The sequence below is a fragment of the Flavobacterium fluviatile genome, assembly GCF_010645065.1.
GTDB lineage: Bacteria > Bacteroidota > Bacteroidia > Flavobacteriales > Flavobacteriaceae > Flavobacterium > Flavobacterium fluviatile.
This window is the reverse complement of the sequence record NZ_JAADZW010000001.1, coordinates 1-57,671: the sequence shown is the minus strand read 5'-3', so window position 1 is coordinate 57,671 and position 57,671 is coordinate 1. Positions and strand designations below refer to the sequence as shown.

Sequence of the window (57,671 nt, the reverse complement as noted above, 5' to 3'; positions counted from 1 at the left end):
CTTCCATTGAGGGTACAAAAACATCAGTATATTCTCCCGACATGAAATTTTTCCATTGGGGTTTGTAAATAGAACCTAGCCAAAAAATATTTTTGGTTCGTAAAAACAAATTAGTATTTTTTCCTTGCGAATATTTCGCCAAAGGATTAATTAAGTCATTCAATACAAATTGAAAATCATCTGTATGATCTTCCAATTCAGGATAAATCAATACTGTTTTTTTTCCTGCTGCAATATCAATTAATTTTTCGGTGGTTTGCAAACTGTAGAAATAAGGATCGTTTCCATGTCCGCCCCAAGTCGCTAAACCAGGACTATTTATGTACTCCTTACCCAAAATATCAAGTACTTCCTGTTGACTTAAATTGTATTTTTTTCTTCTATCACGTTTGTTGCGGTATTTTTCGTTGGTCATTGCATCTCTGTTCCAGCTCTCGGGAGATTGCACTTGCGTCATGTGTTTGCTGTTCAGAAAAACAGGACTACTAAAATTCTTTTTGATATTATCTGAAACTGAAATTGCCAAAGGTGTTTTGAAATTCTCAGACATGAAATAAACCGGCAAAGGTTTTCGCTCCCAAGCCAAAGGTTTGAACTTCTTGATGCTTTCTACAATAACTTCGGTGTTTTTTAGAATTGATTGTATTTTCCCTGGAGGGTTGATATTGATGTATTCTTTTTTCCAAATAGCCTCTTCGGTATCGATGATATGAATGCAACTCCCACCACTTTGATCGCTTGCCAAAATAATTTTGCCTGTAGAAGGATCTTTCCATACATCATTAAAAGCATGTTTGGACACCAAGGTCTCTGCTTTTTTCATATCCAAATTTGGGTTCACTAACAAGATGCGATCTCCCATTAAAACCAACAATTGACTATTCTTACCAGCACCTATTTTCTCTCCTTGAACAATTAAATAGCCGGTATCTAGGTCTTTTGATTTAATCTTAACCACTTTAGTATTTCCTGTTTTGGGGTCGTAAATCCCGTAACCCGTATCACTTGTATGAACAGAATTCCCTAAAAGAACTTCGTTTTCGCCATCTTCATTTAGATCCATTACTTTAAAATCTCCCATCGATCTTGGAACCGTTACTTTATCTTTGCGAAAAGGCTGGTCTTCCAATGGTTTGAATAAATAGATCGTACCAGAAGAACTCATGTGATTGTTGGTTCCTAAAATCGCTAAGACGTCACTCCCATCCGCTTGCGGAATAGAACGAATAAAATTTGGGGTATGTGTATTGTTTTCTGGAATTTTACCTTCTAGTTTCCCTGAGTTTTTCTCTATCGAATAGGTCTTTGATTTCAGTTGTTTTACTTCTTTTCCAGCTGCATTGAGGTAGTATATACTTTTATCGAATCCACCACAAACTACATAAGGCACTTTATCTTTTATGATGACGCAAACAGCGTACATAGGCGTATCGTCTTTCTTGAATTGCCATAACAATTTCCCGTCAGCACTTAAGCAATATAGTGTTCCATCCGAATTGGCGGCTAGAATTTCGTCTTTTCCATCGCCAGTAATGTCCTGACACCAGATGTCCTGATTCATAAAACCCGATAAGGCATTTTTCCAAAGAATCTTACCTTCATAGGAAATTCCTAAAAGCGTTCCTTCATAGCTACTTGCTACTACAAAAGATTTTTTCTTATCCAATGCTGTACGCACTTTGGTTATTGTGTATCCTGTTTCGATACTAAAAATTCCTTTGGACGGTGGAGTTTCATTTGCGTAAGAATTAATAGTACCCACAATCGTGATTCCAAAAAGGAGAAATGATAAAAAAATAAGTTTGATTTTCATTTGATTAAAGTTAAGTGCATATAACACTACTTCAAAAATATTTGAAAACTAGATGATTTTTGTATGTATCCGTTTTTATTATGTATCTGTTGATAATTTAGTGCAGACGAATCGTAAAAAAGCCATGACACGGTCTCATGGCTTTGCTTTTGAAATAGGTAATTACTCCTTTTTTGATGCTTGAATAAATGCAAAAAATGGACTCTTTAGCCCTGATTACTATGATATAAACAAGTTAAAGAACATTTTTTTTTTAAGTGCAAATTAGTTTTATTTTAAGACACGTCAAGTCAGCGGAAAAGAATTCCACAAAAGTTTTTTTATGTCTTACTTTAGTTTTTCTTATCCGTTGGTATCAATGGTTATCTATGCTGATTTTCTAACCTCAAATGTTTTATTATCTCTAATACAGGCACATATACGATGTACTATTTTATTTCTGACATTGTTAATTACGAGCATTTTATTTTTTTCTTCTTGTACTTTTCTTTTAAAATATTCTTTCATTTCTGGGTCGTGATTAACTGCCGACAAGGCACACATATGTAATTGTTTTTTAAGCTTTTTGTTAGCCATATGATGAACTTTCGGTCTTAGCCTTATGCTTTTGCCTGAAGTATGTTCAAAAGGCACGACTCCTGCGTAACAAGCCAATTGTCTTGGCGTTGAATAGGTTGTGAATTCATTTGTAAAACAGATTAGATATAGAGTAGTTACTTTACCAACTCCAGGAACTGAAATGGCTTGTGAATAAATTTTGCTTAAGTTTTCATCTTCTTTTATAAACAAATCTAATTGTTTTTCTATTTGCTTTAAATCAGAAGTAATTCCTTTTATGGTTTGCTTTTGAAATTTATCAGAAAGTTTAGATACTTCCGGGTCTAACGATTTCATTTCTTTTGAATTGCGTATCAAAGAAGCTTTGGTAAGAATTAGTTTTTCCCTTAATGACATTAGATTTCTGATCTTTTCAACAGTTCGGCTGGGAGCTTTATAAATGATAGCTTCCTGCTGATTTTTCATTGCATAAACCGCAATTCTTTCTGCATCAATTTTATCATTTTTTCCTCTTTGAAGTCCCATACTCCTAATGATTTTCAAAGACATTTCTACCCAAAGAGAATAATTGAAACCCATTAAATATTTAATGATTAATTTTCCATACATACCCGTATGTTCTAAGCAAACTAGAGTTTGCTGATTTGTAGCGCCTTGCTTTTTAAGCCATTGATTTAATGTTTTTACTCCTTTGGAATCATTTGCAAATTGATTGTGAATTGGTTTTTCTTTTGCTCCATTCAGAATTAAAACTGCATCAAAATATTCCTTGGATACATCGATGCCTAGAAAATGTTTAAATTTGTTCATAAGAAAATGTTTTAAAAATTAGCAACCAACTATTGAATACATTCATATCCTTGATAATAGGCATTAAATCCTTAATTACTATTCTGAAGCTTATTCAATAAAACTGACAAAGTCCTAATCAGGGCATAAGTAGCAAACTTTGATAGAAGAGAAGGTTCACTTTGTCAGTTTGGTTGTTGATTAAAATTACTTTAAATCTTCCTAACAAATCTAAAGGATAGAAGCGGCATCCTTGTGGCGGCGGGCATTTATGCCGCCACAAGATAGAGCGGATAGCAGGACGGTATTAACCTGAATGAACGATACGTTCTGCTCTTAATAAAACGAACTTAATAAAAGACTCCACTTGATGCTACTCATAATTAATTATACTTTACGATTACTCCTTAGCTACATAAAACCCACTTCCATAAGTAGATGCGTAATATTTTCCAGGTGTGAAATAGTCGATTGCAATATCATTCACACGGTCTGATTGTCCGTTTCCTTTGTTCATTTTTATCCAGGTTGCACCGCCATCTTTAGACAGGTAAACCCCTGCATTGCGGCCTTCGACATTTGTATTTGCAAGTGTTGAAAGCAGGATCACTTTCGAATCATATTGAGCCACCTCAACGCGATTACACCAAGGATAATCAAATATTTTTTTCCAAGATTTCAATTTTTGATCACTTACCCAAAGTCCGCCCTCATCAGTAGCTGCATTTTTGTAACCCGATGTGATATAGACTTTGCCATCAGGAGCAAAATGAATATCATTAATCCCAAGTTTCCCTTTGATAGCAATGGTGCTTTCTACTTCTTCCCATTGCTCTCCACGATTGGTTGATTTGTATAATCCCCCCTTATTTCCTTGCACGGTAGCATATAAAACAGCAGGATTGTTAGGGTCAAATTTAAGCATGGATACATCACGTGAGGGTGCTAATCCGTTATTAATTTCAGACCAAGTAACACCTCCATCAGTTGATTTATGCACTCCAAAACCAGTTTCGCTATCGCCTACAAACTCCATGTTTTTTGCTGTTTTTGGTACACAGAAATACATATTATCAGGTTGTACAGGATCAATAATCAAACTCAATTGATGTACGGATTGATCACCGCTATGTGCTTTTACTTCCCAAGCAGGGATTGGAATTCCTTGTTCTTTCCATGTTTTACCTCCATCAATTGATTTCATTAATTTACCTCTTTTATCTTGTCTAAAAAACAAAGCAAAATGAATTAATGGATTTTTAGGATGAATAGCGTAACAACTCAAAGAAGATTCGCTTCCAAGTAAATCGTGATACGTTGCTGACTGGCGGTTAGGTCTTTCTTTACTGATGTCATCATTGGTAACCCAAAGTGAATTTTCTCCAGCAGCACAAAAAACTTTCCCTGGAAAACGCAAATCCTGATAAAAACCATGACCAGGTAAATTGCTATTTCCTGCACCAATATAACTTTCGTCACTTGAAGCTGTTTTTACATCATCAATATCTACCCAAGTATCCCCTTTATCATAAGACATCAGCGAAATTTTGGCCAATTGGGTGTGCAATACTGTTCCATCGGCATTGAATCGGACAAAATTACAAGCTTTTCGATCATACGTATCACGGTTAATCCAATCGTGCAAATACAGTAAAGACACATTGGTTCCCATTGGATTATTTCTTTGTTTCCGATAGTTAACATCTTTGCCTTGGTTCCAATTTTTTCCGTTTCTAAACGTTACAAACCAATGTTTCCCTCCATCCTTACTGCGCCACAAACAACCTGGAATAAAATTATTCCTCGACGCATTAGAATACATATTGACCAAATACAAATTATTAGCATCATTAGGATCAACAGTTAATTCGTTGAATCGAAACGTAAGGCTTTGGGGTAATTCTGGAAACATCGCCTGTGCTTTGGCAATAGACACACCAAAAAAGTACCCCACAACATTGTAATAACTTTTGATGATGCTTTTATCACTAGCAAATTGATTCATATCAACTGCCAAATCACCATTTATTTTAGTCCAATTTTCTCCTTTGTCGGTACTTTTAAAAATTCCTCCAGCAGCATCTTTTATGGTTTTACCATCGGCTTCCCACAAAACACTAGCGATAACAAATAGTGTCACCTTATTCGTTTGTTTGTCATGATGCATCGTAAACGAGCGAATCACATCCGTGTCAATTCCGTTTATTTTTAGTTCCCAATGTTTGCCAGCATCGGTGCTTTTGTAAAATCCATAATTGGAATTGGCATAAATAATATTCGCATCCACAGGATCTACAATAATTGTTTCAATTTCGGCCTTAGCATGTAAACCTGAATTGATTAGTTCCCATGTTTTTCCTTTATTAGTAGATTTCCAAATTTTCCCTTGGCTATTAGCATCAGTATAAGTCCCATGTGGTTGTTCTTTGCTAAAAAGAATGCGACCCCATTCTCTCATAGCTCCTGCGCCAACATACCAAACATTTTCATCTTTTGGATTCACCGTGATACAGGATAATCTTGATTTACCAAATACCTTTACTAACTCTTCATTTGTGATCCAAGTTTTCCCTTTATTGGTCGTCATAAATAACCCCAAAGGCCTAGAATCTGTACTAAAACCAAAATTGGGGTTTTGTCTAGAGAAATCAATACTATTGAATTCGTCTGGGCCACGAGTTCCCATTTTTATAGAAGAACCATCTTCGTCTAAAACAGTTTCATATGTTAATCCTTTATCCGTAGTTCGATATGAATTTCCCATATTTGGCGAAATAAAAAGAACATTGGGATCTAATGGATGCCAAAAAGCCGACTTATTATTTCCGCTCATTCCTGGGCCAAATTGTGTCCATTGAATACTTGGATTAGAAGCTACATCTTCTTTTTTTAATTTTCTAAAAAAATCAGTTTGTGCTGTGGCTACTGTTGTTCCTACTAGGAAAACAAGACTGCAAAATGTATATATTTTCATGATTTACCTCTTCATTGTTTAGCTTCTAGTAATAAAACAGTTTTGGAATTCATTTTAAAGCTTTTATATACTGTTTCTCCGGTAATTAAATTTGTAAACACATTCGTCTTTTCATCTCCAAAAGTTAATGTTACTTCAGCAGTTCCTTTTCCTATATTAACGATTGAAATAATTGACCTGCCATCAGGCATTACAGCCGTTTTCCAAATGCAGCCTTTCGTATTTAATGCATTATTTTCTACCAAATTAAATTGAGAAGTATGCTTTTTTTCATTCACAATTTCAAATGCTTTCTGTGTACTATTTGGTACTGATGTACTCCAAATAAGTTTACCTTTGCTGACTTGTAAAACTTCCTTGCGAATTTGTTTATATTCGTTCATTTTTAAACTTTCTGAATCTACAATCACCGTTCCTCCATTGTCTAAATAGGTCTGTAGAATTTTAAATTCAGCATCAGTTACGTATGGCGTTTTGTGAACTATTATTACATCCCATAAGTTATTGTCTTGTTTACAGATAATATCTTTGGTCGCGAAACCAATAGGTATTCCATCAAAATAAAGTGATTTATACACCTCAAAAACCTCGTCCATATAATTGGATGTGTTGACTGCCGATGTCTCGGAATAAAAAATACGAATCGGTTTCTTTTGGCGTTGCAAAGCAGTGATCTCTTCGGAAAAAGTATTTAAATCCATCATCGTAGTAGTAACTTCATTGACGATTCTAGGCTGCTGAATCACTGATCCAGCATATCCTTTGTCGTTTTCTTTCTTCATCGAGCCATCTTCTTTTCGTGGCCAATACCAAGTTTGTGAAGCATTCAGTCCTAAAGTATGCGCCAACCAATAAACTGTGCGTGCATAATCGGGTTTCATATACAAATCTCTAAACCGTACTGTTGATAAAAAGTGTCCTTCACTATTGAAAATAATTTTGTCGGGACTTATCGATTTAAAAAAATCATAACTCATACACAGCTCACGCCATGAAAAAGAATAGTCTTGCCATAAATCATCAGGTTCTCCCCAGGCTGTGGAGTAACTAGCCGCAGCATCATTCCCAATTATACCGCTCATGTCTGTCAAAGCGGCTACATCCAACCCATGGTTTCGTTTATTATCTGACCATAAATGGGGCATTATTTTCAAGTGGACTTTAGCTTGGGGATCGTATTTTACAATTTCATCTTTTAGAAAATTAAACCATTTGGTAACACGGTAATTATTAAAAGTAACCCAATCGTACCATTGTGGCGTACCTAATAATTGTTCTGAAATAGGAATTTCAAGAGTCACTTTATCAAAAGTCTTAAAATCTGTTTTCCACAACGCATTTAACTCACTCAAAGAATGATGCTTATTCGTTAGCCAAGCTCTAAACTTTTCCATTGAATACTCAGAAACAGGACCCGTAGCCCAAGCACCAGCAGTGGTAAAAAAGTGTGGTTCGTTGCACAACATATAACCCAATTGCGAATAATTTTTACCAGCCATTTTTGGCACCATCGCTTTTATTAAATTTTCTTGAATAAAACGAGCTCCTCGATTGTCAATATCATATCCAGTATAGGTCGTTTCACGCATTTTGAAACCGGGTCCGTATTTTTTTTCTGCCCAATCTGGAGCAACTTTATGGTTTAAGAAAATAAAACCAATCGTACCTTGAGGTTTACGTTGCAATTCTTGCAGTTTTTTAGGATTAATAGTTCCTGTATCATCTGTTACGTAGGATGGTGTTAAAAAGAATCCATCCAATGCTCCGAAATATTCTTGCAAGGAACCTTTAGTGGGCTTCCATGTATAATCTGCCAAAAAAACAGGCCTATTATTAAAAACCAAAGCATCTTGCTGTAAACGAACTTTCGACCAATCTACTTTCGGACTTGGTTTTCTTATAACTTTTCCATCAATAATGGATTGAAGTGCAGTAGTAGCCTCTTCTAACATGATGACAACTTCTGAACGCTCAAAATCAGCTAAATTCTTTGCCAATGTTCCTGCTTCCTTTTTATAGGTGTTCACCAGTTTAAATGCTTTTGTATTCTCCTCAATATGTTTCGCATCCCAATTAGCAAATTCTAAAAAAGTTGTTGCCGTACGAATAGTCATTTTTTCTTTTTGGACATCAATGTGTTTTTGCTCAGCTCTTTTGATAGTGGCTTCTAAAACTTTAATTTTCTCTTTGGCTGTACTTTCAAGTGTTTGTGCATTCAAAAGAAAACTGCCACCAAAAAACAGTAGAAATAATATCTTTTTCATATTCTTGTAAAGATTCTTTTTATTAAAAATTATAACGATTTACTAAGTATAAGGAAACTCCTTTATTAAAAGCCTTTATTATTGATTTTTAAATTGACTTTAGATTTTTCATCTGCAACAACAGTACTTGGCTTATAGGCGGTAATCTTGAAAGGATGCTAATTGACCATTATAAATAAATTTGCTCCAATTAACTTCTATCTCAGCCTAATTATAATCTTCAAATAAAAAAAACAATCTTTTTTATTCAGTTTCCATAATTAGTAATGTCAATGCATTTCACTACAGCGTAATCTGGTAAAAAGAGATAGATTCCATCCTTAAAAATATTTTTAATATCCGTAACGTTAGTTGTAGCGTTAGCGTTGTCAACATTCGTCGTTATATCACTAATTGTTGTTTAATTTAAATAACAGTCTTCGCAGTAGTATTGATGGTGAACAATTTAAAAATCAGTAGCTTTCTCAAGATAAAATTTATTTATTAAATAGTAGGTTTTGATTACCAAAACCTTTTTTTAGCAATTGTACTACACTTATATAATTTAAAAAAGCAAGATACAAAGTGCCTTTATATTATACTTGCACATAATTACCCAGAAGCAGGCTTTATTTATCAAATATGTAAAAATATCGAAATGATAGTTTTGATAAATTAGTATTGGAAAAAAGCTGATAAGGTTAATACAAAGTCTGTTTTTTAACAAAAAAAACATTAGAGACATCTTTTATTTAAAAACAATAAAATCCTTATTTTAGGGATGAAATCCTAATGAATTATTTATCTGTCAAAATAGATAATGTACAATGAATTAAAATATTGATACAAAAACTTTCTTTGTTTTGTCCCCTTTCATTTTTAATATGTGTTTTTTATAATAATTTGTGAGTGCACTTATTCGTATACCTGTTCTTACAAACAATTGTGAAAGCCCTTCAATACTGGTGTTAAAATAAGATTCGCGAAGTCTCTTCCTGCGCTGAAGGCTTAAAAAGAGAATTTTCAAGTTTTAAAAAAAACTAAAATTCACGATAGGTCTCCATTTTAAATATTTATAATATATTTGTAAAACAAAAAGAATAATACTACTGTCTGTTAATACGTTAGTATTTTAATTTTAGTGAATGATTTAATATTGATACAGTAAAGAATTGAATTTTGGGTGCAGAATCGGTGCACATTGGTCAAAAACATTATATAAAACCTAGCATAGACAGGACCTTCAGCGATAAAGTTCGAATCCTGCTCTCCCCACGGAAAATGTGAAAAAGCCTGCAAATACTTAAATTTGCAGGCTTTTTGTTTTTATGCCCACTGTTCAGAATTTAGAATGAGGGGATGGACGGAGTAACAGTTACAAAAGTTGAGGATTAAACAAAACTATCAATATGTATTTTTTATCTCAGACATAACAAATGTACTCTGCGTACTCCCTATACTTTCAACTGATCCCAATTTGTTAAAAACAAAATCCTGATAATGCTTCATATCTTTGGCAGAAACTTTCATTAAAAAATCGTAATCTCCCGAAATATTGTAACATTCCACAACTTCCTCTATTTTCATAATATCATTAACAAACTGATTTCCAATATTACGATCGTGCTGTTTAAGCTTTATATTACAGAAAACTATAAATCCCCTGTTTAGTTTTTCTGCATCAAGAAGTGCTATATATTTTTTAATATAACCATTTTTCTCCAATCTTTTAATTCGCTCAAAGACAGGTGATGCCGAAAGATTTACCATCTTTGCAAGTTCTTTTACCGTGTATTTCGAATTATCGTGAAGTATATTTAACAACTGTAGGTCAATATCGTCTATCTGCTCCATAAATATTATTTTAAGTAGATTTAACCTTATTCGTAAATCAGAATAAAATTCTTCAAATTTAACCAAAAAGAACACAAAAAATCCTATTTTATACAAATTAAAAACAGAATAATCTGCAATTACATTCAAGTGCAGCTATACTTCTTTTCGTCTGGCCATACCCTGAGCGATAATGCTGGCGGCAATCAATTGCAACGCATGATAAAGCATTAATGGTAACAATACGATTCCGGTGATGGTACTGTGCTGAAAGAGGACTTTTGACATGACAGTTCCGTGTACCAGTGACTTTTTAGATCCGCAGAATAAGACCGTAACACGGTCTTCATCTGAAAAACCAAACAAGCGGCTTAGTAGTCCGACACCAAAGAATACAGCAAAAAACAAGACCATCATACCTGCGGCGAGTCCCGCAAGTTCAATAGCAGTGAAATCGTCGAAAAGATGTTCGGAGAATGACTTGCAAAACGACGTGTAAATGATAGTTAGAATGACAGCCTGATCGAAATATTTGAGCTGTTTCTTATATTTTTCTGCAAGGACACCAAAACGGGAATTGAGGCTGATACCGATGATGACAGGCAATAAGACTTGCAGAATCAACTTTATGACGATTTGAGTGACATCAAAATCGCCTGTTGCAGAAGCTATAAACAGCCCAACCCAGAGCGGCGTAACCACCACTCCAATTAAACTGGAAATGCTCGCATTGAAAATGGCTGCGGGAATGTTTCCCTTGGCGATGGAAACCATAACTACAGAAGAGGATACTGTAGACGGCAAAGCTGCCAGAAAAAATACACCCAACCAAAGCAGTTCGTAGCCGTTATTGACAAACAAGGGGCGAAATGCCAAAACAATGAGCGGGAAAAACAAAAAGGTTGTCAACTGGACAATAATGTGCATTTTCCAGTTGGAAAGTCCGGCTTTTAGTTTCTCAACACTAAGCCGCATGCCATAAAACAAGAAAATCAATGAAACGCCGGCATTTGCAATCTCCTCAAGAGATACAGGTTCTTTGATCATACCGGGTTTCGGCAAAAAATAAGCCAACAGAATCATGGTGGCTATCATTAACAGGAAACTGTCAAAACCTGCTTTTTTTAATACTTCTAATAATTTATTCAATTTGTTTTTAATATTATTCCTTCGTGAGGAAAGATTATAAAAATATATCACGTAACTAAACGTGGTTTTTTGGATTCATTTGTGTGTTTGTAGCAGCTCAAACTTAATTTTACGATCAGAAGACTTCAAACAGAGAAAACATATTGAAATTAATACATTTAGGCTAAATCCCAAGTTCTTTACGAATAATTTCTGCTCCTGCGCTTAAAGCATTTAACTTGCCGTTGGCTACGTTTCGGGACAAAGGAGCCATACCGCAGTTTGTAGAAGGGTAAAGATTTTCGGCATCTACAAATTCAAGAGCTTTACGCAGGGTATTAGCTACTTCTTCTGGTGTTTCGATTGTGTTGGTTGCCACATCAATGGCACCGACCATTACTTTTTTACCGCGAACAAGTTCCATTAAATCCAAAGGCACATTGGAGTTGTGACATTCTAGTGACACCACATCGATTTTAGATTTTTGAATTTTCGGAAAAATTTCTTCGTACTGCCGCCACTCTGAACCTAATGTTTTTTTCCAATCAGTATTGGCCTGTATTCCATAACCGTAACAAATATGAACCGCGGTTTGACAGTGCAAACCTTCAATTGCCTTTTCTAATGCGGCCATTCCCCAATCGTTTACTTCATCAAAAAACACGTTAAACGCAGGCTCATCAAACTGGATAATATCTACCCCTGCGTCCTGCAGTTCTCTTGCTTCTTCATTGAGTGCTTTCGCAAATTCCCACGCCAGTTTTTCACGGCTTTTGTAATGGTCGTCGTACAAGGTATCTACCATTGTCAGCGGGCCTGGCAGTGCCCATTTTATAGGCTTATTGGTCTGTTTGCGTAGAAATTTAGCATCTTCAACAAAAACTGCTTTCTGGCGCGCAATCTCACCTACAACCATAGGAACACTTGCATCATAACGGTTACGGATTTTTACTGTTTTACGATTTTCAAAATCTACGCCGCTCAAATGTTCGATAAAAGTCGTTACAAAATGTTGGCGTGTCTGCTCGCCATCACAAATGATATCCAGACCTGCTAATTGTTGTTCCTGCAATGCGACACGTAAAGCATCTTGTTTTCCTTCCAATAACTGATTTCCTTCTAATTTCCAAGGTGACCAAAGTTTTTCGGGTGGTGCAAGCCAGGCTGGTTTGGGTAAACTTCCAACAATTGAGGTTGGTAATAATAACTTCTTCATAATATATAATTTAATGCGTTGTAATCAATTAAAGGGTAAAATTAGCAGACCACTGCTCAAGAATATCCTGATAAGGTTTTATGAAATGATCTTCTGCATATTTACCCTGTTCAACAGCCAGTCGGCTGCGCTCTTCACGGTCATAAACCACGCGGGTAAGCGAATAATCTTCATGTTTAAGACTAGGTTGATAGATTTTTCCAGCCACTGAATTTGCATTGTAAATTTCAGGACGATAAATCTTCTGGAAAGTCTCCATCGTGCTGATTGAGCTGATCAGTCCAAGATCTGTATAATCAGCAAGCAGGTCTCCTGAATGATAAAAAGCCATCGGAGCCACACTGTTTGGAGGCATAAAAAAGCGAACTTTCAGGCCCATTTTAGAAAAATATTCATCAGTGAGAGAATACTCATTCTGCAGATACTCAAATCCCAGCACCGGATGCTGATAGTCAGTGCGGGTATAAGTTTTGTTGCCCGATACACTTAAACAAATAATCGGTGCCATCTTAAAGTGTTCTTTATAAGCGGCTGAATTCACAAAGCACTTATAAAGTTTTCCGTGTAAATCACCAAAATTTTCAGGAACAGAAAAAGCAGCTTTATTTTTATTGTGCTCAATCAATAAAATACTGAAATCATAATCCCGGACATACGAAGAATAGTTATTTCCGGCAATCCCTTCGATTTGCTGGCCAGTCTTACGGTCAATAATATTGGTTTTTAAAACTTCAATCATGGGCAGATCGCTACTGCCATTCTGATCAGCAATACTCATCGTTACTGTAAGGATTTCAAGTTCTACATGGTAACGATCCCCTTTTGGATTATCCAAATGAGCCAATGCATTAAATCGATTATTAATCATATTTAATGCATTGCGTAAGTTTTGCTGGCGATCAGCTCCTCTTGCCAGGTTGGCAAAATTTGTTGTCAGACGCGTTTTAGCTGAAGGGTGATAGTTTTCATCTAAACATGTACTCTTTATTGAGAAAAAAAAATCATTCTTGATAGTATTCCCGGAGAATTCAATATCCTGATTTTCGCTTTTTCTTAAATCTTGCTGTATGTTCGCTTTCATTTGATTGAGAAGTTTAGTTTTTTTACCCTGCAAAATTCACAATAAAAGATTTAATATTTTTAATCATCAAATAATTAAGTTAATTATTCTTTTATGTTATTATTTTTAAGATTATTAATCTTATTATGAATATAATTATAAAGTAAAACAGATAATTATTCTTTAGAGTACCAGAATGTGACCGATTTGAAGATTTCCATAGCCATCCCAGTCTCCAAAAACTAAACAATATAATTTATATTTGCCAAAATTTAAGATAGATATAGTGATGAATTTAATAGAAAATTTAAAATGGCGCTACGCCGTCAAAGCTTATTCCAACATTAAAGTAGCAGAAGAAAAAGTCGATCAGATCTTAGAGGCTATAAATCTTTCAGCATCATCTTGCGGTCTGCAGTCTTACCGTGTTTTTGTTGTTAGCAACCCGGAAATCCAAAACAAATTAGGTGCCGATTCGTTTAATGGACAGATTCGCTCTTGCTCTCACTTACTGGTCTTTGCTGCATTCACTGACATGACTTCTACTTACATTGACGATTACATCGCAATGACGGAAAATCAAAGAGGTCTTGATGCTGGTGCGTTATCAGGATTTAGGAATGGATTGCATTCTTATTTTGGCGCCATTGACACTGAACAGAAAGCCCTGTGGGCGACAAAACAGGCTTATATTGCATTAGGAACTGCACTTATTGCAGCAGCAGAATTGAAGGTGGATGCCACTCCTATAGAAGGATTTAGTACTTCTGTTATCGATGAAGTTTTGGGTTTGAAAGAGAAAGGGCTGCATTCTGCGGTTATCCTGGCTTTAGGATATCGTGATTCGGAAAAAGATTATATGGCAGCTATGAAAAAAGTTCGTTTGCCTGTAAAGGAAATGGTAACGAAAATTTACTAAGGTTATTAGATATCTTGATTCTTGCGAGAAAAGCATATGTTTAACCCTGTACACTTTATGTCTTTACTCCTACAAAAAACTTAGGCAAATTATACAGTTTTTATCCTGCATAAGTTTTGTGGCAACTAAACCAAATTCTTAAAGCCTATGATAGATAATATATGCAGTAAGTCCAATCTCTTCCAGTAAGCCAATCTCTTCAAATCTTCAATAAAATGATGCGAAATTAGTCCGGGTCACTACAGCCAGAAGAGGCTGTCCAAAAGGTCTGTATTTTTTCTGTAACACGTATGATCAATTTTAAACTTTAATAAGCCATACCCAATAGATTTGATTTTATTAATTTTGCAAAATGAAAGAGAAAATAACACGAAGCATTTCTGAGTTTAATAATGAACTTAAATTAAAAGGATTTAAAGCCTTTCAGATTGAAGACGACAGTAATGCAACCCGCACTTACAGCAGAAAAGATTTCTTTAAGATATGCCTTACTACTGGTCACAGTAAAATTCATTATGCTGATAAAACTTTTGATCAGCAGGGGACTATACTGTTCTTCGGAAATCCTCATATACCCTATTCATGGGAAACGATTTCTACTCAATATTCAGGGTACACTATTTTATTTTCTGAGGAATTCCTAAAACAATCTGAAAGATCGGAAAGTCTCCATCAATCGCCTTTTTTTAAAATTGGAGGAACTCCGGTTCTACACATTTCAGAAGAACAAAGATTATTTCTAAATACTCTTTTTCAAAAGATGATACAGGAGCAAAAAAGTAATTATGTCTATAAAGATGAACTTATTCGAAGTTACATTCATTTAATAATTCACGAATCCCTAAAACTGCAGCCTTCTGAAAATTATAATGAAGGTAAAAATGGAACTGCAAGAATTGCTTCTGTTTTTCTTGAACTTTTGGAAAGACAATTCCCGATAGAAAGTGCTGAAAACCCTCTCCTTATGACAACGGCGACAGATTATGCACAGCACTTAAACATACATGTTAATTATCTAAACAAAGCGGTTAAGGTGATTACGGGCAGATCAACGACATCACATATAACTGACAGAATCGCTGCTGAAGCAAAGGCTCTCCTGCACCACACAGATTGGAATATTGCTGAAATTGCTTACGCCCTCGGATTTGAGTACCCTACTTATTTTAATAATTTTTTTAAAAAACATACTGGCACAAATCCAAAATCGTATAGAGAAAATGAGATTTGAAATTCTTAATTTTTGATTTGATATTCTTTAACGGCACCTCATGGTGCCGTTTTAATTTTGTATCTGTAATTGAAAACATTTTAAACAGATGAAAATAGCATTATTAGCCGCATTCTCTTTTTTATTTATCGGACAGACTTTCGCACAAAATAAAAAATCAACTCAAAATAAAAACATGAAAACAACAGAAGAACATTATACTTTTAAATTAAGTGATAAAGTAACACGCCAAAAAGTTATTTTTAAAAACCGCTACGGTATTACACTTTCAGGAGATCTTTATCTCCCTAAAGACAATCAGTCCAAATTATTAACGGCTATGGCAATAAGTGGTCCTTTTGGAGCTGTAAAAGAACAATCATCCGGGCTATATGCCAATCAAATGGCTGAACGGGGATTTGCCGCATTAGCTTTTGATCCTTCTTACACTGGAGAAAGTAGTGGAGAGCCGAGAAATGTGGCTTCGCCAGATATCAATACCGAAGATTTTAGTGCTGCTGTGGACTTTTTAGGTTTACAAAAAAACATTGACAGAGAAAAAATCGGAATAATTGGCATCTGTGGATTTGCTGGTTTTGCCCTGAATGCCGCGGCTGTTGATAAACGTATAAAAGCCGTAGCAACAACAAGTATGTATGACATGACCAGAGTAATGTCTAAAGGTTATAATGATGTTATTACTGATGAGCAGCGCACTGAAAATCTTGAAAAATTAGGAGTACAGCGCTGGAAAGATGCTGAAAATGGTAATTATGCTCCATCTGCAAACAACCTGCCACAAAAACTTACCGGTAGTGAACCACAATTTGTGCAGGAATATTTCAATTATTACAAAACATCAAGAGGATTTCATAACCGTTCAATCAACTCTAACTCATCCTGGACTGCCACCACCCCAATTTCCTTTATGAATATGCCTATTTTATCATACATAAAAGAAATCTCTCCACGGTCAATTCTTATTATAGCGGGAGAAAATGCACACTCAAGATACTTCAGTGAAGATATCTATAGAGCAGCTTCTGAGCCTAAGGAATTAATGATCATTCCAGATGGAGTACATGTTGATTTGTATGACAGACTGGAGAAAATTCCATTTGAAAAGCTTCAGACTTTTTTTCAAAATAAATTGAAATAAAACAATAGAGATCAAATGAGTTTAAATGAAAATAAGGAAGATATTTTTGTCAGTCTTTTAAAAGGCAAAATTATAACTCCCGAGAATTCGCAGCGATACAGGCTTCGTGAATCTTCTTATAACACAAAGGAGCTGCTTACTAAAATGAACAATTCAAGCAATCCTCTTGAAATTAGATCCATATTAAGCAAGATTACTGCGACTTCCATTACAGAAAGTACTGAAATTTTTACGCCTATATATATCAATTATGGCAAAAACATCAAAATTGGAAAGAACGTTTTTATCAATTTTAACTGTACTTTTTTGGACTTAGGAGGAATTATTATTGAAGATAATGTTCTAATTGCACCAAATGTAAGTATATTATCAGAAGGACATCCGACAGATCCTAAACTCAGAAGTTCACTTGTTCCAAACCGCGTTCATGTTAAACAAAATGCATGGATTGGGGCAAATGCTGTAATCCTGTCAGGTGTTACAATTGGAGAAAATGCTATTGTAGCTGCAGGTGCTGTTGTTTCGAAAGATGTTCCTGATAATACTGTTGTTGGCGGTGTACCTGCAAAGATTATTAAAACTCTTTAGGTAAACAAAAACAATAATTTGTGTAAAACAGAAAAGAAAATGAAAAAATTAATCATTATATTCACAGTACTTTTAACTGCATGTAATTCTAATACAAATACTATGATTTCAACAAAAATATTTCCAAAAGGTGAGCCACTTTCTAAGGATTGGTTTACAGGTAATGCCTTTCTGGAGCCTTTAATTGCAAGAGATAAAAATAATGAATTCTCAGCTGGCAGCGTGACTTTCGAACCTGGTGCGAGAACAAACTGGCATACGCATCCTAAAGGTCAGGTTCTGCTGGTTATTGATGGCCAGGGACTTTATCAGGAAAAAGGGAAAGCGTCTCAACTAATAAAAAAAGGAGATGTTGTAAATATTCCGGAAGATGTAGAACATTGGCATGGTGCTGCAGCTGAAACTAAAATGGTCCATATTGCAATCACCAATTTTAAAGATGATACTCAGGTTACCTGGCTCAATCCAGTTACTGATGAAGAATATAAATCTGCAAATAAAAACTAATTAATAAATCAAAAAAAGCCAGAAGTGATTCTAGCTTTTTTTTTGATCGTAAATATCCAATTAACGAATTGTAACATTTAAACTTTCAAGGCATTTAACCCTTATTATCAATAATAAATACAACTTATTTGATTGATCAGGGCATTTGCTGAAAAATTAATATGACTATTTCAAGATTCAATTTTCGAAAAATCATAGTCTTACAGAACTCTATTCTGCTGCTATTTACTTATTTTTTCTTTTTATATTCCTTCATTCTTTCTTTAGCTCCATCATCGATACCTCGTCCTTCAGGAATTGGTTCATATATAGCCCCTTGGGTATCCGGAACGCCCGGTCCTGTTTCAATCATGTATTTTTGAACCATGTTTCCGCCCAGCCTTTCTGAAAACCTTGGAAGAACATTTGCACTGAACGATGAAACCTGAGCCTTCCATCCTACCGGCACTATTTTTTTTGGTCTTAAAGATTTTCTTAAAACCGCATTTACGATTTTTTCAGGCTCGTCCATCATTGCCATTTTCGGTTCTACACCAGTGTAGTTGGCGGCATGACGCCAGATTGGAGTATCAACCGCCCAGGGTTCAATGGTAACCACTTTAATTTTGTCATAACCATTCAGACGTAATTCCTGAGAAAGAGCCAAATCCAGACTTCTGATGCCGGATTTGGTAGCAGAATATCCGCTCTGGTAAGCCAGTGGAATCTCACCCATAACTGAAGCTACATTAATCAATACGCCTTTCCGCTGTTTTATAAACTGTTCTACCGCAGTTCTGCTGGCATAGAAAAAACCTTTTAAATTAACATCTATTACACGCATTTGATCTTCAATTGGAACCTCCCAAAAGCGTCCTATTGCAGTGATGCCAGCCATATTAATCCAAATATCTATTGTAGAATATTCTTTTAAGGCCACTTCCTTCACTCTTTCCACATCTTTTTGACTGCTTATATCCATAGTAACTACCACTGCATTACCGCCGTATTTACGAATGGTATCAGCAACTTCTTCCAGAAGATCGGTTCTTCTTGCTGCAAGGACAACATTAGCCTTGTATTTTCCGAGCTGCTCTGCTATTCCGCGGCCCATCCCGCTGGAAGCTCCAATAATTACATACGTTTTTCTGGAAATTTTTTTCTGTCCTGATGTACCAACTTTCCATGTAGTGCAGCTGATTATCAGAATGGAAAAGAAAAACAAAATGGAAAGCAATTTTACAATTTTAAGTATAAGTCTTATTTTCATCTGTGTTCAATAAATTAAAAAAATTCAGGACTGCTTTTCATGAAAATACAACTATCTTTAATTCAATGATTTATATAATTACATACTTGATTTGTAAAATATCAACTTATAAACACATCGATAGCAAACAATGACTTTTTTAATGCTAAAAATTTCTAATACAATTCTCTTTATGAATCCCCTATACCTGAAATAAGAAACTAAAGTTTTCCTAAACTTAATTGAAGCAGCGGTTATTTTTAGTAACTTCTATAAAATTTTTAATAGTAACAATCATGGAAAATAATAAAATACACAGTAACAATCCTGCAGAGAAAACTGTTGTGATAACTGGAGCAAGCAGCGGTATTGGCCGGGCAGCAGCAGAAGCATTCGCTAATGAGGGCTATAATCTAGTTCTTGTGGCAAGAGGCAAAAAAGGTCTTGATGAAATAGTAACATATTGTGAGGGACTCAATGTCACGGCAGTTGGAATCAGTGCAGATGTCTCAATTGCTGAAGAAGTTGAGAAAGTTGCCTCAACAGCTATATCAATAAGCGGAAAAATTGATGTCTGGGTGAACAATGCCGGAGTTATGGCAAGTGGTAAATTTGAAGAAATTCCAATGGAAATCCACCAGCAAGTGATAAAAACCAACTTGTTCGGATATATGCACGGAGCCTACAATGCCATCAAAATATTCAAAAATCAAAACGAAGGAATCTTAATAAACAATATTTCAATTGGGGGATTTATGCCTGCACCCTACAGTGCTGTCTATTCTGCTTCCAAATTTGGGATTAAAGGAATGATGGAATGCCTTCAGGGCGAAATATCCAACAGGAAACATATTCATATCTGCAATCTTTACCCTCAATTGCAAAACTCTACCGGTAATCTGCATTCTGCCAAATACTCCGGATTCAACATGACAATTCCTTTTATCGCCTCTGATCCCCGCGATACAGCAGCTAAAATGGTTGATCTGGTTAAGCATCCGCGTAAAGATGTATTTCCTGATCTTAGAGCCGCTGCAATTACGAGTACCTATAAATTATTTCCAAAGGCTATAATAAACACTGCCTCTGCAGCCGTTAGGGTAAAAATGAAACACAATGAGGATAAACAGGAAAACCCCGGAAATGTTCTAACAAAATCTCAGGAACCGTTACGCGTTTATGGAAATCCGCCGTCAAAAAAAGCAAAGAATTTAGGTGTAGCGTTATTTGCAGGATTAGGTATAGGCTTGGCATTGCTATTAATTGGTAAAAGATCCAGCTTAGAATTTTCTAAACCTTAGTTTTATAAATTTAGTCCAAAATTCATTTTTACCTTATAATGGGATTCTAATGAATTTTGGACAATATGCTCTTTCTGTTCCGGCAAATAGCGAATTTAAATAATAAGGGGTCGCCATGTTACTTATTCTCTTTTATCGAATTTCAGATATAAGTAGTATGGCAATAAAAGTGACAATTGAAAATACCATTACTTTAATAATTGTGTCTTTTATTTTTCTGGATTTACTAAAGCTGAAGTTATATTTTTTAAATTTTTTATTGGTTTTCATTTTCATAAAATCTTTTACAATTGGACATAACAGTACTAAACTGCTGCACTGTAACGTCTTTAAAATATCATTAATTACAAATTAATAAATTTGTATAAGCAAAATTATGAATATTGGAAAACGCTTCTGTCATAAAATTTTCGATTACTCTTATACAATTTCCATTGGTTAAATAAGTGACTCTGGAAAATCATCATCAATATGCTCTCATTACAGTGGAACAGAAAATCTCATTACAATGGAACACAAAATTTGATAAGTGGTAAAAAACAGACCTAAAGCTCTCTATTTTAATATTTTTGAAGTGTCTCTTCTGATAGTGGTCGTGTCGGTATTCGTTCCTACAGAGTCAAGACTTTTTCCGTCACTGCCTACACCTCCACTTATATTATTTTTACATGAAAATAATAACACCAAAAATAGCATAAGGATTATATATTTTGAATTAATGTGTGCTTTCATAATTTATTTTATTAATAAGAATTTGAATTAAACTATTTTCAGAGCAGTTTATCAAAATGGATGGGGAGATCATTTATCCTTTTTCCTGTTGCATGGTATACTGCATTTGCAATAGCCGGCGGCATTCCTACAATTCCAATTTCCCCTACTCCTTTTATGCCCAAATCATTTACAAATTCATCCTGTTCTTCTACAAAAATGACACTCAGGTCATTAATATCAGCATGAACCGGAATATGATATTCTGCCAGATTCGGATTTATATATTTCCCGAAGCGGTGATCTGTGATAGTTTCTTCATGTAATGCTTTGCTAATACCCCATATCATTCCGCCTAAAATCTGGCTTTCTGCTGTTTTGGGATTAATGATTTTGCCAGCTGCTACACTTGTGAGAGCCCTTTTGACTTCAATAACGCCCAATTCTTCATCTACTTCTACTTCTACAAAAACAGCGCTGTGTACTGCTTTGGCCTTTTTGCCCTGGGTTAGAGGATTGGGCATTGCCATATTGGTAGTTTTTATTTCTTCAAGCGACAATTTTTCTAAAATTTCTTTGATACTGATTTTATATTCCGGACTCTGCTTTGATATTAAAAATCCGTTTCTAAAGATAATATCTTCGAATGGTGCATTGCTTACGAATGAATCCTTAAGCGAAGCGGCTTTTTTTACTATTTTCTTTTTTAGTGCAATACAGGCTGTCTGAACTGCTGTACCAACTGTTGCTGTTGTAAAAGAACCGCCCTGGATAGGTGCAAACGGCATAGCGCTGTCTGCATAAGAGAATGTGATATCTTCTAAATCCATTCCCAATTCATCTGATGCAATCTGGCTCATAACAGTGAGTGTTCCCGTTCCGATATCTGTAACAGCACTTTTTAATGTTGCTTTTCCGTCGATTGAAATTTTCGCTTCAACACGTGCGAAAAGCCGGTTAGCATCCCAAATTCCTGTTGCCATGCCAAATCCAACAAGTTTATTGCCGCGTTTCATGCTTGCGGGTTCGGGATTTCTTTTCGACCATCCAAATTTTTCTGCTCCCCGGAGATAGCATTCCCTGAGTTCTTTACTCGAATATTCTTTCTCTGAACTCTTATCAATATCAGAATAATTAATGAGTCTAAATTCAAGCGGGTCTATATTTAATTTATAAGCCAGTTCATCCATCGTAATTTCTATCGCATGCATGCCGGTACTTCCTCCGGGAGCACGCATATCCAATGGCGAATAAACATCAAGCGGAACCAGTTTGCTTTCGAACAACGTATTTTCGGCCGGATAAAGCATATTTGACCAATTGACAACCATTTCTACATAGTCTTCAAACTGAGAAGTTTCAGCTACTGCTTTATGGTATAGGGCATTTACTTTTCCGTTTTCGTCTGCTCCAAATTTGGTGTACTGAATTGTTGGCGGCCTGTGTCCGAAAGTAAACATCTGTGCACGGTCCAGAGTTACCCTGACATTGCGTTTCAGGGCCAGTGATGCCATTACAGCCATAAAAAGCTGGTACTGCGGTCTGAGTCCGGATCCAAATGCCCCTCCTACGAAAGGAGAAATAACCTGAACGTTTTTCATTTTTAAACCAAAGACATTTGCAACATACAGCTGTGAATTAATAGTTCCCTGCGTTTTATCGTAAATTTTTAGTTTTTTGCTGCCTTCATAAATAACTGTTGAAGCAAACATCTCCATCGGATTATGATGTTCTGTTCCATGTTTAAATTCACCTGAACTTTGCACATGCGAATTCCGGTAAGCTTCTTCAAAATCTCCTTTTGGTTTCGGCGGTGGCGGTTTTAGCATGGAAGCCAGTCCTTTTTTAGGATCCCGTGCCTTATGCAAATTAGATTCTACATCCGTTTCAAATTCCTCTTCTATGTAAGCAAGTTTTATTTTCGTTGCAGCATATCTTGCCATTTCGAATGTTTCTGCTACTACTAAAGCTATAGGCTGACCGTTGAATTTTATTTCATTATCTTTTAAAGGTTTAAAAACTGTTCCGGGAGGTGCATCCATATCTGCATACTGAATATCAAACCAGGCAGTTGACGGTCTGTTTTCATGTGTGAAAATTTCCACTACCCCATCCAGCATTTTGGCATCAGTAGTGTCTATTACTGCAATTTTACCTTTGGTTACAGTACTGTTGACCACATAGCCATATAGTAAATCCGATGCCTCATATTCTCCTGCATATCTGGCCTGACCGGTAACTTTTAAAGGACCTTCCAAGCGGCTGATTGGCTTTCCTATCACTTCTGATTTAGTCATTTCTAATAATTAAAATTAATCATAATGAAGGTTTTGCGCCAGGACGCTGCGTTTCCGGATTAAGTGCCATTATGCAATTTCTGATAATAGCTCTTTTGGCAAGTTCAATCTTGAACGAATTATGTTTGTATCCTTTTGCTCCCTCTAAAATAATATCTGCTGCTATAGCAAAATTTTCCCGGCTTGGTTGTTTTTCTTTTAAAAAATCTTCTGCTTCGATAACACGCCAGGGTTTGTGGGCTACACCGCCTAAAGCAATGCGTGCTTCCTTAATAGTACTGTCCTCTATATCAAGTGCCGTCGCAACTGAAACCAGTGCAAAAGAATAGGAACTTCTGTCCCTTAATTTCAGGTAAGAGTAGTTTTTTTCGAATCCTTTCTTAGGAATATCAATACCGGAAATGATTTCTCCGTAAGTTAGATTATTATCAATATGAGGAGTATCGCCGGGAATCCTGTGAAAATCGGCAAAAGGCAATGTCCTCTCTCCTTCCGGACCATCAATGTTGACAACGGCATCCAACGCAGCCAGTGCCACACACATATCCGAAGGAAAAACGGCAATACAGCTTTCACTTTGCCCTAAAATGGCGTGTATCCTGTTGTATCCGTTGATAGCAGAACACCCGGAACCCGGATCACGTTTGTTACAAGGCGTATTGATATCATAAAAATAATAACATCTTGTGCGCTGCAGGAGATTTCCACCATTGGTCGCCATATTTCTGATCTGCGCTGAAGCTCCTGCCAGAATCGCTTTTGAAAGCAAAGGATAGCATTCCTCGATAATAGGATCATAAGCTGTATCAGCATTGGTATGAAGTGCACCAAGTCTCACTCCGCCATTTTCAAGGCGAAAAATAGAATTGAAATCTTTAATTGGATTAATATCTACCAGTTTATCTGCCTTAGTGATAAAATATTTTAAAAGGTCATTTATATTAGTGCCGCCTGCGACCAATTTATTTCTGATGTCGCCATTAAGTTCGGTAATGGCATCCGGCATGTTTGAAACTTTTATATAATTGAAATTATTCATTATAACCTCCTTCCTTTACTGCCATGACGGCATCAATGATACCTTTATTGGCACCACATCTGCAGAGATTTCCGGACATCAGTTCCTGAACTTCCTCTCTGGTCTGAGCCTTATTTTCGCCTAACATTCCTACAGCACTGCAGATTTGGCCAGGAGTACAATAACCGCACTGAAAAGCATCATGTTCTATAAAAGCTTTTTGAACAGGATGCAGGTTTTCGCCATTAGAAATTCCTTCGATCGTTGTGATTTGAGCACCATCTTTCATCACTCCTAATGTCAGGCAGCTCAAGATCCTTTTACCGTTCACCAAGACCGTACAGGCACCGCATTGTCCATGGTCGCATCCTTTCTTTGTACCGGTAAAGTGCAGATGTTCCCGCAAAACATCCAGCAGTGAAACCCATGGCTGGATGTCCAGCTGGTAATGCCGTCCGTTGACATTGAGGGAAACTGAATGTTCATTTCTATTATTCATAATGAAGCATGTATATAAGAATCAAATCTTGTTAATGTACTGATTTTCAAAAACCTGAAAATACAACATGATTTAATTTTAGGGTTATAGGATTTTATTTAACCTTTTCAAAATTTCAATTTTATCTAATTATTAATTGTCCTTTATACAGACCAAATTATTCAGATTAACTCAGGTTTCAGACAAAATACAAAAACTTAAAATTATATCTCAAAAATTAAAAAACTGATTATTTCTTCTTATCAATAAACACATAACATACTTATTAACAAATAATTAAAATGAAAATTGAAGCAAATTATATAAATGCTCGGCGTAATTATATAAAATTATTCTTAACACATTTAGCAATTTTAATAATCATTAAAAAAATCAGAAACTTAGCTATCGGAGAAGGTTTTTCAGAAACGGATAGTAATAATATCAAAGAAAATAAAAACAATAGTGAAGGCAAAACCATCGAAGAAACAACAGATCCTTCGAAGCTTTCTAAACTTTAATTATTAACACACAAAAATTAAGTATTATGTCAAGACAAAATTATGATAACTACGATCAGGAAGATTTTAGTTACCACGCGGCGGATCATTCTGCAAGCGATTCGATTAATTCAGAAATTATGGAAAAAAAAGATCCTGCAATCAACCAGCATCAGGATGAGTCACATCGACATAAACATATGCCTGAATACTATGATGATAACGATAATGTATCAGCTGATCACAAAAAGGAAAATGACACCTCTGATCCCTTCTTTCAAAAAAATGCACCAATTGCTCAGGATTTAGATGAAGATCTCAAAAATGATGATGAGGATGATATTTTTGGTAATGATGCTGACAGAAGAACTTTAGATGAAGAAAAAGCAGATGAAGACGATGATAAAGACTATTAGTTATTACAAGAATTGACAAGAACAAAAAACCCTGAAAAGAAATTTTAATTATTCTTTTCAGGGTTCTGTTTATATCAAAATTGCATTTAGTAGTTGTCAAACTCCCTGCGTTTGTAAAAAGTATCATCATCGCTATCTGACTCAAAACGTGAAGTATCATCCGGGTAATAGGACCTAAATACAGACCTTTCATAATTTCTGTCAAAATTATGATGTTGGTTGTATCTGCTTGTTCTTCTAAATGTGTTATAGTCAATATTAGTGGCCATCACGATTTTTGTATCCTTATTGATGCTGACTGATCCAATAGGAATAATAATATGGCTGTTGCCATCCTTATAGATAAACTCCTTTCCATTGTCATTTGCCAGGGCATCATGTATCTCGTTTCGGCTGTCCTCTATTAAGGCTTTATCTAAATTTACATCAAGATAAACAACGCGCTGCATATCTTTATTAACCCAGAGATTATCAATTTTGCCAATGGTTCTGTTATCAGCATCTACTATTTTCCATCCTCGTACGTCAGAATAGTTTGAAGCAATCTTATAATCAGAAAGCTCATCCAGTCTGTATAAATTTCTATCTTTTTCCATATTTGTTCAAATATTAAAATTATTTCTTCCTAAATTTTTTCTTACAGAAACATTTTAATTTACTGTGTCTGTGTCAATCGTGTTTTCGATTTCCATATTATTACCACTCTGCGTCGCATTGTCTCTCAAAAAGACATAGTAAACAAGTGCAAAGATTAACAGGATTGCTACAATCCATGGCCATATACGCTTCTTTTTTTCAATTTTAATTTCTGCCATAACTTTAATTTTTTTAATAAACATTATTTTACAATAAAAGTACAAATGATGAGAAACTATAAAGTATTTAATTTCTTTCAGAACTTACACAATTCCCAGTATATTAATATTTTAACTTTTATAATAAACTGTTTAAGCAGTGATTAATAAAACAAATTATATAAGCATTAACGAAAATTCTGTAAAAAATTCCATATAACGAAATTTTATATTTGGCATAGATTATTAGCAAGACTGCTTTAAAAAACGAGTTTGCGTTTTAGTGGTAAAAGCACATTAAAAATCGGCAAGGGGCAGAAACACTACACTAAATATAGTTTAAGATTTATTATTTAAGCACCATGGAAAAACAGAATTCAGTGATACACGTAATTTTAACCGGCGGAGTAGGAAGCAGACTATGGCCTTTGTCACGCAAAAGCCGTCCGAAACAATATTTGGAAATATTTGATGGAAAATCTCTTTTTGAGATGACTGTTGACCGAAATAGCCATTTGGCTGATAACGTAATGGTTGTTGGAAATGCTGACAATCACCATTTGAGTGAAAAAGTGATGAATAAAACCAATACGCAATATCTAAATATCGTAGAAGCTACACCCAGAAATACTGCAGCTGCTATTGCATTTGCAGCATTTGCAGCAAAACCTGATGATATTTTAATCGTTACGCCTTCTGACCACATTATAGACGGAATGATCGATTATAATATTGCAATAGAAAATGCCGTATCAAAAGCAAATGACGGTTATATTGTGACTTTTGGCATTATACCAACTAAACCGGAAACAGGTTATGGATATATTGAAGCTCAGGGTGATAATGTAGTTTCTTTTCGGGAAAAGCCAAATGAAGCTACTGCCAGGGAATTTATGTCTAGGGGAAATTTTTTATGGAACAGCGGGATGTTTTGCTTTAAAGCAGGTGTACTTTTAGATGAACTCAAAAAATTTCAGTCTGAGGTTTATGAAAAAGCAAAAAAAGCCTGGGAAGCAAACACTCACGGTTTTCTCGATTACGATTTGTCAATGGAAATTCCATCAATTAGTATTGATTATGCCGTTATGGAACACAGCAAAAAAATAAAGGTAGTCCCTGCCTCTTTTTCCTGGTCAGATTTGGGATCGTTCGAAGCTGTTTATGATTATTTGCTGTCAGGGAATCATCCTGTCGATGAATACGGCAATATGGTAATTGGCTGCGAAAAACATACGACGTTTCTGGGACTCAGAAATACTATTTTTGTTTATACAGATAATGCAAATTTGATTTTACAAAAAGAGAATTCACAAGATGTAAAAGATATTTATAGTGCATTAGAAAAGCAAAATTCAATGCTGTTAAACTAAAAAGCAATTTTCGCGGTGAAAAATTGAGGTAGATTTATAAAAAATCAAATTAATTACTAAATTAATTTTATTATGATCAATCCCGTTACACCCTGGACTGCAACTGTACAGGATGATATTGACAATGGCACAGTTATTTTTGAAACAACATTATCACATTATAAATTACGTTTCTATAATACCGGAGACTCAATCTGGCTAACAACAGAATGCCCGGATGCCGGACGTATAGCCTACAGGCTTGCTTTTGGGATGAACAGCGATTTTGAAGATACCTTTGTAGAAAGAAATCCCGGGAATATAACAATTAAAACCTCTACACGATTAGCCAGTTACACTATAACAATATCTTTTCCCGGCAGCAACCCGCCTTTATTTAGATACACTACTAGTTTCAAATGTCACTTTTCATTCCTGATACCTTACTGGCCACGTGATATCGTTCCCCTTACTTTTGATGGAAGAATTGAAAATACTTCAGGAATTATACATGCGAAACAAGTAGGTACGAGATCAGGTAATTTGTATTTCAGTATGACAAAGCCCAAAAATGGTTCTGTATTTTATTTTCAGAATCTTACTGCGATGTCTTCTTACTGTGAAGCTTCTGAAACTACTGTCAGAGAATCCGTAGGGGGCGATTGGCCCGAAATAGGATTTCAATTTCCTGTTAATAAAATAAAACCAATACCGGCAGGAATTGAATATATCATATCAGATGCACTGGTAATTTTGTACGATGATATTGTGAAAAAAGACTCTGAAATAACATCCAGTTTCCTCGATGCTTTGGCAACAGTATATAAGTATATTCCTAAACCTAAACCTGTATATCAGGACTGGCTTTCGATAGCAGATAATGTACTGAACGATCTTAATATGAATAAAGCATGCTGGACAATGGTAAAGAGCTCCTCTTTTCTCACTGCCTATGCAGGCGATTACAAAACTCCTGCAGAAATTATGGTTCAGCTTGCCGTAATGCTTCCTCTTCATGAATACCTGGAATGGTCAGGTACACAGCATCCTCTTTTTGATACTCTTAACAAAAATCTTGCTGATTTTTATGATGAAAGGATTAAAACTGTTGTAAGGTGGCATCCGGAACGTGTAGGTAATCTGGATAAATCGGAAGAACAAAAACAGGAAATGGTAATGGATTCATGGTATCTGCATCATCCTATGTTAAACTTATCCCGTCTGGCTCACAGAGGCGACAAGGCAGCCGAGAAACTATTTCTGGACTCTATAGATTATGTTATTAAAGTAGCTAAGCATTTCAATTATGAGTGGCCGGTTTTTTACAAAATGACAACACTTGAGGTGATCAAAGCCGAAACTTCACCGGGAAAAGGCGGCGAGAAAGATGCTCCGGGATCGTATGCCCACATCATGATAATGGCTTATAAACTTACCGGAGAAAAACGTTTTCTTAGTGAAGCTGTTAAAGCCTTGAAAAGCTTAGACAACCTGGGTTTTGATATTTTTTATCAGGCCAATAATACCGCTTTCACCGCTGGAGCACTCGCAGAGTTATACCGGGAGACAAATGATGAAAAATATCTTAAACTTAGTTATTGCTGTCTTGCGGGAATATTTAAAAATGTACAGCTTTGGGAATGCGGATATGGATATGGTAAAAATTTCCCAACCTTCTTTTCTGTTTTTCCTTTAAGTGATGCGTCTTATACTGCTGCTTATGAAGAATTTGAAGTATATGCAGCTCTGCATCATTATATGGAGGTAACAGAAGGCATCGATATTCTGCCATCACTTAAAGTACTAATTCCCGAATTTATAAAATATGCTGCTTGCAGACTCGCCTACTACTACCCTCCTATGCTTCCAGGCGAAATGATCGATGAAGAGGTAAAAACGGGCGAAATCCAAAAAGATTTATGGGTTCCTCTTGAGGACATTCATGACGGCTGGGAAAAATCCGGCGGGGTCGGACAGGAAGTTTATGGCTCAGGGATGCCGTTTGGAGTTATTCCCAGACAATATTTTATGATTGAAGATCTTCAGCAATACGGTTTTCTGGATTATCCGGCATTAAAATTTCGATTCGTAAAAAAAACAGTTTCATTTCACGTAGGAGGCGATCCGCTTTATACGGCACAACTAACGTTTCCAGGAATTAAGAAATCTGTACTTGCTAAATTAAAAGTGGAACTCAAAGAAAAATCTTCCTACAAGGAAATTCGGCCAAATAAAGATTTAAAATTTGATTTTCCCGGCGGTTCAATAGTTCGCATAAGCTGGTAAAAACACAAAAAAAAAAACATCCGAACTACGCCTTTAATAAATTACACACTTTTTGGGATAGTGTCGCAAATACTGCATAAAAGCTTACTGCTGGTTAATCACTTGCCCTTATAATATTACCGCAATATGCTATATACCCTGATTCCATTTAAAATCCATAAAAAAACCTGTAATCAATTTTATTCTGATTACAGGTTTTTCAATGAATTACATACTCTGTTTTTATTTCTCATCTTCTTCTGAAGCATCAAAATTAATAGTATTGTAAGCCGCTTCTGTCAACAAAGTATCCGCCTCTTTTTCTTCCTCTAAAGTTTGCTGTAATAATGCTGCAGCTTCGTCTTCAGCTAGTGTTAAGGCAAATGCCGCCAGCGTTCCATATGACGCGATTTCGTAGTGTTCGATTTTTTGTGACGCTGCAATTATACCTGCATCTCTTACAGCTCCTTCCTGAGTCTCTTCCATTATACCTTCCCCTTCTTTGATCAGACCTTCCATTGCGTCACATTTTTTCGCAGCCGCTTTTTCTCCAATCAGTTCAAAAACTTTCTCTAATCTTTCAACTTGTCCTTGTGTGACGGTTAAGTGCTCATTTATTGCTGTAATCAGATTTTCTGAAGTTGCATTTTTTGCCATTTTAGGAAGTGCTTTTGTCAAAGCTTTTTCTGCCCAGTAGATGTCTTTTAAAGAATCTATAAATAATTCTCTTAAACCTTCTGCTGCATTAGATTTTGCTTTTACAGCTTTGCCTGTGGTTTGCGTTTTTGCTCCCTGAGTTTTTTTAGCGGGCGCTTTTTTAGTTTCTGTAGTTTTCATGATATTTTATTTAAGAATTAAACTAATCAAAAATAGAATTGATAAGAGTCTCATGCTTACAAAATTTCACTTGTATTTTGTAAAATTAGAATTTATAACTGCGATATATATATTTCTAATCATTATTAATGAACTTGTAAGCTAATTAATTCATTTCTTGTTAATTACAAACAAGGTAAAACACAATCTTACATTAGTCAGCCAAAAAATATATTAGCAGAAGAAATTTTAAAAAAAATTCTTAACTTAACGTAAAATACTTTTCCCGTGTCCTGTAAAATATCATTCAGGCGCCATCCAAAAACGAATATACGTTCCAACCCAAGTAGAAAAATATTTACTGAATTTTATATAATTTGCAACATAAAAGATACTGAACTGTCACTAAAGAAATCATAAACAACAATTATTATAAATGAATTGAATTATAAATATTTGGTATAAGTTTGTGTCGCCAAAATGCATATTTAACCGATAAAGTGCTTTATTTAAATATAAAGTTTCATCTTCGGAAATGTTTTTCAAACGCTAAATGAACAAATCGGATTTCAAAAAAAAAAGCAAAGATGAGTGTACAAGCAAATGAAGCAGGATATTATAAAATACCTTTTTTAAATTCGAAAATTACAATTACGATTGTCACGGCAGTTATATATGTCATTATTGCCGCAACATCGGGATTAGTATTTATTCCTCAAACAGATATAGCTCCCTTCTTCCCTGCCGTTGGTTTTAGTATAGCTGCAATTATTGTTTTCAGGAGAAAAGCGATACCTGGAGTATTATTAGGAAGTTTCGTTTTTTCATTCTGGTTCTTTGAGCCTTATGTTCGAAACGCCAAAACTTTTGAAGATGTAGTAAAGTTTTTATCTATTAGTTTTTTCAGGTCACTCGTTATTTGCTTAAATGCTGCAATAGTATCCTATTCAATACAATTGTGGTGTAAAAGTAAATACCCATTTAAAAAAGGCACCAACGTTTTATATTTCACGCTCTCGTGTCTGACTGGAAGTTTCCTTAGCACTTCTTGTGGAGTGATTTTGCTTGTAGCCACTCCTTATGTCAGTATGACTAATTTCATAATGATCTGGAGTAATCTATTTATTTCTAACGTTTTGGGGGCTGTGCTGTTTACTCCTTTTGTACTTTCATGGCTTTACAAAAGCAACGAAAGTGCCCGGTGGAAATGGAATAAGATAACTGAAGCCATAATTTTGACTTTACTTACAGTTATTGCTTCGGTATTTATTTTTACTACTAATGCACACAATGAATCAGTGATCTTTTTTTTCCTTGTTTGGGCAGCATATCGATTTAACTTGAAAACCATAACGTTTATCGCTTTATTAGTGACCATCATCTCATTATATTATACATCCGCTTTTTTAGACAGCTCTGGTAATAATCAGACTTATACCTATTCAATGTTGCAGCTTTTTCTTTTTGTGAATTTGGTTTCCATTATATTTCTGCATGGAATACTGGAAGAAAAACGAAGCAAAACTGATAAATTAAGTGAAAGCGAATATAAACTTAATGTCGAAAAAAACATTCTGGAGGCTACCATTCAAAGCCCTAACGGCATTAGTATATTCACTTTAGACACCAACCTTAATTATATCAATTTCAATTCAACACATGAAAACAATATGATGGAATTGTATGGGCATCAAATCAAAATTGGCGGTAATTTATTTGAATATATCACTGATCCGGAGGCACAACAAAATGCAGAGAAAATTTACAAACATGTTTTAAACGGAAACATTCATACAGTAGAAGATCAGCAGGAAAATCATCTTGGGAACTATTGGAATAGCTTTATATCGCCAATAAAAGACAGAAATAATATTATTATTGGAATAAGTACAATTTCTATAAACACAACCAGACAAAAATTAAACGAGGCTGAGTTAGAAAAAAACAACTGCTTTCTAAATGAACGTATAAAAGAAATAACCTGTCTGCAGAATATTTTTGAAATTACGAGTAACAATACATTTTCAATGTCAGATATGATTGCCGCTTGTGTAAAAACAATTCCGGATGCATTTCAGTTTCCGGAAACTACGAATTGCAGAATCATTGTACAGGGAGAGGAATATATTGCTAAAGACCAAAAAACAAATTGGTATATCCGGAAAAAATTAACACTCAATAAAGAAGAATATGGCATATTAGAAATTGGCAGCTTTCTTGAAAAACACCATTCTGACAGCTGTTTACCTGAAGAAGATCACCTATTGGGATCCATAGTGAATATTTTGTCCAAATCATTTGAAAATCATGTTGCAGAGGAAAACTTAAAAATAAGCGAAGAAAAATTCAGATCATTTTTCGAAAATGTTATGGATATCTATTTTATGTCTAATATGAAAGGTCAATTATTTGAAGTCAGTCCTTCTATCTTTGATTATTTAGGCTATACAAGACAAGAAATGCTCTCTATAAATATGGGGGATTTATACGTGAACCAAAATGATCGTAAAAAACTAATGGAGGCACTAATTGTAAATGGCGAAGTAAAAGATTATGAAATCGAACTGATTAAAAAAAATGGCCAGACTAGTTTCTTTGCCATGACTGCAAAATTAATCTCGAACGAAAAAGAAAATATTTCCCATTTTGAAGGCTCTGTACGCTGTCTGGATGAGTGGAAAAAAAATCAGTTATTAATAAGGGAACAACATCAAAAAATTAAAAAAAGCGAGCAGGACTTCCGCATCTTATTTGAAAATGTCCAGGATGTTTTTTTTAAAACTGATTTAAAAACTGATACTATATTAGATGTAAGTCCCTCATGCAGCTATTTTAATATCACAAGAGAAGAACTTATCGGGCAATCCATCTATAATATTTATCCTGATATTGAACAATTAAAACAAATGTCAGAAATAATAGCGGTAGAACATGAGATCAGAGATTATAACAATGAAATCATTATAAAGGACCAGCATTATTATGTGTCCATCAATGCTAAATTAATTTGGGACAGCGAAGGCAAACCTCAATATTTAGTAGGTGCTTTAAGAAACATTACTGAGCGCAGGGTTGCTGAAGAAAATTTAAAAATAAGCGAGGAAAATTATCGATTGATTTTTGACAGTATTCATGATGTGTTTTTCAAAACAGATCTGAGAACAAAAACAATACTGGACGTAAGCCCTTCGTGCCGGTATTTCAATGGGATAACCAGAGAAGAATTGATTGGTCAGAAAATGTCCAGCATATATAATAATAATACTCAAATGTTATTAATGTTCAATGAAGTTGCAGCGCAGAAAAAAATTATTGACTTTAACAACGAAATATTAATAAAAGGCAAAATATTTTATGTATCAATCAATGCCACAATTATTTATGATGAAAACGGCGAGCCTGAATTTGCAGTAGGAGCCATTAGGGATATTACAGAGCGAAGACTGGCTGAAGAAAACCTGAAGGTAAGTGAAGAGAAATTCCGTTCTATTTATGAAAGTTTTGAAGATATTTATTTTAAAAGGGATTTAGACGGTATAATACTGGAAGTCAGCCCATCAGTAAAAAAACATCTGGATATCGACCGGGAATCACTTATAGGAAAAAATTTCAATGATTTTTATTATGATCGTAGTGATGGCGATAAATTTTACCAAACTATTATTTTAGAAAAAGAAGTAAGCGACTTTGAAGAGCGTTTTACTAACGCCGAAGGAGAAATCTTGTTTTTTTCAGTTAATGCCAAATTACGTTATAACGATGATGATGTTCCGCCTTACATTGAAGGGACTATGCGCAACATTAATGAAAGGAAAAAAACTGAGCTGCAAATAGCATTAGCCAATGAAAAAATTAAGGAAAGCGAAAAAAAATACCGTACTATTTTTGAAAGTGTCCGTGATGTGTTCTTTAGGGCGTCTCTAAAAGATAAAAAAATTATAGACATTAGCCCTTCATGCTCCTATTTTGATATCAAACAGGAAGAAGTTATAGGAAACGACTTTGCTGACTTTTATTATAATCCTGAAGACAGGGTACACATACTGGAAGAATTGAAAATTTACGGAGAAATAAAAAATCATCACGTACAAATAATAGTCAATTCTAAAATATATACTGTTTCTGTCAATGCCATGATTATTTATGACGAAAACAGTGAACCGGAATATATCGTGGGTTCTATCCGCGATATATCAGACAGGATTGAAGCAAAAGAAAACCTGAAAATCAGTGAGGAAAAATTTCGCTCTATCTATGAAAATATCCAGGATGTGTACATGAAAACAACTATCGACGGGATTCTGATTGATGTGAGCCCTTCATTTGAAAAAAATTTCCAAATTCCACGTTCAGAAGTTATGGGTACTCCGGTTTTCGATTATTATTTCAACAAAAAAAATAAAGAATTGCTTTTAAGTAAATTACACACAGAAGGTCATATTTCTGATTTTGATGTACAGCTATATGATCCTTCAGGCAATCCTTTATATTTCTCCATAAATGCCCATCTTTTATATGATAAAGAAGGAAATCCAATAAATATAGAGGGAACAATGAGAAATATTAATGAGCGAAGACAGATGCAGGATGAAATGATTACCAAAAACAGAAAACTCGAATTTCAAAACACAGAGCTGGAACAATTTGCTTATATCGCATCACATGATTTACAAGAACCTTTAATCACTGTGAGTCATTGTTCTGAATTATTAGAAGAAGAACTGGCCGGAAAACTGGATGAAGATCAGCGACATTATTTAACCTTTATTCGTAGTTCTACTTCCCGTATGCAGCTTCTGGTCAAGGGGCTTTTAGATTATTCCAGAATTGGGAAAGAGAGAATAATGAGCACAGTTGACTGCAATACCATTGTATCAGATGTAATTTTGGATATGAAAAGCAGTATTGATGAATGCAATGCGACAATAGAATATCAGGACCTGCCAACAATTGAAGCTAATACTACTGAAATGAGGCAGTTATTTCAGAATTTGATCAGCAATGCTATTAAATTCAGGAAAAAAGGAAACAGTCCGAAAGTAAAAATAACAGCCGTAATGGAAGAAAAAAAATGGGTGTTTTCAGTAGCTGATAATGGTATCGGTATCAAAAAAGAAGATCTGGAAAAAGTTTTTGTCATTTTTAAGCGATTGCATAATCGAAATGAATATCAGGGCACAGGTATTGGACTGTCCCATTGCAAAAAAATTATTGAACATCATAATGGAAGAATTTGGGTCGAATCAAAATATAATGAAGGAAGCACTTTTAAATGGACATTGCCATTTAACTAAAATATATAACGGAGCTGAGAACAATTTAGTTATTAAAAATGGAAAAGAAATTAAACTGCGTATTATTGATAGATGATGACTTTGCCACAAATTTTATCAATAAAAAAATCATTGAGAAAGCAAACATAACGACCCACCTTCAAGTTGCACTAAACGGAAAAGAAGCGATTGACTACTTATTGAATAAAGGAAAATTCAAATCTGCAGAAACAGTAAGTCCAACACCTGAGTTAATATTTTTGGATATTAATATGCCGGTTATGGATGGTTGGGAATTCATTAATGTCTATAAAAGTCTGATACCGGCTGAACAGCAGAAAAAAATCAAAATAATAATGCTTACCAGTTCTTTCAATCCTGCAGACAAAGCCAAAGCTGACTCCATAAAAGAAATCGCAGACTACAGACAAAAAACACTAAATGCAGGGATTGTGCACGAAATTATAGCAAAACATTTTTCATAAAATACTGAAAAATAATGCTCATAAGTATAAAAACAAACTCTGATTGTATCCTCTTCAGTTTCGAACATCATTTAATCAAACACATTTGTTTGAAGAGGAAAAAATAAGTCTTTTGTGAAAAGATTAGTAATCAGCTTAAAAACAAAAAATGCTGTCAGAACTCACTGCCTTATGATGGCATGAAAATGATAGTAAATCATTTCACATAACGATACATTTCTGATGCTGCCAGGAGAAAAGCTCCAACACCAAAATCAGCTGTAGAATTTTTATCTACCACCTGACCGGGAATTGCTTTTTCACCTATGGGCTGTACATATCCAACTGTCCCGTTTTCCTGAAGGGCGAATTTTATCAGGTAATTCCATGATTTTTCTACAACAGGCAGATACGTTTTTTTATCTAAAATTCCATTATTTATACCCCATAAAAATCCGTAAGTAAAAAAGGCTGTACCACTGGTCTCTGGTCCAGGGGCATGTTCTGGATCCAGAATGCTTCTTGTCCAGTACCCTTCTTTTTGCTGGGCTGCTGCTAATGCCTGAGCCATGTCTTTAAAACGGTTAATATATTCTTTTCTATGTTTAGCCGTTTTTGGTAAATCCTGAATAATTTTGGCATAACCGGCAAAAATCCAGCCGTCTCCCCTAGCCCAGAAATCTTTTTTGCCGCTGGTGGTTTTGTGTTTTGGATAAACATATTTAGCATCACGGAAATACAATTTTGATTCACTATCGTACATAATAGTGTCCGAATATTGCAAGTAATAATGTAGCTTTTCGAGATACATTTTGTTGCCGGTAACGTTGTATAGCTTTGTCATCACCGGCATTACCATATACAATCCGTCAGCCCACCACCAGTAATCATTGGCTGAAGTACTCATTTCGTACTCCATCACCTCACGGGCACGTGCAATTTTGCGGGGATCTTTTTTTCCCGTGAAATTGTATAAATCAATATAAGTCTGAAAGCAAATCTGCCAGTCTCCAAACAAAACGTGTTTGTCGGTTTCTCCATAATTGTATTTCCACTCCGACTTGTCATTTGATTTGGCGCCCATCCATTGGTTTTTCTCGGCCCAGGCCATGGAATAATCCAGATACTTTTTATTTTGGGTTACTTTATAAGCTTCCATGTTTCCGGTATGATAGGCCGAAACATGCCAAAAAGAATTGCCGGGCTCAGGATGTGTTTCCTGCCAGTGATGGTTGACTTTATGAATAATCGAAATAATTTCTCCTTTTGATTCTTTTATTGTGGCTGACTTTTGGGCTGTGCTTTTACAGCTGAGGAATGAAAGAGCCATCCATGCAATAAAAAATGTGTATTCTAAATTTATCACTGTATAAAAGTTTGTTTTAAATCTGTTGGATTTTTTTGAGACACATAGAGTCATAGCCGGGGGACTGAGAATTCAACTAACAAACTGATCCTCCATAAGTTCCAAACCACATAAAACCCCTTTTCTCTTTATATACTGAGTTTACGGCTTTATCTTGAGCAAACCTAATACAGTAAAAAAACAGAAGAATTTTATTTCTCAAAACTAACCTCTCAGGCTAAATATAATGATAATTTTTTGCAAAAAAATCAAAAAAACCGACGAACAACTCTAAGACATTCCGTTGCATAAATAAAACGTCAAATCAGTTGATTAATGAAATGATATAAGAATAACTGTATTTCCTGTCGAGCAAACGATATGGATCATGTGGCAAACTTCCCCAGCTGTCATCACCTCCAACACCTCTTTGCTTGTAATCCAGGTGCAGGTAAACAGCTTCTTTTGAATCCAAATCCAAATCAGAGGGATGTCGCTGTGCCTTGGTTTTGCCCGGATCCAAATCTTCAGTCGAAATATTCAGCGAACTAAAACCAAGGGGTTGTAATCCTTCGATTTTTATGCCCTGACCATTCTTGTTTTTTAACATTAACCAACGAACATCTGTTTTATAACCCGCTTCCTGAGGACGGATGTATGTTCGTGTGTATTGATTTATCACATCATCTGAATACTCCCCCATAAACGAAGCGGTATTTCTGTCGGCGTAATTTTCCCAAGGGCCTCTTCCGTAATAATTTAGATGATCAAATGCTCCGGCTAATTTTGCACGCATGCCAAAACGGGGTAATTCAGGCAACTCTTTTCCATTCAAATCAATAGCAGCAGTTACTTTTATCGAACCATTATTCTGAATCAGATATTCTACAGTATAAGGAACATCAGCTCCGGCTAATTTATACGCTACTTTTACGAGTACACTTTCCGAAGATTTTTTATCCAGATTCACGCTTACAATTACCGGATTTTTTGATGCTTCTTTCCAGACTACTAATTTATTCTGCATTCCGCTTCCAAAATCATTATCTGTTGGAGCCCGCCAAAAATAAGGTGTCGGGAAATTGGCAAAAATAGATTCATTATTATCCTTCAGATTGTATTTCTGCATTACTCCTTTTGTCAAATCAAACTCACCTGTAATTGACTCTGTTTCAAAAGAAAGTACATTGTTTTTAACAGTGTATTTTAGTTTTGAATTACTTTTTGAAATAGTATTATTTTTAAAATAGGAACTTTTTCCTACTCCAAACTGTTCTCTGGCAAATTCATGTCCCTTCCCAACGAGAGGAGAATCATATTTTGAAACCGCATAGACATTCAAAAAATATTCTGAATTACCGTCCAGCTCGCCATAATTCACCTTAAAAACTTTTGTTTGTTCGGGGTTTACATCCAAATCAAACTTCCCTTCTTTTGTTTTTATTCCGTTTTTTATCAATTCCCATTTAAAGATATAATTAGAGAGATTCGTAAAATTAAAGCGATTCTTAATCACCAGATTATTTTCGCTTTGTAGCTGAAACTGAATATCCTGATACACTTTTTTAACCTCAAACAAACCCGGATGCGGAATCCTGTTGGCTGATACTAAACCATTCGCACAAAAATTTTCGTCATTATGCAGTTTTTCTCCTCCTAAATCTCCTCCATACGCCCAGAATGTTTTGCCTTCTGGGTTTTTAGTTTTGATACCCTGATCTACCCAGTCCCAAATAAAACCGCCCTGCATGTGTTTACTCCCGTGAATAATATCCCAGTATTCCTGAAAATTACCATTACTGTTTCCCATAGCATGTGAATATTCACACATGATATAAGGACGTTTTTTGTCGGCATCTGCGTAAGTTTTCATACTTTTGATACTGGGATACATTGGACAAACAATATCTGTATTTCTGTTTTCTCCTGCCTGTTCAAATTGTACCGGACGTGTTGTATCGGCTTGTTTTAGCCAGTCGTATGCATCGTAGAAAACAGGGCCATTCCCGCATTCATTTCCTAACGACCAAATGATAACTGAAGGATGATTTTTGTCAGCTGCAAACATTCTTTTAATACGATCCAGATGTGCCGGCGCCCACTCAGGCAAATAAGCAGGGTGTTTTGATTTATCAAAGCCGCCTTGTAATTCAGCACCCATTCCGTGCGTTTCGATATTGGCTTCATCCACTACATAAAAACCGTATTCATCGCATAAATCGTATAAATAGGGATCATGCGGATAATGGCTCATTCGGATAGCATTAATATTGAATTCCTTCATTAACTGAAGATCTTTTAGCATTAATTCTTTATTTGGAACGTGCCCGTTTACATCATCATGCTCATGGATGTTAACGCCTTTGACCATAACCGCTTTTCCGTTGACCAACAATTGAGCATTTTTGATTTCTACTTTTCTAAAACCTGTTTTTTTTGAGACAATTTCGAGTGTTTTCCCTTTATTATCCAGCAGTGTAATGGTGTATCGGTACAGATTTGGCGTTTCTGCAGTCCATTGTTTCACATTTTCAATTGTACCTGAAAAACTAATTCTTACTTCTTTAGTGATTACTTTTTTACTTTCAGAATAAACTGTTTTTCCTTCTTTATCAAATAATTCTACTTTCACTGACGGATTTTTAATTGTATTTTTTTCGAAATGTTTTAAACTGATATCCAGATTAAAAATTCCGTTTTTGTATTGATTGTCTAAATCACTTTTTACAAAATAATTCCAAACAGTTGTTTTAGGCATTGCCTGCAAATAAACGTCACGCTCGATACCGCTTAATCTCCAGAAATCCTGGTCTTCTAAATAACTTCCGTCATGCCATCGGAAAACCTGAACGGCAATTAAGTTTTTTCCTTTTTTTAAAAAAGAAGTAATGTTAAATTCTGCCGGCGTTTTGGATGCTTTGGTCATTCCGACTTTTTTTCCGTTCAGAAATACTTTGGCATAACCTGAAACAGAACCAAAATGAAGTATGATTTCTTTGTCTTTCCATGAATCAGCGACTGAAAAAGTGCGCCTGTAACTTGCTACCGGATTATAATCACCTCCAATAAAAGGAGGGTTTTTAGGAAAAGGGTAAACAACATTTGTATAAATAGGAATGTCATAACCCTTTAACTCCCAATTCGATGGTACTGTAATGTTTTCCCATACGGTATCGTTCAGCCCAATTGTAAAAAAATCTGTTGGTCTTTGAGAGGGATTTTTAACGATATTGAATTTCCAAATTCCATTCAGGCTCTGATACAACTCTGACTTTTGAGGATTGTTACCTTTTAATTCGGCTTCATTACTGAATAAAAGAAATGAACTCCTCCCCGCTTCTTTTCCCCGGTCAAGTATTCTTGGATTTTCCCATTCATTATTCTGGGCATGATTATTTTGCAGACTCAAAAACAAAGTAAGTGCTAATACAATTTTTTTCATTTAATTATTTTAATAAATGGGAATTAAAAATTTAAGGTTCCTAAAATTCTATTTTCAGGTTAATCTTATCAATAGTCGTTTTAACAGACATTTGTAAATATCATATTCTGCTCAGAAATAAAAAAAACAACATCACAAATTTAGATATTGCTTTTAAGAACAGGAGGGGTAATACAGAAAATTAGGAGGGGCATATCTACATAAACATAATTTTAACTACTTTAAAAGAGAATTTTTTCTTAATATTCAGAGAAAATTGATATTGTAGCACTTTTTTAAAATAAAACATATTTCAAAATACTAAACTTCATCCGCTATCTGAACAGTCAGATTGTGAATTGCAACAGGCGAATCTGCCCGAAGCCAAGTCAAGCTTTAAAAAAGCATAATGCTTTTTATTCAATTTGATTTGCACGATTCAAAAAACTCGTAAGCTCTTTTTTCTGCATAAGAATAGGCTGAATTTCGCATAGGGAAAGCGCAGTGTCCTCCATATTTGGGGGTTTCCAGATAAACATAAGTACTGTTCTGAGCGATGGTTCTGGGGTAACATCTTTCACCTAAAAAAGGATCATCAAGTGAATTGATAATTAAAACCGGAATGGTAATATTTTGAAGTGAAAATTCCGGTGAAACACGTTCATAATAATCGTCCCGACTCGCAAATCCGTGTAATGGTGCTGTAAAATATTGGTCAACTTCATCAAAAGATGAAATTTTATCAATCTGCTCACGATTTATAAAATCAGGAAACTGTGCCGCCTTGTGTTTCAGCTTTCTTTTAATATCAATTGTAAAATTCTTTAAATAAACTCTGTTAAATCCTTGCTTGAGGACAGCAGCACTTGTAGCAATATGAGTAGGTACTGAAATCGAAACGGCCGCTTTTACTCTTTCATCGATTTTTGTCCAGCCCAAATAATTCAGAAGCTGAACTCCTCCCATCGAATAGCCGATGAGATAAACTTCTTCGAATCCTTTTTTTAAAACATACTGAACCACTTCATCAAGGTCATCAACTGCACCGTGATGATAAAGTCTGGGAAGACGGTTCATTTCTCCACCACAAGTACGGTTGTTCCATGCAAAAACTGAAAATCCTTTTTGCAGAAAATAGGCCGAGCAGCTGTTATTGTACGTCCTGCGTGAATCACCTTCTAGACCATGACATAAAATAACTGCTTTTTTCGCATCGTTTATAATAAAATCAATATTGATAAAATCCCCATCATTCAGTTCATGCTTTTCTCTTGTGTATGCCGGAACCTGAAACTTTTTGAACAAAGCGGCATAAATAGTAGAAATGTGTCTGTTGCGGTGAATTACAGAAGGAAAATCATATTCTGATTGTTCAATTATAGGCATGATACAAGTTTTTATGATGCTTAAGACAAAGCTAAGAAATCAATCAGTAATGTAGTTAAAAACTGTCTTTTTATTTTACTTTTAAAATCGTGAACCTGATAGAGTTTTAGCACTAAAAAGTAATGCCTTAAAACAAAAAACCAAATCCCAATACTAAATTGGAATTTGGTTTTTATAATATTGGAATTTAAATATTTTAGTCCAGAATAAAACTAACGCTTACATTAGCTGTTATCTCAATTTCGCCTATTGCCAATGTTTCATTTGAAGCTCCTAATGCATCCGCAGATTCTTTCATTCTCATAGAAGCATACATTGGCTGTGGATGATATATTTGTGAATTATCAGAAATAACAAACGCCTTACCAGCTTTTTGTCCTAAAACCGAAACATAGTCTTCTGCTTTTGCCTTAGCATCTTTCATAGCTAATTTTCTGGCTTCTGACTGATGTTGTGCTAATTTAGACGATTCAAAAGAAACTTTATCAATACGATTAATTCCCTGCTGAACCAGTCCTTCCATTAATTCATCATATTTAGATAAGTCTTTCAACAGAATTTCTACTGTCTGGACAGCATTGTAACTTGTTTTCTTCTTTTCATAATCGTACTGCGGATTCAGTGCAACCTGTTTTGTCCTGAAATCAGCGGTTGGAATATTCATTTTTTTGATGAATTTTAAAACTGCATCCATCTTTTCATCATTTTGTTTTTTGACATCTTTAGCATTATTTCCTTTGGTTTCAACTGTCGCAGATATTGAAACCTGATCCGGTGCTATTTTTACTTTTCCTTCTCCATTAACATTGATTTGGGGAATTTGTTTGGTTTCCTGGCCGTAAGACATAGTCATAAACACTATTGTTAAAAATAATACTAGTTTTTTCATTTTTGTTATATTTAAAATTATTGATAAGGGCATTCCAAAAGTTATGCCAGCATTACAATTTACCTAATTTAGCCATAATAAAAAGTATCACAATAGGAATCGCGAGTAAAATTGTCATCAGACTGTGATCTGCTATCAATGACGGCTCTTTTATCAATGTTATCAAATACCCTCCTACAGCACCGCCAAAATGAGCTGTATGACCAATATTATCGTTTTTAGCCCTCATTCCGTAAATAGAATACAATAAATATAAGATTCCGAAAAGGTAGGCCGGAATGGGTATTACAAAAAAGATCCCCAACATCATATCGGGCTGCAATAAAATAGCCGAATATAAAACTCCCGTAACAGCACCCGATGCACCTACTGCCCTGTAGCTGTAATCATTTTTATGAAAAATCATGGTTAGGAGGCTTCCAAAAATTAAACTTCCAAAATAAACCAAAACAAAAGAAAATGTACCAAGCCAGTTTAAAACTACCGGTGCAAAAAACCAAAGTGTCAGCATATTAAAAGCCAGGTGCATCATATCTACATGCAAAAAACCCGATGAAAGCATCCTGATTTGCTCGCCCGATCTGATGCTTCCTACATGAAATTCGTATTTTCTAAAAAAATAAAGATCATTAAAACCTTTATAACTAATCAAAACATTGGCAATGATAATCCCTAATAAAATGATATTCATAAATAATAATTATTGTAAGTTGTAAATATAATCAATCTCCCACAAAGGTTAGAGAATTCCTAAATTATAAAGCCGGAATTTTTTTTATTTTATCTTTGTAAAAAAAAGTTAGATGCAATTTCTCGTTTATATTTTGGCCTACCCAGTACTCTGGCTTATTTCCATACTTCCCTTTAAAATATTTTACTGGTTTTCAGATTGTGTCTATTTTTTGGTGTATTATATTATTGGCTACCGTAAAAAAGTAGTCCGTACGAATCTGGCTCTTGCTCTGCCTCATTTAAACGATGCTGAAAGAAAAAAGATCGAAAAGAAATTTTATCAGCACATGTGCGACATGTTTTTAGAAATGATAAAAACAATGAGTATTTCGGCTAAAGAAATGGAAAGAAGATTTCATGTTACTAATATCGATTTGATATTAGATTATGCAAAAAAAGGAAAGAGCGTTATTCTGGTAGCATCACATTATGCCAGTTATGAATGGCTTTTGACTATTAATCCAAAAATTGGTTTTCAGGGTGTGGCTGTTTATAAAAAACTTGCCAATCCGTATTTTGACAAACTGATTCGAAAAATTCGTTCAAAATACAAAACCGAATTAATTTCAACAAAAAATGCAATTCCGCTGATGGCACAAAACCAGCGTGACGGAGTATTGAGTTTATATGGTTTAGCCAGTGATCAGTCGCCTAAATTAGACCGTATTTTTCATTCGAATAATTTCATGGGAATTGAAGTTCCTGTACATACCGGTGCTGAAATGCTTGCAAAAAAATACGATTTAAGTGTTATAATGGTAAAAGTTAAAAAGGTAAAAAGAGGATTTTACGAAGCCACTTTTCTTCCTCTTGCTGATAACCCTAAAGATTTTGAGGATTTTAAAATTACTGAAATGTATATAAAGGAAGTCGAAAAGCAAATTCTCGAAGCACCAGAATATTATTTATGGACACACAAAAGATGGAAGCATAAAAAATAAAAAAAAGCTCAAAAGTCAGAAAACTTTTGAGCTTTTTTTTGTGAATCAAATTAATTTATTCTTTTACCAGATAAATTCCGTCATCTTTTATTTCAATAAGTTTTTCTTTATACAAAGCTCCAATTGCTTTTTTAAAAGTCTTTTTACTCATTTTCAATACGGTCTTAATATCTTCAGGATGTGAGTTGTCATTTAAGCGTAAAAATCCGCGATTGGCTCTTAATTCACCCAAAATTTTTTCTGCATTTGGCTCAATACTCTGATATCCCTGTATCTGCAAAGCCACATCTATTTTATTATCGGGGCGAATATTTTTGATGTAACCGCGCATTCTGTCACCGGTCCTTATGGCATCATCATATACTTCGTCTTTGTAAAGCAATCCTTTATGCTGTTCGTTAATGATAACGTTGATTCCTAATTCAGTAATATGCGACACAATCAAATCAACTTCTTCTCCTTTTTCAACTGTAAGCTGATCATTATTTAAAAACTGGTTCAATTTGCTGGAAGCTACAAGGCGTTTGGTTTTTTCATCCATATAAAGATAAACCAGATAACGTTTTCCCTTTTCCATAGGGCGCGCCTGTTCTTTAAAGGGAACCAAAATATCCTTCTCCATTCCCCAATCCATAAATGCCCCAACCTGATTGATATAGTTTACACGTAAAAGAGCAAATTCATTCAGCAAAATATAAGGTTCAAGTGTAGTCGCAACCGGACGCTGCTCATGGTCTAAATAAACAAAAACAACAAGCTCTTCGCCTATTTCAAATTCATTCGGAACATATTTATTTGGTAATAAAATATCATGAATTCCCTCAGGGTCTTTTTCAGGATTTCCTAAAAACAAACCGACTTTGGTATCGCGTAATATGGTAAGTGTATTGTATTTTCCTATTTCAATCATATTCTGGAGTTCTAAGCTAACTAAGCTAAGTTTTTAAAGTGCAAAGGTACGAAGTTTGAAAGTGAGTACAGCGAAAAATATTTTTATAAAAAGTGAACAAGCCTCTTTTATTATAATTAAATTTGAGAACCTTAAATAATTCTCTCATCAAATAAAAAAAAATATCTTTTATTTCGTTTTTATCTTTTTGTCTTTTTATCAAATAGCTATTTCTCAGGTTGCTGAAGATCCAGAGATAAAAAAAATGATTTCTGAAGTTAAAGCTGAAAATTTGGAAGCAACTGTTCGAAAATTAGTCACTTTTGGAACCCGACATACCTTAAGCGATACTAAAAGCAAAACAAAAGGAATTGGCGCTGCACAACAATGGGTAAAATCTGAGTTTGATAAATATGCCCTGGAGTCTGGCGGAAGATTGACTTCGACAATAGATTATTTTACTGTTAAAGCAGATGGAAAACGAATTAAAGCTGACAGTCAGCTTGGGAATGTAATTGCAACTTTAAAAGGAACAAATCCTAATGATAATCGTGTACTTATTATTAGCGGACATCTTGATTCACGTGTTTCTGATGTAATGAATGTAACATCGGATGCACCTGGTGCAAATGATGATGGTTCAGGAGTTGCGGCCGTTATGGAACTTGCAAAAATAATGAGCAAAAGATCTTTTTCTGCTACGATCATTTTTGTAGCTGTAACAGGCGAAGAACAAGGATTGTATGGATCCAGACATCTGGCAGAGTTAGCAAAAGCATCTAACTGGAATATTATTGCTATGTTAAATAATGACATGATTGGCAACAGTTTATCTAGCGAAACCAATTTAAGAGACAATACACAAGTCAGGGTATTTAGTGAAACTATTCCGTTTTTAGAAACTGAAGAAGAAGCTAAAATGCGTAAAGCAACTAATCGCGATAATGATAGTCCTTCAAGATTATTAGCCCGTTATATTAAAACAGTAACAGAACAATATGTTGATCAGCTTTCTGTAAAATTAGTGTATAGAAATGATCGTTTTTTACGCGGTGGTGATCATACTCCATTTAGTCAAAATGGTTTTACTGCAGTTCGTTTTTGTGAAATGAATGAAAACTTTGATCATCAGCATCAGGATTTAAGGACAGAAAACAACACTAAATTTGGTGATCTCCCTGAATTTATGGATTTCGATTATTTGAGAAAAAACACCTGTGCCAATTTAGCTGTTTTGGCTAATCTGGCCTGGTCTCCAAAAGCTCCTGTAAATGTTGGAATTGAAATTAAAAACCTTTCTAATTCATCTACTTTAATTTGGAATACTCCAGAAGATAAATCACAATTCGGATACCAAATTTTGATGCGTGAAACTTCATCTTCTCATTGGGAAAAGACTTTTTTTACAAAAGATACTAAAACTGAAATTCCATACTCTAAAGACAACTATTTCTTTGCTGTACAAACAGTTGATGCCTTAGGTCATTCAAGCCTACCTGTTTTTCCAATTCCAATTAGATAAAAATAGTCAAAAAAGCACCAATTTAGACGCTTTTTTTGATTGTATACTATTACTTAAACCAGCTCTTTAAAATATTGTTTTAAAATAATATCATTTTCAGAAGTTGGCGTAAATATTTCTAAAATATTAGGAGCATCATTTACTTCATAAAAAGATGTGATGCTCTTCTCTAATGAAGCAGAATCTGTAGCGGTAAAATAATTCATCTGATACATTTTTGCCAGATGTTCTGCGGTTAAATCATGTGAAGTTTCAAAATAAGTATTAAAAACAGGGCTTTCCTGATGTCCGGGCAAGATCCTGAAGATTCCTCCTCCTCCATTATTAATCAAAATAATTTTAAAATCTTTAGGAATATAAGCATTCCATAAAGCATTACTGTCGTACAGAAAACTAATATCACCGGTAATAAAAACCGTTTGTTTTTGACTTCCAACTGCAGCTCCAATTGCTGTAGAGGTACTTCCGTCAATTCCGCTGGTGCCTCTGTTGCAAAAAACTTCTATGGAAGAATCAATATCGATTAGCTGTGCGTACCGAATGGCTGAACTGTTACTAATCTGCAATTGGCTGTTTTTAGGCAAAGATTCAATTACCTTTTCAAATACTTTAAAGTCAGAAAACGGAATTTTGTCTAAATACTTTTGCTTTTTAATTTTTCGCAGCTGATAAATCTCATTGATCTGTTTAAAATAATCACTTTCTGTAAAAACGGTTTTAGACAACAAATCATTAAAAAAATCATTGGGCTGCATCACAAAATGTTTAGTCAATGCATTGAATGTGTCGTAAGCGCGTAATGTATCTACATGCCAGTGATGTTGGGGTTTGTATTTTCGTAAAAAAGCCTTAATACGTTTTGACACTACCATTCCGCCAAAAGTCACTAAAATTTCAGGTTCAAATTCCTTAAAATCAGCATCATCAAAAGGTGTAATTAAAGTATCAATACTATTAATAAAACTGGGGTGATGTAAATTAGAGGTTGTTTCTGTCAGCACTACAACTGATGGATCATCAGCCAGTTTTTCCACCGTTTTTTTGTCGATTGAATCTTTTTCATTCACACCAGTTAAAACAAGTTTTCGTTTGGCTGAATTCCAAATGGAAACAAATTCTTCTGCATTTTCAATTGATTTTTGTCCGATGAATTCATCAGAATGTGTAATTTTTGGCTTAATTGAAAGGATTTCAGTAGTTTCATATAAAGGTTCTTCAAAAGGAGCATTAATGTGTACAGGTCCTTTTTGAAAAATTGCAGTTTCTATAGCTTTATTTATTTTCAGGTCATTTTCTTCCGAAGCATCTTCAGTTAAATTAGCATTGAAAACGGAATGATTCTGAAAAACATTCTGCTGGCGGATTGTCTGTCCATCGCCAATATCTATCTTATTCTGTGGACGATCTGCAGAAATTACAATTAACGGAATCTGGCTGTAAAATGCTTCGGCTACAGCAGGATAATAATTTAACAATGCAGATCCGGATGTGCATACAATTGCCGTTGGTCTTTTGGTTTGCTGGGCAATTCCCAAAGCAAAAAATGCAGCACAACGCTCATCAGCTATACTATAACACTTAAAATTAGAATTTTGTGCAAAACCAATTGTTAAAGGGGCGTTCCTTGATCCGGGAGAAATTATTATGTTATGAATTCCTTTTGCTGAACAAATTTCGATAATACTTTGAGCAAGTGGTATTTTGGGGTAAATCATTCTAATGGCGTGTTTTTTTGAGAAAATCAACTACTTAAATTTTCTATTTTCCGAACACAAAGTTACAAACTTCACATCTCATTTAACTTATATCTTAGCAAGATATTAAGACTGTTTTTAGAAAAAGGAAATATATTTGTACAGCTGATTTTTCAATAAAATACATATCTCCTTTTTACTTCTTTCATTATGAACCTAATACTTAGACCTGCTACAACAAATGATCTGGCTAAAATTCTTGAAATTGTAAATCACTCGATTTTACATACCACAGCTAATTACAGCTATAATATTCAGACGATTGAAATCCAGACTAAATGGTTTAAAGATAAACTGTCTAAAAACCTGCCTGTTATTGTAGCCGATTTAGACGGAGAAGTCGTAGGGTTCGGAAGTTATGGACAATTCCGCGAAAAAATTGGTTATCAGTACACTGTCGAACATTCTGTTTATGTGCAAGACCATGTAATTGGAAAAGGCATTGGTTCAAAACTCCTGACTGAATTGATTCGCCTCGCAAAAGAACAAGGCTATCACGTAATGATTGGTGCTATTGATGCAGACAACGCCGGCAGTATTGCTTTTCACGAAAGATTTGGTTTTGTTGCCACCGGAACAATTCGTGAAGTTGGCTATAAATTTGACCATTGGCTTGATCTGGTTTTTATGCAGCTGATTTTGGAATAAGGTTTCTAAAATTAATTAAAAGGCATGAAAAACTAAAAAAAAACATATCAGAAAATCCGGTTTACAAATAGTATCTTTGCTGCTTTGCAAATATTATGACCTTTACCCTTCTCTCCTCACCCCTACAAGGATTCACCGATTTCCGTTTCAGAAATGCCCAAAACCAAATTTTTGGTGGAATAGACACTTTTTATTCTCCATACATTCGACTGAATGGGAAATTAGTTATAAAAGCATCTTATGAGCGTGATTTACTTCCTGAAAATAATATTGGTTTAGAGGTAATTCCACAGGTAATAACAAATGATGCAGATGAATTTTTGTTTGTGGCAAAATACGTCCGTGAATTTGGTTATAAAGAATTAAACTGGAATTTAGGCTGCCCTTACCCAATGGTTACCAAATCCGGAATGGGTTCGGGATTAATTAAAAACACAGACCAAATTAATCGTATTCTGGACAGGGCACATTCTGAAACTGATATTATTGTATCCATGAAAATGCGCCTCGGCTATGATACTACTGAAGAAATTCTGGATGTTTTGCCAATTTTAGACACCTACCCTCTTAAAAACATTGCGATCCATGCCCGAATTGGGAAACAATTATATAAAGGCGGCGTGCATCTGGATGCGTTTCAGCAGTGCATAGACAATACAAAACATAAATTGTATTATAACGGAGATATTACTTCAGTAGCAAAATTTCATGAAATGCAGGAACGTTTTCCAACAATAGATCACTGGATGATAGGACGCGGCCTGATTGCTGATCCATTTTTACCGGGTATGATAAAAAACAACACTTTTGAATATCCTCACAACAAAATGGAATTATTCAGCGAGTTTCATGATATTTTATATGCCATTTACAGCGAATCTTTATCAGGACAAACCCATATTTTGCTTAAAATGTATCATTTATGGGAGTATTTCGCAGAGACATTTTCAAATCCGCATAAAGTATTAAAACTGATAAAAAAAGCAAAAAGCATTAGAAATTACGAGTCAGCGGTTGCCTCTGTTTTTAAAAACGAAAAATGAGATTTTCAGTTTCCCAAAAATCTCATTTCAAAGTATTATTTTTTTAATATTATCCTTTTATCCAGTTCACAATTTCAGGATCTGTAGGCAACGTTCTTGGTTTAATCACTTTTGCCAATTCACCTTTTTCATTAATTAGATATTTCTGGAAATTCCACTCTACTTCAGAATCCTGCAGACCGTTTTTGGATTTTTGTGTAAGAAATTTATAAACTTCACATATATCATCCCCTTTCACCGAAACTTTATCCATCATAGGGAAAGTTACCCCATAATTTTGCTGGCAAAAAGCTGCAATTTCTTTATTTGTACCTGGCTCCTGGGAGGCAAAATTATTCGCCGGAAAACCTACAATTACAAAACCCTTAGATTCATATTCTTTATACAAAGCTTCTAACTCTTTATACTGAGGCGTTAATCCACACTTTGAAGCTGTGTTTACGATCATGATTTTTTTTCCTTTTAGAGAAGAAAAATCAAAAGTATCACCTGATAAATCCTGTACTTTAAATTGATAAATGGTTTGTTTTTCCATAACTTTTTCTGTGTTAGGTTTCTTGTTGATACTTGTTTGAGCCTGAACTTGTACAGCTATCAAAAAGACTGCAGTACAAACTAAAAATGCTATTTTATTCATTGGTTATTTTTTTATAAAATTAGTCAAATTCTAATTGAAATAATAAATATACAAAGTGTTATTTTATAAAAGAAAAGTTAAATAAAAAGTGAAGCCTAACGTTAATCAGGCGTTAGGCTTCTACTTACAAACAAATCAAACCATGTTCTGTTTTATATACTTAAAGTACATACAAATTATTTTTAAATACGGAAGACTAAACAGTTCAGTCCTGCTCAAAAACTGAAACTGTTATGCTTCCGTCCCCAAAATTTATTTTTTAAGCGTATAATTTTGTGTTATTATAGTTGATGCTTCGGATGTTAAAATCAAAATAAAGACATTTGCTGTCAGGTGATTTGCATAAGTGGTATTTGGCAAATTACCCCAACTTATTATATGCTGCCTTATTTTCATTCATCATACTTTCATGAAGGCCCGAAGACATCAACTAAAGCTTCAATTTTTTTATGACTGCAATTTTAAAATTTCAAATTCAAAAACATTTTCTAAAAAATAATTATTTCCGATAGTTTTTTTAGTATCAGTTAACTAATCTGCTATTAAACCAATTTAAACTTTTTATGTTATAATAGCATTTACGTAAAAGGTTTGTTTTTGGTTTTAAAAAAAACAAAAAAATCTCATCTTTTTTGAACATCCCTTATTTTACAAGGTATTTGAGGAATAAAAAAATTAAAAAATAACTGAAAAAATAAATTATCTTTATACAGAATAAGTAAAAAAGTAAATTAAACTTTATTAAAACTTTAAACCTAAATTTTATGAGTCAGGATGAATTACTAGCATTAATCTACAAAAAAGATGAAAGGGCTTTTACCCATTTGTATGATATGTATTCGAAAAGTTTATTTTCGGTCATAAATGTTTTAATAAAAAACCGGGAAGAAGCTGAAGATGTTTTGCAGGAGGTTTTCGTCAAAATCTGGAAAAACATAGATTCATATAATGAAAGCAAAGGACGTTTTTACACCTGGATCCTTAATATTGCCAGAAACACATCTATTGATAAACTTAGGTCTAAAAATTTTAATAATTCACAAAAAAACCTTTCTTCAGATAATTTCGTACATCTGTTAGACGACAGTAACAAACTAGTCAATAAAATTGATACAATTGGAATTCAGGAATTTGTAAAAAAATTAAAACCAAAATGTATTGAGATTATCGATTTGTTATTCTTTAAAGGATATACTCAACAAGAAGCTTCAGAAGAACTGGCAATGCCCTTGGGAACTGTCAAAACACAAAACAGAAACTGTATTAATGACTTACGTAATTATCTAAAAATATAATGGAAGCACAAGAATATATAGAATCAGGAATTCTGGAACTTTATGTTTACGGTTTATTAACCGAAACTGAAAATATGGAAATTGCCGAAATGGCTAAAAAGAATCCAGAAGTTGAAAACGAAATTATTGCGATTGAAAAAGCTATTGTGGCTTTATCATCCAGTTTTTCACCTTTCCATTCAGTGGCTAATTTTGAGAAAATAAAAGCCCGATTAGAACTGAAACACGGCAAAGTTGTCGAAATGAAACCAACTTCGAACCGAACGCAATATATTGGCTGGGCTGCAGCTGTATTATTATTGTTAGGTCTGGGTTATCAGACTTTAGAACTGACAAAAACAAAAGATGTTATTACAACAGTAGGCAAAGAAAAAGACAAAATTGAAAGAGATTTTGCTTATCTGGACAAACAAAATAAAGAAACAGAAAAAAGTCTTACCATCGTCAGGGACATTAAAAACACCGGCGTGACATTAGGCGGTCAGACTGTTTCTCCAACCTCTTTTGCAAAAGTTTACTGGAACAAAGAAACCAAAACTACTTATATTGATGCAGCAGGTTTACCAAAACCACCAAAAGGAAAAGTTTATCAGGTTTGGGCGCTTAAATTAAGCCCTACCCTTACTCCAACGAGCATTGGTTTACTGAGTGATTTTGACAGTAATGAACAAAAAATATTTGCTGTAGATCAGACAGTTTATGCAGAAGCTTTTGGGATCACCCTTGAACCGGAGGGCGGAAGCCTTTCTCCAACAATGGAACAATTATATACTTTAGGAAAGGTTTAAATTCTGAAAATAATAAAATAAGCATCCCCAAATTTTTCAATTTGGGGATTTTTTATATGTAATTTTTTTTTAAAAAATTTATGATCTATTGTATTTATGACTCATACAATATAATTTAAATCATCAATTCTGCGACAACATATAATTTCAACTTTATAATTTAGAGAAAAAATCATCTAAATTTTAATTTATTCTTACAAATACTTCGATACAACATTTATAACCTTAAAAATCTATTATTCGTTCATAATTATTTACAAAAATATTTATTATAAACTTAAATGCATTAATTTTGTGTAATCGATTACATTAACCACTTACAAGAATTAAAATCTAAAACTTAATTTTAAAAAAATGAAAAAAGCATTACCCCTAATTTTTCTCCTACTCAGCTTTTCGGGCATTTTTGCTCAGAATTATTACATGTCTGCGCCTGAAGGTTTTGGTGCTGCTGCAACAGGAGGCGGGACACCTACTCCTTCTAATACTGTTACTGTTACTACTTACGATCAATTAACAGCTGCACTTAGTTCTAAAACAACTGCTAATTCTGTTATTTTGGTTTCTGGAATTATTGACTTTCCTAAACAATATAAAATAACACTTTCGGATAAAACAATAATAGGATTACCCGGAGCAAGATTTAGAAATACTCAAATTTTCATTGGTGATTCACCAGCGTCAAAAGCTATTTCCGGAATTCTTTATATCCAAAAAACTTCTAATAATATAATTATTAGAAACCTTATATTTCAAGGTCCGGGTGCTTATGATGTAGATGGCGAGGATAATCTTATTAATGAAGGTACTAATGTTTGGGTAGATCATTGCGAATTTCAAGATGGAATGGATGGTAATTTTGACATCAAAGGCAGTGCAGACAATACAACTGTTTCGTGGTGTAAGTTTATTTACTTAAAAGCTGCAACATCAGGAGGTTCAGGAGGATCTGCTGATCATCGTTTTTCAGGTTTAGTGGGTTCAGGAATTGCTGATGCACCAGCTGATGGAAGATTTAGTGTTACCTTTAAAAATTGTTATTGGGCAGAAGGCTGTAAAGAAAGAATGCCAAGAGCCCGAAATGCAGAATTACACCTATTAAACTGTTATTACAAAACATCTGTTTCAAGTGCTAAAGCAATTGGTCTTGGTGCAGGAAATAATGGTACTACCTGTTATGTAGAAGGTTGTAACTTTGCGCAGATAGCCACAATATCAAGCCCTGTTTCTGAAGGTACGGATCCTACAAATGTAGGACTAACTGATATTGATTGTGTCAAAGGGATACCATCAGTAGCTGTAAATCCAAGTTATGGCAAAACTGTTTCAAAACCATCTTATGTTTACACTACTTTTGATAATATTGAGGATGTAGCAACTTATGTTGGAAATGCCTCTTGCGGTGCTGGAGCAACACTTCAGGTTAGTGCTACTGGGGTAATATCTACAAATTGCCCAAATACTTTAGGAGTTAATGATAACGTAGCTGATTTAGAACTAAAACTCTACCCAACTGTTTTAGATAATGTCTTAAATATCGAATTTTCAAGCATCGAAAATGGTAAAGCTGTTGTTGATCTATTTTCATCTAATGGAAGTAAAGTTTTAACACACACAAAAAGTGTAACTGCTAATGAAAAATTAGAATTGAATGTTGCAAATCTTGCCAAAGGCGTTTATTTCTGCAAAGTTCAGATTGATAACAGAGTTAAAACTTTTAAAGTTGTAAAGAATTAATTGTAAAAAATATGTTTTTAAAAAAGGCTATTGACAAAAATCAATAGCCTTTTTTATAACCAAATTACAAGGTTACTAATAGTATATGATTTAACTTACTGTATAAAAAAACCGATTTGCATTTATACAAATCGGCTATATATTTATTTCAAAACGGGATTCTTTTAAAAAGCAGAGTTCATTTTATTTTTAATGGCATCTAAGCACAAATTATTGATACTTCCTTCGTGTGTGTGTTTGGTTTCTTTCGGAGATTTATATGTTCCTGCTTCCAATTGTTCGGCAACGGCTTTGTATGCATCTCTAAAAGGCGTTCCATCCACCACCATCTCATTTAAAGTATCTACGGTAAACAAATAATCGTATTTTTTATCTTCTAAAATATGATCTTTAACTGTAATATCTTTAATTGAGAAAATAGCAATATCTAAACAAGATTTCAAAGTTTGAATCGCTGGGAACAAACCCTCTTTCAAAAGCTGTAAATCCCTGTGGTAACCACTTGGAAGATTGTTTGTAATTAACGTAATTTCGTATGGAAGTGCCTGAATCTTATTGCATTTTCCTCTGATCAATTCGAAAACGTCCGGATTCTTTTTGTGAGGCATAATGCTGGAACCCGTTGTTAGATGCGCCGGAAGCCCAATAAAATCAAAGTTCTGGCTCATGTATAAACACACATCCATTGAAAATTTAGCCAAAGTAGCTGCAACACTACTCATTGCAAAAGCAACTGTTTTCTCTGATTTTCCGCGGCTCATTTGAGCTGCAACCGAATTGTATTTTAAAGTTTCAAAACCTAATTCTTTCGTTGTAAATGTTCTGTTGATCGGAAAAGAGCTTCCGTAACCTGCAGCAGAACCTAACGGATTTTGATCTACAATTTTCAAGGCTGCATTCAACATAGTAATGTCGTCAATCAAAGTTTCAGCGTAAGCTGAAAACCACATTCCGAAAGAAGACGGCATCGCGATTTGCAAATGTGTATAACCAGGCAATAAAACGTTTTGGTGTTTTTCTGCCGATTCCATCATTAAATCAAAAAGTGTTTTTACTTGTTCTTTTAACTCTTTTACAACGTCTTTAAGATATAAATTTACATCCACTAAAACCTGATCGTTGCGAGAACGTGCGGTATGGATTTTCTTTCCGGCATCACCAAGTTTTGCCGTAAGCAAGTATTCAATTTTAGAATGTACGTCTTCGAAACTGTCTTCGATTTCGAAATTACCTACTACGATATCGGCAATGATTTCGTTTAAGGCATCAACCAAAGAAGTTGTTTCTTCCTGAGTCAATAAACCAATTTGTCCAAGCATTTTGGCATGTGCAATTGAACCTAAAGCATCGTATTTTGCCAAAACCAAATCCAGTTCACGGTCGTTTCCTACTGTGAATTGTTCGATTTGTTTATCTGTCGGTATTCCTTTTTCCCAAAGTTTCATATTGTTGAGTTTTTTTGTTTCGCAGAGATTCACAAAGTAATCTCTGAGACTCACAAAGTTCTATTTTTTCTTTTATTTCTTTGTTGCTGAAGCTCTAGGTACTATCTTTAGTTCCTAATTTATTTTACTATTTTTTTTATATTTGTATGACCGAGAGGAAACTTCTTGCGATAATTCACTGGATGTTTACCTTGTGTAGCCTCAATTTCTAAGTTGGGGCTATTTTTTTCAAAGGTGTCTTCTACGAAGCCAATTGACCGAGAGAAAACTCATGCTCCTCTTCTTGGATATT

At 34.6% G+C, this 57,671-nt stretch carries 44 protein-coding genes (1 of these 44 running past the window's edge); 19 read left to right on the top strand and 25 right to left on the bottom strand.

What is annotated here, in order from left to right; all coding sequences use genetic code 11:
• The 8 genes from GXM17_RS00215 to GXM17_RS00180 all read right to left on the bottom strand — a co-directional run.
• Positions 1-1,813: the 5' portion of a PQQ-binding-like beta-propeller repeat protein gene (locus GXM17_RS00215; protein WP_163397290.1), read on the bottom strand. It extends 1,010 nt beyond the left edge of the window; the window shows 1,813 of its 2,823 coding nt (coding positions 1-1,813); the start codon lies at positions 1,811-1,813; the stop codon falls past the left edge of the window.
• Between the two features lie 366 nt (positions 1,814-2,179).
• On the bottom strand, positions 2,180-3,181 hold the full coding sequence (locus GXM17_RS00210; RefSeq protein WP_163397289.1) for an IS110 family RNA-guided transposase: 1,002 nt from the start codon (positions 3,179-3,181) through the stop codon (positions 2,180-2,182).
• A gap of 379 nt (positions 3,182-3,560) precedes the next feature.
• Positions 3,561-6,134: a VPS10 domain-containing protein gene (locus tag GXM17_RS00205; protein WP_163397288.1), complete on the bottom strand. Its 2,574-nt coding sequence runs from the start codon at positions 6,132-6,134 to the stop codon at positions 3,561-3,563.
• Positions 6,135-6,145: 11 nt separating this feature from the next.
• Positions 6,146-8,398 (bottom strand): beta-galactosidase, encoded by a 2,253-nt coding sequence (locus GXM17_RS00200; RefSeq protein WP_163397287.1) that lies wholly within the window; start codon positions 8,396-8,398, stop codon positions 6,146-6,148.
• A 1,383-nt stretch (positions 8,399-9,781) separates the two neighbouring features.
• Positions 9,782-10,231, bottom strand: a complete 450-nt coding sequence (locus GXM17_RS00195) for an Lrp/AsnC family transcriptional regulator (RefSeq protein ID WP_163397286.1) — start codon at positions 10,229-10,231, stop codon at positions 9,782-9,784.
• Positions 10,232-10,366: 135 nt separating this feature from the next.
• Entirely contained in the window at positions 10,367-11,359 is a 993-nt protein-coding gene (locus tag GXM17_RS00190) for a bile acid:sodium symporter family protein (RefSeq protein ID WP_163397285.1), read from the bottom strand.
• A 163-nt stretch (positions 11,360-11,522) separates the two neighbouring features.
• Positions 11,523-12,554 (bottom strand): methionine synthase, encoded by a 1,032-nt coding sequence (locus tag GXM17_RS00185; protein WP_163397284.1) that lies wholly within the window; start codon positions 12,552-12,554, stop codon positions 11,523-11,525.
• Between the two features lie 28 nt (positions 12,555-12,582).
• Complete coding sequence (locus tag GXM17_RS00180) at positions 12,583-13,635, bottom strand: DUF1852 domain-containing protein (protein ID WP_163397283.1); 1,053 nt, start codon at positions 13,633-13,635, stop codon at positions 12,583-12,585.
• A gap of 268 nt (positions 13,636-13,903) precedes the next feature.
• On the opposite strand from GXM17_RS00180, the gene GXM17_RS00175 reads away from it, so the two are divergent.
• The 5 genes from GXM17_RS00175 (at position 13,904) to GXM17_RS00155 (ending at position 17,997) form a co-directional block, all read left to right on the top strand.
• On the top strand, positions 13,904-14,533 hold the full coding sequence (locus GXM17_RS00175) for a nitroreductase family protein (protein ID WP_163397282.1): 630 nt from the start codon (positions 13,904-13,906) through the stop codon (positions 14,531-14,533).
• A 352-nt stretch (positions 14,534-14,885) separates the two neighbouring features.
• A complete protein-coding gene (locus tag GXM17_RS00170) occupies positions 14,886-15,764 on the top strand; it encodes a helix-turn-helix domain-containing protein (RefSeq protein WP_163397281.1) in 879 nt (292 codons plus the stop codon).
• An 88-nt stretch (positions 15,765-15,852) separates the two neighbouring features.
• Positions 15,853-16,902, top strand: a complete 1,050-nt coding sequence (locus GXM17_RS00165) for an alpha/beta hydrolase (protein ID WP_163397280.1) — start codon at positions 15,853-15,855, stop codon at positions 16,900-16,902.
• A 15-nt stretch (positions 16,903-16,917) separates the two neighbouring features.
• On the top strand, positions 16,918-17,490 hold the full coding sequence (locus tag GXM17_RS00160) for a sugar O-acetyltransferase (RefSeq protein WP_163397279.1): 573 nt from the start codon (positions 16,918-16,920) through the stop codon (positions 17,488-17,490).
• Between the two features lie 39 nt (positions 17,491-17,529).
• Complete coding sequence (locus tag GXM17_RS00155; RefSeq protein ID WP_244307288.1) at positions 17,530-17,997, top strand: (R)-mandelonitrile lyase; 468 nt, start codon at positions 17,530-17,532, stop codon at positions 17,995-17,997.
• 229 nt (positions 17,998-18,226) lie between these two features.
• On the opposite strand, the gene GXM17_RS00150 is transcribed toward GXM17_RS00155, so the two are convergent.
• A complete protein-coding gene (locus GXM17_RS00150; RefSeq protein ID WP_163397278.1) occupies positions 18,227-19,246 on the bottom strand; it encodes an SDR family NAD(P)-dependent oxidoreductase in 1,020 nt (339 codons plus the stop codon).
• A gap of 275 nt (positions 19,247-19,521) precedes the next feature.
• Here GXM17_RS00150 and GXM17_RS00145 point away from each other — a divergent pair, with 275 nt between their 5' ends.
• Complete coding sequence (locus tag GXM17_RS00145; RefSeq protein ID WP_163397277.1) at positions 19,522-20,526, top strand: SDR family NAD(P)-dependent oxidoreductase; 1,005 nt, start codon at positions 19,522-19,524, stop codon at positions 20,524-20,526.
• A 555-nt stretch (positions 20,527-21,081) separates the two neighbouring features.
• Here GXM17_RS00145 and GXM17_RS00140 read toward each other — a convergent pair.
• From GXM17_RS00140 to GXM17_RS00125, 4 genes are read right to left on the bottom strand one after another with little or no spacing between them, the layout of a single operon-like run.
• The gene (locus GXM17_RS00140) at positions 21,082-21,258 is read right to left on the bottom strand and encodes a hypothetical protein (protein ID WP_163397276.1); all 177 of its coding nucleotides are present in this window, start codon (positions 21,256-21,258) and stop codon (positions 21,082-21,084) included.
• A gap of 38 nt (positions 21,259-21,296) precedes the next feature.
• Entirely contained in the window at positions 21,297-23,534 is a 2,238-nt protein-coding gene (locus tag GXM17_RS00135) for a xanthine dehydrogenase family protein molybdopterin-binding subunit (protein ID WP_163397275.1), read from the bottom strand.
• Between the two features lie 19 nt (positions 23,535-23,553).
• Positions 23,554-24,573: an FAD binding domain-containing protein gene (locus GXM17_RS00130; protein ID WP_163397274.1), complete on the bottom strand. Its 1,020-nt coding sequence runs from the start codon at positions 24,571-24,573 to the stop codon at positions 23,554-23,556.
• Positions 24,566-25,051: a (2Fe-2S)-binding protein gene (locus GXM17_RS00125; RefSeq protein WP_163397273.1), complete on the bottom strand. Its 486-nt coding sequence runs from the start codon at positions 25,049-25,051 to the stop codon at positions 24,566-24,568. Before GXM17_RS00125 ends, GXM17_RS00130 begins: the two co-directional genes overlap by 8 nt.
• A 281-nt stretch (positions 25,052-25,332) precedes the next feature.
• Between GXM17_RS00125 and GXM17_RS00120 the strand changes: the two genes are divergently transcribed.
• Together GXM17_RS00120 and GXM17_RS00115 are read left to right on the top strand one after the other, a co-directional pair.
• The gene (locus GXM17_RS00120; protein ID WP_163397272.1) at positions 25,333-25,551 is read left to right on the top strand and encodes a hypothetical protein; all 219 of its coding nucleotides are present in this window, start codon (positions 25,333-25,335) and stop codon (positions 25,549-25,551) included.
• A gap of 26 nt (positions 25,552-25,577) precedes the next feature.
• Positions 25,578-25,946, top strand: coding sequence for a hypothetical protein (locus GXM17_RS00115; protein ID WP_163397271.1), 369 nt, complete (start codon positions 25,578-25,580; stop codon positions 25,944-25,946).
• An 86-nt stretch (positions 25,947-26,032) separates the two neighbouring features.
• Here GXM17_RS00115 and GXM17_RS00110 read toward each other — a convergent pair whose 3' ends face one another.
• Together GXM17_RS00110 and GXM17_RS21535 are read right to left on the bottom strand one after the other, a co-directional pair.
• Positions 26,033-26,542, bottom strand: coding sequence for a PRC-barrel domain-containing protein (locus tag GXM17_RS00110; RefSeq protein ID WP_163397269.1), 510 nt, complete (start codon positions 26,540-26,542; stop codon positions 26,033-26,035).
• Between the two features lie 54 nt (positions 26,543-26,596).
• Positions 26,597-26,761, bottom strand: coding sequence for a hypothetical protein (locus tag GXM17_RS21535; protein ID WP_167522102.1), 165 nt, complete (start codon positions 26,759-26,761; stop codon positions 26,597-26,599).
• Positions 26,762-27,102: 341 nt separating this feature from the next.
• On the opposite strand from GXM17_RS21535, the gene GXM17_RS00105 reads away from it, so the two are divergent.
• Positions 27,103-28,110 (top strand): mannose-1-phosphate guanylyltransferase, encoded by a 1,008-nt coding sequence (locus tag GXM17_RS00105; protein ID WP_163397267.1) that lies wholly within the window; start codon positions 27,103-27,105, stop codon positions 28,108-28,110.
• Positions 28,111-28,182: 72 nt separating this feature from the next.
• Positions 28,183-30,375, top strand: coding sequence for a hypothetical protein (locus GXM17_RS00100; RefSeq protein WP_163397265.1), 2,193 nt, complete (start codon positions 28,183-28,185; stop codon positions 30,373-30,375).
• A 222-nt stretch (positions 30,376-30,597) separates the two neighbouring features.
• On the opposite strand, the gene GXM17_RS00095 is transcribed toward GXM17_RS00100, so the two are convergent.
• Positions 30,598-31,191 carry a YciE/YciF ferroxidase family protein gene (locus GXM17_RS00095; protein ID WP_163397264.1) on the bottom strand — a complete coding sequence of 198 codons (594 nt, stop codon included), beginning with the start codon at positions 31,189-31,191 and terminating at the stop codon, positions 30,598-30,600.
• A gap of 566 nt (positions 31,192-31,757) precedes the next feature.
• On the opposite strand from GXM17_RS00095, the gene GXM17_RS00090 reads away from it, so the two are divergent.
• Both GXM17_RS00090 and GXM17_RS00085 read left to right on the top strand, forming a co-directional pair.
• Positions 31,758-36,464, top strand: a complete 4,707-nt coding sequence (locus GXM17_RS00090; protein WP_163397263.1) for a PAS domain S-box protein — start codon at positions 31,758-31,760, stop codon at positions 36,462-36,464.
• A gap of 38 nt (positions 36,465-36,502) precedes the next feature.
• Positions 36,503-36,928 carry a response regulator gene (locus GXM17_RS00085; protein WP_163397262.1) on the top strand — a complete coding sequence of 142 codons (426 nt, stop codon included), beginning with the start codon at positions 36,503-36,505 and terminating at the stop codon, positions 36,926-36,928.
• Between the two features lie 196 nt (positions 36,929-37,124).
• On the opposite strand, the gene GXM17_RS00080 is transcribed toward GXM17_RS00085, so the two are convergent.
• The 5 genes from GXM17_RS00080 to GXM17_RS00060 all read right to left on the bottom strand — a co-directional run bounded on the left by GXM17_RS00080 (position 37,125) and on the right by GXM17_RS00060 (position 44,639).
• On the bottom strand, positions 37,125-38,273 hold the full coding sequence (locus tag GXM17_RS00080; RefSeq protein WP_244307287.1) for a glycoside hydrolase family 88/105 protein: 1,149 nt from the start codon (positions 38,271-38,273) through the stop codon (positions 37,125-37,127).
• Between the two features lie 304 nt (positions 38,274-38,577).
• Positions 38,578-41,694 (bottom strand): beta-galactosidase, LacZ type, encoded by a 3,117-nt coding sequence (lacZ, locus tag GXM17_RS00075; RefSeq protein ID WP_163397261.1) that lies wholly within the window; start codon positions 41,692-41,694, stop codon positions 38,578-38,580.
• Positions 41,695-42,093: 399 nt separating this feature from the next.
• Positions 42,094-43,059: a YheT family hydrolase gene (locus tag GXM17_RS00070; protein ID WP_163397260.1), complete on the bottom strand. Its 966-nt coding sequence runs from the start codon at positions 43,057-43,059 to the stop codon at positions 42,094-42,096.
• Between the two features lie 196 nt (positions 43,060-43,255).
• Positions 43,256-43,948 (bottom strand): SIMPL domain-containing protein, encoded by a 693-nt coding sequence (locus tag GXM17_RS00065; protein ID WP_163397258.1) that lies wholly within the window; start codon positions 43,946-43,948, stop codon positions 43,256-43,258.
• A gap of 52 nt (positions 43,949-44,000) precedes the next feature.
• The gene (locus GXM17_RS00060; RefSeq protein ID WP_163397256.1) at positions 44,001-44,639 is read right to left on the bottom strand and encodes a rhomboid family intramembrane serine protease; all 639 of its coding nucleotides are present in this window, start codon (positions 44,637-44,639) and stop codon (positions 44,001-44,003) included.
• A gap of 112 nt (positions 44,640-44,751) precedes the next feature.
• On the opposite strand from GXM17_RS00060, the gene GXM17_RS00055 reads away from it, so the two are divergent.
• Positions 44,752-45,621 (top strand): lysophospholipid acyltransferase family protein, encoded by an 870-nt coding sequence (locus GXM17_RS00055; protein ID WP_163397254.1) that lies wholly within the window; start codon positions 44,752-44,754, stop codon positions 45,619-45,621.
• Positions 45,622-45,676: 55 nt separating this feature from the next.
• Here the strand turns inward: GXM17_RS00055 and GXM17_RS00050 are convergent, their stop codons facing one another.
• Positions 45,677-46,531 carry a CvfB family protein gene (locus GXM17_RS00050; protein WP_163397252.1) on the bottom strand — a complete coding sequence of 285 codons (855 nt, stop codon included), beginning with the start codon at positions 46,529-46,531 and terminating at the stop codon, positions 45,677-45,679.
• A gap of 244 nt (positions 46,532-46,775) precedes the next feature.
• On the opposite strand from GXM17_RS00050, the gene GXM17_RS00045 reads away from it, so the two are divergent.
• On the top strand, positions 46,776-48,032 hold the full coding sequence (locus tag GXM17_RS00045; protein ID WP_167522101.1) for a M28 family metallopeptidase: 1,257 nt from the start codon (positions 46,776-46,778) through the stop codon (positions 48,030-48,032).
• Between the two features lie 53 nt (positions 48,033-48,085).
• Here the strand turns inward: GXM17_RS00045 and menD are convergent, their stop codons facing one another.
• Positions 48,086-49,747 carry a 2-succinyl-5-enolpyruvyl-6-hydroxy-3-cyclohexene-1-carboxylic-acid synthase gene (gene menD / locus GXM17_RS00040; protein ID WP_163397250.1) on the bottom strand — a complete coding sequence of 554 codons (1,662 nt, stop codon included), beginning with the start codon at positions 49,745-49,747 and terminating at the stop codon, positions 48,086-48,088.
• Between the two features lie 189 nt (positions 49,748-49,936).
• Between menD and GXM17_RS00035 the strand changes: the two genes are divergently transcribed.
• Entirely contained in the window at positions 49,937-50,434 is a 498-nt protein-coding gene (locus tag GXM17_RS00035; RefSeq protein WP_163397248.1) for a GNAT family N-acetyltransferase, read from the top strand.
• A gap of 95 nt (positions 50,435-50,529) precedes the next feature.
• Complete coding sequence (locus GXM17_RS00030) at positions 50,530-51,477, top strand: tRNA dihydrouridine synthase (protein WP_163397246.1); 948 nt, start codon at positions 50,530-50,532, stop codon at positions 51,475-51,477.
• 49 nt (positions 51,478-51,526) lie between these two features.
• On the opposite strand, the gene GXM17_RS00025 is transcribed toward GXM17_RS00030, so the two are convergent.
• Entirely contained in the window at positions 51,527-52,114 is a 588-nt protein-coding gene (locus GXM17_RS00025; RefSeq protein ID WP_163397244.1) for a glutathione peroxidase, read from the bottom strand.
• A gap of 764 nt (positions 52,115-52,878) precedes the next feature.
• On the opposite strand from GXM17_RS00025, the gene GXM17_RS00020 reads away from it, so the two are divergent.
• The 3 genes from GXM17_RS00020 (at position 52,879) to GXM17_RS00010 (ending at position 55,934) form a co-directional block, all read left to right on the top strand.
• The gene (locus GXM17_RS00020) at positions 52,879-53,409 is read left to right on the top strand and encodes an RNA polymerase sigma factor (protein ID WP_163397242.1); all 531 of its coding nucleotides are present in this window, start codon (positions 52,879-52,881) and stop codon (positions 53,407-53,409) included.
• Entirely contained in the window at positions 53,409-54,197 is a 789-nt protein-coding gene (locus tag GXM17_RS00015; RefSeq protein WP_163397240.1) for an anti-sigma factor, read from the top strand. Before GXM17_RS00020 ends, GXM17_RS00015 begins: the two co-directional genes overlap by 1 nt.
• 354 nt (positions 54,198-54,551) lie before the next feature.
• On the top strand, positions 54,552-55,934 hold the full coding sequence (locus GXM17_RS00010; RefSeq protein WP_163397238.1) for a T9SS type A sorting domain-containing protein: 1,383 nt from the start codon (positions 54,552-54,554) through the stop codon (positions 55,932-55,934).
• Between the two features lie 164 nt (positions 55,935-56,098).
• On the opposite strand, the gene argH is transcribed toward GXM17_RS00010, so the two are convergent.
• Positions 56,099-57,379: an argininosuccinate lyase gene (gene argH, locus GXM17_RS00005; RefSeq protein WP_163397236.1), complete on the bottom strand. Its 1,281-nt coding sequence runs from the start codon at positions 57,377-57,379 to the stop codon at positions 56,099-56,101.
• Positions 57,380-57,671: the final 292 nt, after the last annotated feature.

What these genes read in the sequence shown, in the direction of transcription:
- GXM17_RS00210 (WP_163397289.1), bottom strand. Translation starts at nt 3,181, where the DNA reads ATGAACAAATTTAAACATTTTCTAGGCATCGATGTATCCAAGGAATAT.
- GXM17_RS00205 (WP_163397288.1), bottom strand. Translation starts at nt 6,134, where the DNA reads ATGAAAATATATACATTTTGCAGTCTTGTTTTCCTAGTAGGAACAACA.
- GXM17_RS00200 (WP_163397287.1), bottom strand. Translation starts at nt 8,398, where the DNA reads ATGAAAAAGATATTATTTCTACTGTTTTTTGGTGGCAGTTTTCTTTTG.
- GXM17_RS00195 (WP_163397286.1), bottom strand. Translation starts at nt 10,231, where the DNA reads ATGGAGCAGATAGACGATATTGACCTACAGTTGTTAAATATACTTCAC.
- GXM17_RS00185 (WP_163397284.1), bottom strand. Translation starts at nt 12,554, where the DNA reads ATGAAGAAGTTATTATTACCAACCTCAATTGTTGGAAGTTTACCCAAA.
- GXM17_RS00180 (WP_163397283.1), bottom strand. Translation starts at nt 13,635, where the DNA reads ATGAAAGCGAACATACAGCAAGATTTAAGAAAAAGCGAAAATCAGGAT.
- GXM17_RS00175 (WP_163397282.1), top strand. Translation starts at nt 13,904, where the DNA reads ATGAATTTAATAGAAAATTTAAAATGGCGCTACGCCGTCAAAGCTTAT.
- GXM17_RS00170 (WP_163397281.1), top strand. Translation starts at nt 14,886, where the DNA reads ATGAAAGAGAAAATAACACGAAGCATTTCTGAGTTTAATAATGAACTT.
- GXM17_RS00165 (WP_163397280.1), top strand. Translation starts at nt 15,853, where the DNA reads ATGAAAATAGCATTATTAGCCGCATTCTCTTTTTTATTTATCGGACAG.
- GXM17_RS00160 (WP_163397279.1), top strand. Translation starts at nt 16,918, where the DNA reads ATGAGTTTAAATGAAAATAAGGAAGATATTTTTGTCAGTCTTTTAAAA.
- GXM17_RS00155 (WP_244307288.1), top strand. Translation starts at nt 17,530, where the DNA reads ATGAAAAAATTAATCATTATATTCACAGTACTTTTAACTGCATGTAAT.
- GXM17_RS00150 (WP_163397278.1), bottom strand. Translation starts at nt 19,246, where the DNA reads ATGAAAATAAGACTTATACTTAAAATTGTAAAATTGCTTTCCATTTTG.
- GXM17_RS00145 (WP_163397277.1), top strand. Translation starts at nt 19,522, where the DNA reads ATGGAAAATAATAAAATACACAGTAACAATCCTGCAGAGAAAACTGTT.
- GXM17_RS00140 (WP_163397276.1), bottom strand. Translation starts at nt 21,258, where the DNA reads ATGAAAGCACACATTAATTCAAAATATATAATCCTTATGCTATTTTTG.
- GXM17_RS00135 (WP_163397275.1), bottom strand. Translation starts at nt 23,534, where the DNA reads ATGACTAAATCAGAAGTGATAGGAAAGCCAATCAGCCGCTTGGAAGGT.
- GXM17_RS00130 (WP_163397274.1), bottom strand. Translation starts at nt 24,573, where the DNA reads ATGAATAATTTCAATTATATAAAAGTTTCAAACATGCCGGATGCCATT.
- GXM17_RS00125 (WP_163397273.1), bottom strand. Translation starts at nt 25,051, where the DNA reads ATGAATAATAGAAATGAACATTCAGTTTCCCTCAATGTCAACGGACGG.
- GXM17_RS00120 (WP_163397272.1), top strand. Translation starts at nt 25,333, where the DNA reads ATGAAAATTGAAGCAAATTATATAAATGCTCGGCGTAATTATATAAAA.
- GXM17_RS00115 (WP_163397271.1), top strand. Translation starts at nt 25,578, where the DNA reads ATGTCAAGACAAAATTATGATAACTACGATCAGGAAGATTTTAGTTAC.
- GXM17_RS00110 (WP_163397269.1), bottom strand. Translation starts at nt 26,542, where the DNA reads ATGGAAAAAGATAGAAATTTATACAGACTGGATGAGCTTTCTGATTAT.
- GXM17_RS21535 (WP_167522102.1), bottom strand. Translation starts at nt 26,761, where the DNA reads ATGGCAGAAATTAAAATTGAAAAAAAGAAGCGTATATGGCCATGGATT.
- GXM17_RS00105 (WP_163397267.1), top strand. Translation starts at nt 27,103, where the DNA reads ATGGAAAAACAGAATTCAGTGATACACGTAATTTTAACCGGCGGAGTA.
- GXM17_RS00100 (WP_163397265.1), top strand. Translation starts at nt 28,183, where the DNA reads ATGATCAATCCCGTTACACCCTGGACTGCAACTGTACAGGATGATATT.
- GXM17_RS00095 (WP_163397264.1), bottom strand. Translation starts at nt 31,191, where the DNA reads ATGAAAACTACAGAAACTAAAAAAGCGCCCGCTAAAAAAACTCAGGGA.
- GXM17_RS00090 (WP_163397263.1), top strand. Translation starts at nt 31,758, where the DNA reads ATGAGTGTACAAGCAAATGAAGCAGGATATTATAAAATACCTTTTTTA.
- GXM17_RS00085 (WP_163397262.1), top strand. Translation starts at nt 36,503, where the DNA reads ATGGAAAAGAAATTAAACTGCGTATTATTGATAGATGATGACTTTGCC.
- lacZ (WP_163397261.1), bottom strand. Translation starts at nt 41,694, where the DNA reads ATGAAAAAAATTGTATTAGCACTTACTTTGTTTTTGAGTCTGCAAAAT.
- GXM17_RS00070 (WP_163397260.1), bottom strand. Translation starts at nt 43,059, where the DNA reads ATGCCTATAATTGAACAATCAGAATATGATTTTCCTTCTGTAATTCAC.
- GXM17_RS00065 (WP_163397258.1), bottom strand. Translation starts at nt 43,948, where the DNA reads ATGAAAAAACTAGTATTATTTTTAACAATAGTGTTTATGACTATGTCT.
- GXM17_RS00060 (WP_163397256.1), bottom strand. Translation starts at nt 44,639, where the DNA reads ATGAATATCATTTTATTAGGGATTATCATTGCCAATGTTTTGATTAGT.
- GXM17_RS00055 (WP_163397254.1), top strand. Translation starts at nt 44,752, where the DNA reads ATGCAATTTCTCGTTTATATTTTGGCCTACCCAGTACTCTGGCTTATT.
- GXM17_RS00050 (WP_163397252.1), bottom strand. Translation starts at nt 46,531, where the DNA reads ATGATTGAAATAGGAAAATACAATACACTTACCATATTACGCGATACC.
- GXM17_RS00045 (WP_167522101.1), top strand. Translation starts at nt 46,776, where the DNA reads ATGATTTCTGAAGTTAAAGCTGAAAATTTGGAAGCAACTGTTCGAAAA.
- menD (WP_163397250.1), bottom strand. Translation starts at nt 49,747, where the DNA reads ATGATTTACCCCAAAATACCACTTGCTCAAAGTATTATCGAAATTTGT.
- GXM17_RS00035 (WP_163397248.1), top strand. Translation starts at nt 49,937, where the DNA reads ATGAACCTAATACTTAGACCTGCTACAACAAATGATCTGGCTAAAATT.
- GXM17_RS00030 (WP_163397246.1), top strand. Translation starts at nt 50,530, where the DNA reads ATGACCTTTACCCTTCTCTCCTCACCCCTACAAGGATTCACCGATTTC.
- GXM17_RS00025 (WP_163397244.1), bottom strand. Translation starts at nt 52,114, where the DNA reads ATGAATAAAATAGCATTTTTAGTTTGTACTGCAGTCTTTTTGATAGCT.
- GXM17_RS00020 (WP_163397242.1), top strand. Translation starts at nt 52,879, where the DNA reads ATGAGTCAGGATGAATTACTAGCATTAATCTACAAAAAAGATGAAAGG.
- GXM17_RS00015 (WP_163397240.1), top strand. Translation starts at nt 53,409, where the DNA reads ATGGAAGCACAAGAATATATAGAATCAGGAATTCTGGAACTTTATGTT.
- GXM17_RS00010 (WP_163397238.1), top strand. Translation starts at nt 54,552, where the DNA reads ATGAAAAAAGCATTACCCCTAATTTTTCTCCTACTCAGCTTTTCGGGC.
- argH (WP_163397236.1), bottom strand. Translation starts at nt 57,379, where the DNA reads ATGAAACTTTGGGAAAAAGGAATACCGACAGATAAACAAATCGAACAA.